Source organism: Finegoldia sp. BIOML-A1 (assembly GCF_009678325.1).
Taxonomy (GTDB): Bacteria; Bacillota; Clostridia; order Tissierellales; family Peptoniphilaceae; genus Finegoldia; species Finegoldia magna.
Map to the genome: position 1 here is coordinate 1 of NZ_WKZF01000013.1, position 43,209 is coordinate 43,209.

Below are 43,209 nucleotides of genomic sequence, written 5' to 3' on the forward strand. Positions count from 1 at the left end.
TAGGAGGTTTTTTGTTGGTTTTTCATCGCTAAAGCTATACTGAACCCCCAGTCTAACTGGGGGTTTTCTTCTTACAAAAAGGGCATACGAATATGCCCTTAATAAAATTTATTTATACAAACTCATGGAATGTTCTGTTGATTACATCTAGTTGATGTTCGCGGTCCAATTGGTTAAATCTTACAGCGTATCCCGAAACTCTTATAGTTAGGTTAGGATATTTTTCTGGATTTTCCATCGCGTCTTCCAACAATTCACGATCCATTACGTTAACGTTCAAATGGAAAGCGTCTTGGTTGAAATATCCATTCATGATGTTTGTCAAGTTTGTAATTCTTTCTTCTTCGTTTTTGCCAAGTGCATTTGGAATGATTGAGAAAGTATTTGAAATACCGTCTTGATTTACGTTCTTGTAAGGCATTTTTGCTACAGAGTTCAATGAAGCAAGTGCTCCTGATTTGTCTGCGCCATTCATTGGGTTTGCTCCTGGTGCAAATGGTTCGCCTTTTTTACGTCCGTCTGGTGTGCTTCCAGTTTTCTTACCGTAAGTTACATTTGATGTGATTGTCAACAAACTCAAAGTATGTTCTGCATTTCTGTAAGCTTTTGTTTTTCTCAAAGATTCTATGAAATATTTGCTTATAGCTATTGCCAAATCATCTGCTCTGTCATCATCATTTCCGTATCTTGGGAAATCTCCTTCAACTTCAAAATCAACAGCCAATCCGTTTTCATCTCTGATTGGTTTTACTTTCGCGTATTTTATCGCTGACAATGAATCTGCTGCAATGGCAATTCCTGCGATACCAAATGCTATGAATCTGTGAACTTCTGGATCGTGAAGAGCCATTTGTCCTTTTTCATAAGCGTATTTATCGTGCATGAAGTGAATTGTGTTCATTGTATTCACATAAACTTTCGCAAGTTTATCGATTACTTTTTTGTAATTTTCAAGAACTTTATCGTAATCCAAAATTTCTGAATCGTCTTTTTCAATTCCATCGATAACAGTTACGATATCGCCTGTTTTCTTGTCTCTGTAAACTTCGTCTACACCACCGTTGATTGAATACAAAAGTGCTTTTGCAAGGTTTGCTCTAGCTCCGAAATATTGCATTTGTTTTCCAACTTGCATTGCAGATACACAACATGCTATTGCGTAGTCGTCGCCGTAAACATCACGCATTACATCGTCGTTTTCGTATTGAATGGAAGCTGTTTTGATACTCATCATTGAACAGAAATCCTTGAAAGCGCGTGGCAAATTATCTGACCACAAAACTGTCATGTTTGGTTCTGGTGATGTGTCGATGTTGATTAAAGTGTGCAAAAATCTGAATGAAGTTTTCGTAACCAAAGTTCTTCCATCAACGCCCATTCCACCGATTGATTCTGTAACCCAAGTAGGATCTCCAGCGAATAATTCATCGTATTCAGGAGTACGTAAATGTCTAACCATTCTAAGTTTGATAACTAATTGATCTACCAATTCTTGTGCGTGGTCTTCATCCAAAATCCCTTTGTCCATATCTCTTTTGATATAAATATCCAAGAACGCTGTGTTTCTTCCGATTGACATCGCAGCTCCGTTGTTTTCTTTTACAGCTGCCAAATATCCAAAATACAACCATTGGACAGCTTCAGTCGCATTCATTGCTGGTCTTGATATATCAAATCCATAACTCATCGCCATGTCTTTTATTTCATCGAAAGCTCTGATTTGTTCAGAAAATTCTTCACGTCTACGAATGATTTCTTCAGTAGCATCGCCCGTCAAATTTTCCTTGTCTCTAATTCTCATAGCTTTCAAATAATCTATACCATACAAAGCGATTCTTCTGTAATCGCCGATAATTCTTCCTCTTCCGTAAGCATCAGGAAGTCCTGTCAACAAACCAGCTGATCTGAAAGTTCTCATTTCTTTTGTGTAAGCGTCAAATGTTCCTTGGTTGTGTGTTTTTCTGTATTCATTGAATTTTTCTTTTATAACTGGATCCATTTCCAAATCATAAGCTTTCAAAGAATTTTCAACCATTCTGAAACCACCATATGGATTCATAATCCTTTTCATAGGTTCGTCTGTTTGTAATCCAAAAATAACTTCGTTGTCCTTGTCGATATATCCTGCATCGAAATTATTAATTCCACTGAATCTTTCAAGGTCAACCTTAATTTTCTTAGATTTTACTTCTTCGACGATCATATCGTTTACTTCGTTCCATAAAGTTTTAGTTTTTTGTGTTGGTCCTACTAGGAAAGAATCATCCCCTTCGTATGGAGTGTAGTTTTGTTGAATAAAATCTCTGACATTGATTTCATCTGCCCAGTCTCCATCGTTGAAACCTTCCCAAGCTTTTTTGAATTGTTCATTATCGAATAAATTGCTCATACATATCCCCTTTTCTTATTCATAACGTTATATTAAGTATATGTTAAATAAGTTTTAAATACTGTGATTATAATCACTCTGTGATAATTTTTATCATAGAATTCTTACAATCTTTCAATATTGCTTGTAAATAAGTAAAAAATAGGATATATTTTAATTACGGAGGGTTTTATGAGAATAAAAATATCTAACAGTAAACTAATAATTCTTGCAATTCTAACTTTTATGATAGAAACCATCGCTATTGTTGCGACTCAAAATCTCACAGGAATCAATAGAATTTTCATTATAATTTCATTTACATTAATCACAACGTTAGCACTTCTTCTAAGTTTCATATTGATTCAAGTGCTTTACAATATGATAATGGATAGAAAAATCGCCGGCGAAATCAGAAAATACATGCTGGATTATGAACAAAGTGGAAATTTGGACAAATTATTTCAAAATTTCAAAAAAATAAAAGACAAACCAAAAACAGATTACGCAAAAAGCTTGTATTATTTTAACTTGGCGATTGCTTATGTGGAAGATCACCAATTCCAAAAAGCACGAGAAGTATTACAAAAATCCACATTTCAAAAATACAACCAATCATTTAATCAGATTTTCAAAATGCTTTTAAATGATATCGACAAACACGAAAAAGAATACAACGAAACCAAAAAAACGCCAGAAAATTAATTCTGGCGTCTTATTTTATTGTATTCTAAGTCCCATTTCACCGAATGAATCTGCATGTTCAAAATCGTGGTATTTAAATCCTCGTTGAAACCATTCGTTTCTAAGTTCGGATGAACCGTGAGTGAATTTTTCCGGTTGTACGTATCCTTGTCCCATTTTTTGAATGTGATCGTCTCCGACACTTTGGACTGCACTTATCGCTTCTTCAATATCTCCTTCTTCCAAGTAGCCTTTCTCTTTAATATAATAACTGAACACTCCTGCAAAATAATCTGCTTGTGTTTCCAAAGCTACGGAGTATTTATTGGCATCTTTTTCGTTCAGTCTACGTTGAATATTGTGAACTCTATCCAAAATTCCTAGTTCTTTTTGGACGTGGTGGCCAACTTCATGCGCCAGTACATAAGCCATCGCATAATCTCCACCGTCAGCTCCAAGCTTTTGAGTCAACATATTATAAAAAGTTACATCCATGTAGATTGTTTGATCCAGCGAACAATAAAACGGCCCTACGTTTTTGTCCGCATTTCCGCAACCTGTAGACACTGCTCCTTCAAAGAAATGAAGCTTTGGTTCCTCGTAAGTTTTATTTATTTCAGAAAATTTTTCGTGCCACACATCTTCTGTGTCCTTCAACACAACGCTTAGCATCTTTTCAACTTCTTCAACTTCCTTGCTGCTAGCTTTTTCAGAATTGTTAACTTGTTGTTCCTGCTGTGTTCTGTTTTGTTCATTGATAATATCTCGTGGATTTCCTCCAAACAAAGAATATACAATCACAAGCAAAAGCAGTCCGACGCCACCGATCTTAACCGGTCCTCCACCGGATGAACCTCTGCCTACATTTGAACTTCCTTCTCTACCTTGCCATTTCATATTTTGCCCCCAATATATTAATTTTTCGTTAATTTATTTATACCCAATTTTAATATTTTTCATTAGACCTGCTAGACACTGCGACAAATTTTAAATCCACATACTTCTCATTCAAAGTTTTCTTGATTTCTCTTAAAGTGTTCTTCGTAGTCACAATATCATCCAAAACCAGAATTTTCTTATTTGACAAATCAGAGTTCATTTCAAAAGCTCCTCGTAAATTTTCAATCCTCTGAAGCTGCGATAAATTATGCTGAATTTTGGTTTCCTTCACTTTTACAATCGCATCTGGCAAATACTCCATGTCCAGAATCTTTGCCACTTCCTTTGCAATCTCGTGAATGTGATCAAATCCACGTTTATTTATCGTAGATTTTGTCGAAGGAACTATGAGCAGCGTGTAGTCTTGTAAATTTTTTTGCTTTATTTTATCAGCCACTGCATCTGACAAGAAATATTTCACAACTTGTTTGCGGCTTAGCTTGTAGTCGTATATGAGTTTCTTCGTCAAGCCCTGATGAAGTAATGGAAAATAGCAATCCGTCCCGTCGATATCCCTGTAGCCGTCCACAAAAACCAATTTGTCAAAGCAATCTTCGCACAACAAATATTTGTACTGTTTTTTCTCGTGACAAATTATACAACGCTTTTGAAATAAAAAACTAAAATCCCTCATCTTCGAACATCTCTCTCATCATTTCTTGTTCGTCATCATCTATGTCAAAGTCCATGTATTGTTTGATTCTCCTGTCCAATCCAGAATTTCTCTTCATTATTTTATTGTTAGATATCATTTGGCGTAAAATCTTCAAGCTACCAACCAAAACGACTATTTCCCTTGCTCTTGTGATTGCGGTGTAGAGCAAATTTCTCGTCAACAACATAAAAGGAGCTTGTGTGACTGGAATTACCACAATTGGAAACTCACTTCCTTGTGATTTGTGAATAGTAATCGCATAAGATAACGTCAAACCATCGCATTCTTTTTTCGTGAAACTTGCAGTTTTATCGTCAAACAACACATCAATCGTCTCATCAATCGGATCAACGTATGTAACTCTTCCGATATCTCCATTGAAAACGCCCATAGAATCATCGTCAATAAATTCCTTCGTGTACTCATTCTTTATTTGCATAACTTTGTCGTTGAGCCTGAAAATCCTGTCTCTTTGTTCGATTTCTTCTGTCATCGGAGTTTTGGGATTCAAAACTTCTTGCAAAGAAGCATTTAATTCCTTCGTTCCACAGCTAGATTTTTTCATCGGAGTTAGAACAATTATATCGTCAAACTCATCTTTTTTGTAAAAATTTGGTAGTCTCTGTGCACACAAATCAAGAATTGTCTGTTTGGCACGTTCTGGATCATTTTCTTCTATAAAGAAAAAATCCTTACCCTTTTCATTCAAAATAGGAAACTCTCCGTTGTTAATCCTGTGCGCATTCACAATTATATTGGAGTTTTGTGCTTGACGGAAAATTTTCGTCAATTTTATCGTAGTGATTTCTCCACATTCTATCAAATCGTTAAGCACATTTCCAGCTTGTACACTTGGAAGCTGGTCACAGTCTCCAACAAAAACTACTCTCGTATTAGAATCCAACGCTCTCAGCAAACTATCCGCTATGAAAATATCCATCATACTAGCTTCATCTATGATTATCAAATCACAATCTATAGGATTATCTTCGTCGTGGTCAAAAATCGTTCCGTTTTCAACTGGAATGTATCCCAAAATTCTGTGAATAGTCTTCGCTTCTTCGTTGCAGCTTTCAGAAAGCCTCTTAGCTGCACGACCAGTAGGCGCTGCAAGAATTATATCCTTGTCATTATTCTTGAAAATTTTCGTAATATTGTTGATAATCGTTGTTTTTCCTGTACCAGGTCCACCCGTAATTATCAGCATTTTTTCGGTCATAGATTTCTTGATGGCTTCGATTTGCAATTCATCCAAGTGTTCTTTTTCTAGTTTTGAAAGCTCGTATTCCACATCGAACTCGTCTTCTATTTCGCTTTGCAAAATATTCGCAATATTCCTCGCACATCTCATCTCTGATTTTTCGATTTGTGGAAGGTAGACTCTGTTCTCATCACCAGTATCATCGATTGCAATAATTCCATTTACGATCAAAGATTCCAACGTTTCTTGTCTGTCTTTGATTTCAATATCTAGAAGTTTTTCGACTCCATCTATCAAATCTTCTTCGACTACGTAGCAATTCCCATTAGAATTTGCTTCCTTCTCCATAAAATATTTGAACGCAGCTTTAATCCTAAATGGAGAATCCGGTTCAATGTCAATCCTCTGCGCAATAATATCCGCCGTTCTAAACCCAATTCCCCTAATATCATCAATCAAAGTGTATGGATTTTGCATGATAATCTTTTTAGTATCTTCCTTGTAAAAATCAGAAATAATATTTGCTTGATGAAGACTTAGTCCCAATGATTGCAAATACAAGAAAATCTCTGCGTATTCTTTTTTCTCGTCTAGCGATTCTTTAATTTTTTTGTAGTTTTTCTTACCAATTCCTTTGACCTGCAATAATTTGGATGGAGAATTTTTCAAAATTTCCATCGTATCTTCGCCAAATTCTTCGACGATTCTTCTTGCAGTTGTCTCACCAATCCCTTTAATCAAACCACTTTGAAGATAATTGATAATATTGTACATGCTAGGCTTACTGGATCTTTCAACGAAAATTATGTTGTATTGTTCGCCATATTTCGGATCTTGAACTTTATTTGCCTCAATATCCAAGAAATCTCCAGGCATAACCTTGAAACTATTGCCCTTGATAATTCTCTCTTCACCGTCTTTGTCTACAGAAAAAATCCTGAAACCATTGGACTCGTTTTCAAATATTATATTTTTGACAGTTGCTGAAAATTTCATACACTCACCTACAAAAAAGAGGGTTGTTCATTCAAATAACAATCCCTCTGTTTATATAATTTATTAATCTTTGATTTCAATTCTTTCGATATTTGCGCCTAATTTCTTGAATTTCGAAACAATATCGTCATATCCTCTGTCAATATGATAAATGTCTGTTACATTTGTAGTGCCATCTGCCACAAGTCCAGCCAAAATCAAAGCCGCTCCAGCTCTTAAATCAGTGGATTTCACAGTAGCACCTTGAAGAGAATCGACTCCAGCAATGCTCGCTTCATTTCCTTCAGTTGCAATAGCAGCGCCCATTTTTTGAAGTTGTTCCACATGCATAAATCTATTTTCAAAAACAGTTTCTTCTACACTACTTTGGCCCTTGCATACAGTCATCAACGCCATAAATTGCGCTTGCACATCTGTAGGAAAACCAGGATATGGCAAAGTTTTAATCTTAGTTCCTTTTAATCTGCCAGTGGAAATAACTCTGATAGAATCTTCGTCCTCGTTTTCAATAACCTCGCAACCAACTTCGCGAAGCTTTGCGATAATTGGCATAATATGAGACGAAATACAATTTTTAACAGTAACATCTCCACGAGTAATCGCACTTGCCACCATAAAAGTTGCAGCCTCGATTCTATCTGGAATAATCGTGTGTCTTGCACCGTGTAATTTGTCAACGCCGACAATTCTAATTGTAGAAGTACCAGCGCCACGAACCTTCGCTCCCAATTTGTTCAAGAAACTTGCCAAATCTACGATTTCCGGTTCCTTCGCAGCATTTTCGATAACAGTTTCTCCCTTTGCCATCGTCGCTGCCATCATAATATTTTGAGTCGCACCAACACTAGGAAAATCCAAATAAATTTCCCCACCAATCAAACCATCCTTTGCGATAGCTTCTATCTTTTCGTCAGTCGATTCAATCTCAGCACCCAATGCCTTAAATCCTTTTAAATGCAAATCCACAGGTCTCGAACCGATCGCACATCCACCTGGCAAATACGTCTTAGTTTCACCAAGTCTTGTCAACAAAGGTCCCATTACCAAAAATGAAGCCCTCATCTTGTTCATCAATTCATGTGGAGTCACAGAATTATTGACATTGCTACTATCTATCTCAACCTTATTCTTGTCCAAATAAGTTACTTTTGATCCCAATTCTTCTAAAACTTTTAATATAATTGAAACATCCTTTAACTTTGGAACATCTTCTAAAATTATCGGTTCAGTTCCTAAAAGAGATGCTGCTATAATAGGAAGTGCTGAGTTTTTGGCTCCGTCAATCTTGACCTCGCCCTTCAAATTTAAACTTTTTTTTACTTGTATAACTTCCAAAATAACCTCCATCAGTCATTCGTTTTTCTTATTTATATATAAAATATTATATCATATTCATTTATCGTTGACTAATTTTTAAGGGTTTTACAAATCTTTTAAAAAAGCAAAAGCCTCCTTTTTATAAGGAAGCTTTTGTAAAATTTTATTTAGTTTTTTCATAAACTATAGTATGCTCTGGATTTTCACCAATTTTATTTACGCCTAATAACAGTTGAATTATACTTATTTTTTGCAGTAATTAAATCTGTTGGCTTATATTATTTACTTTTCACTTGTAATTTTACGTCATTCAAGTTCCATCCGTAAGCTTCTGCAAATACAACTTGTAAATTAGTGCTTACTGTTTTTCCGTCATTTGATTTTAAGAATTCATCTGTAACTTCTAGATTTATTTTGTCATTTTTTACATCAAAAGTAGCTTTTACTCCTTCTACATTAGTTGTTACATTTACAAGTGCAGATGCATCTTCCATTTCAAAAGCTTTGGCAAATTCATTAAATAAATTTCCTAATCCCTTATATTCTGGTACAAATGAAACTTCGTTGTTATCAACTGTAACTGATTGAGTTTGAGTTACATTTTGACCATGGAATCCAATGCTTCCTGCTCCTTCTTCTTGTTCCATATATCTTGGTAAAATATAATCAGCTAATTTCGAATAATCGCTGATTTTATTATCCGAAAAATCTAGATGATTTATTTTTTCCATTCCAAGAATTATATCTACATTTTCGATTCTGTTTGCAGACACGTCAAAAAATGTCAATTTAGTCAAGTTTTTTAGAGAAGAAATATCCGTAATTCCATCGTAGTTTATCCTCTTTCCATTTTCTTTACGAACCTTTACGTTATTGTGAAGATCCAATCCCGTTAAGTTAGTCAAATCTTTAAGTGGTTCAACATTTTCAATTATATTGTTGTATAATTTTAAGAACTCTAAATTTTTAAGGTTCGCTAAAGGTGATACATCTACAATTCTGTTTCTTTGAAGTTCCAAATATTTCAAGTTTTTCAAGTCTTTTAATGGAGTAAGATCTGAAATCTCATTTTCATTTACTTTTAATTTTTCCAAATTAGTGGCGTATTCAATTCCTTTTAAGCTCTTCATTCCTCTTGTTACCATGAATTTGAAATCTTTTGTATTGGATAAATCTTGGGCTTTTCCTAGGATTGAAAATGTGTCTTTGGATTCTTCTGTAAATATTGGCTTATTAGTCTTCTTATCTAAGAATATGGATACTTCCTTCAAAGATTCCATTTCTTGTTTTGTAATGCGTTGATCATCTTTTCTATTTACATCCAAGTTTTTGTTCAAAACCTTTAATAACTTCGCATCTTCAATGTCTACATATTCAGGCTTTTCTGCTTCTGAGTCTTTCAAGTTTACAAGTTCAATACTATAACTGTACACTGGATCGGAGTATGATTTACTATCGAATGAATATTCCAATTTCAATCCTTCGATATCTTTTAATTTCATACCATCTTCCAATGTAAGCTTGATTTTATTATCTTCAGTTACTTCTGCTTTTACTTTAGGATTATCTGATTTGATTTCTTTGAATTTCGTAAATACTTTGTCTATTAACTTAAATGGATTATCGAATTCTACAATATTTCCCTTTAATTTAACGTCCGATACTGTTGTAGATAATTTGTCAGCTTCTAATGAGTAAATACTTTCTGCTTTAAGTGGTGTCAAGTCAGTAATTTGTGTTTCGCTTACATTGATATCTCCCAATTGCTTCAAATCTTTTGCTACTGAAATGTCTTTAATAGGATTGGAATGTACATCTAAATTATACAATTTTGCTAAATTTTTAAGCGGTGCTATATCTTTTATTTGATTTTTGGATAAATCTAACATTCCCAATTCCGTTAAATCTTTCAACGCTTCTACTGATGTAAGTTTATTACCAGACAAGTTTACATCATTTAATTTCATTAATTTCGAAATAGAATCTATAGATTCTAATCCGTTTTGAGCAACGTATAATTCTGTTAAATCAGTAAGCTTAGATGCGTCTATTTTTGTAATTTTATTATTATTTAGATTCAACGTTTGTAGTTTTGATAAATCTGCAATTGGTGACACATCTTCTATTTGGTTATTTTCTAAGTTCAAGTAATTCAATTTTGTATTGTTTTGTAATGAAGATATATCTTTTACTTTGTTATTATTGGCCATTAACCAATTCAAGTTCTTGTAATTTTTAGTAACGGAAATATCGGAAATTTCATTATTTCTAATATCAAGATTTTCAACATTTGTTAAATCTTTTAATACTGATATGTTGTTAACTTTGTTTACTGAAATATCTAAACTTTTAAGATTTTTCAAATTATTAAGAATGGATACATCTTCAATTTGATTGTGAGAAATGTATAGTTTTTCAAGTGCAGTTAAATCTTTTAATGGCGTTAAATCTTTGATTGCATTGTGAGATAATCTCAATAATTTTAGCTTCTTCAAATCTTTCAATGGTGTTAAATCATCAAACGACTTAGAAGAATCATCTGGATTTCCACTAATAGTAAGTGTTTCCAAGTTTTTCGCAGCTTCCAAGCCTTTGATGCTGTTAAACTCTAATACATCAAAATTTTCATCAAATGATCTATGACCAAAAGATTGAAGTTGTTCCATATCTTTTACTGTCAAATCTGTTGCATTTGGGTCGATTCTGTAGTTTTTGTCAAGCAATTTAAAGTTATATTCATTTATATCTTCTTCAACTACATCTTTTCCATCGTAGTTCTTGAAGAAATTTAGAAGTTTTTCTTTTAATTTTGCATCTCCAAATTCTACAACTTTGTCTTCTGGCTTTTCTTCCGGTTTTTCTTCTTCACTCTTCTTGTGTGATTTGATGATTTCTTCTTTTAGCGCATTGACGCCTTCTACTGTTTTAGCTTTGTTAATTTGGTCAATGTACACTGGTGATGTTATTCCATTGTTCTTTAATTCTTCAATTGCTTTTTCTTTGGCTTCTTTTAACGCTTTTTCTTTTGCACTATCATCTGGCTTTTCTTCATCTGGTTTTTCTTCTTCACTCTTCTTGTGTGCTTTGATGATTTCTTCTTTTAATGCATTAACACCTTCTACTGTTTTGGCTTTGTTGATTTGGTCAATATATACTGGAGATGTTATTCCATTTTCCTTCAATTCTTCAATTGCTTTTTCTTTGGCTTCTTTTAACGCTTTTTCTTTTGCACTATCATCTGGCTTGTCTTCGCCTGGTTTGTCATCAGGTTTATCTGGCGTTGAAGGATTGTCTGGTGTTGGTGTTACTGAAGGTGTATCTGGTTTTTTATCTTCAGTTATTTTCACACTAGCAATTTCTTCAATTTGTTTTGAAGATACTGATAACTTTCCACCTACTACTGTGATTTCTTTTGTTTTGTTATCTTTAACTATTTGTTTGATAAATTCTGTGTGGCTAGGATCTGTAAGTAGTATTGGTTGATTATTCTTGTGTGCTAATGGAGCTACTGACAATGCATCAGGATAGTTTCTTCCGTCTGCCAACACAAACTTTTCTAAATTTCCGTATTCCTTTGCAATTATCAAAGCTGTTTCATAACGGTCAGCTCCTGCTAATCTTCTTGTGTTTTCTAATCCTTTTATATTAATAGATTTTTCTCCTCCGAAAATTAAGGAGACCTTGTCCTTTGTGATTCCTTTCGGTAAATTGTGTCCATCCGTCAAAATAATTGGTAAGTTTTCTTTTGAGGAAAGTGGTGTTGCACACAATGCATCGGCAAATGTTAATCCACTTGCGAGCGCAACTTTTCCATTAGGATTTAAATATTTGTACACTTCTACTGAAGTTTGATATCTGTCTTTTCCTGCTAATCTTTTTACATTTTTTAGACCGCTAATATTTACCGATTTTTCTCCACCTACTATTATTATTTGCTCTGGGTTAAGTCTATCAACTTCGTCTTTGATAGCTCGTGGAAGCTTTTCTTTTTGTGTCAATAATACTGGTGCATTTTCCTTGTTAGCTAGGCTTCCTGCAACCAAACTATCTGCAAAATTTTCTCCACTGGCAAGTACAACGGTTTTTATGTGATTCGGGAATGTTCTTTTACTGATTTTTGCTGATGTTTCGTATCGATCAGCCCCTGCAATTCTGTCTACCTTGATTTTGTTTTGTTCTTCTGCGAGAACTGGTGTGAACGAACTCATCACCATACTAGCAGTAAGAATTACTCCTAAAAATTTCTTCATATAACCTCCTATTTTTCATACATGTTTTATTATATATTGAAGAATTCCTATTGACCAGCGATTACTTATTGAAATTTTCTATAAATAGATTATTCTTCTTGTTTTTATCTATTAGTGGTATAATTATGTAAATGATTTAAGGAGGAAAAAATGAAATTAACTACAAAAGATTTGACTAAAATCGGAGTATTTGGTGCTTTAACTATCGTTCTTGGGCTTACTCCTTTGGGAATGATTCCGATTGGACCTGTTAGAGTGACTACACTACATATTCCAACTATTGTTGCTGCTTTGGTTGCAGGACCTTGGGTTAGTTTATTCGTGGGATTATTGTTCGGTTTGTTTTCATTGGTAAATAATATTATTGCACCGACAATTCTTTCATTTATGTTCTACAATCCATTGGTTTCTGTGCTTCCAAGGGTTTTGATAGCTGTTGTAACTTATCAAGTTTACAACAAATTAAGAGACAAAAACGATGTGATTCGCTACGGAATTCCAGCAATTTGTGGAAGCGTTATGAACACAGTTGGCGTTTTGGGAATGGCGTTTATTTGTCATTCAAAGCAAATCGAAAGCGTTATGCATGTCAAAGCACAATATTTTCTTGGAGGAATTGTCGCTACGAATATGCCTTTTGAAATCGTGATATCATTCGTGTTGGCGATTTTGATTGCAAAAAGTGTAAACAAAAATAAATAGTTCAATTAAAAAATCCACAAGATTTTGAAAATCTTGTGGATAATTTTTTGTTTTAATCTTCGACGTCATCACTGATGTTGCAAGATCCCAAAAATCTTCTTCTGATATCTTGACCAGTTTTTGTTCCTGCAACTCCACCCATTCCTGTTTCTCTCAATGATGGTGGAAGAGTTTTGCCGACTTTTCTCATTGCTTGGCACACTTCTTCGAATGGAACTATACTTGTGATTCCTGCCAATGCCATATCAGCGCTAATCATTGCGTTTGTAACGCCCATTGCATTTCTGAATGTGCAAGGATATTCTACAAGTCCTGCGATTGGGTCGCATACAAGTCCCAATACATGTAGGATTGCAAATGATGCTCCATGGAATATTTGCTCAATAGATCCACCTCTTAAAAATATCAACGCACCTGCTGCCATTGCTGCTGCCGATCCTGTTTCCGCTTGGCAGCCTCCGTCAGCGCCAGAAAATGTTGCGTATTTTCCTAACAATTGTCCAACACCGATAGCTACTAACATTGCATCGATAAGTTCTTCGTGTGAGCAGTTGTATCTTTGTTTAAAACTCATAAGAGCTGCTGGCAAAATTCCCGACGAACCTGCAGTAGGTGATGCTACGATTTTTCCCATTGCTGCACTGATTTCCAATGTAGAAAAAGCCATCGCCATTGCTTCTGCTGTAAATTGTCCTACTATTGGTTCATTTTCATTTGCATAAACGTGCATTTTATGTGCAAATCCGTCGATCATTTTTTGATTAGTCACTGAAGGTGTTTCCAAGAAATCTGTCGCAGATTTTTCCATAACATCTAGCATATGTGACAATTCACTTCTAATGAATTCTTCAGATTTGCCAGTTCTTTCGTTTTCTATTTCTATAACGTATTCGTAAAAAGGTCTGTTTTCCCTCTTAACAGTATTGATTATTTCTAATGATGTATCAAACATAAACTCTCCTTAATTTCGTTGAATATATTTTGTGAAAAGAAATCTATCGTCTTTCAATAAATTTTCTGTCAAATCTTCGCCGATATTTTTGTCTAATTCAACAATCAAAGTTACTATTCCGTCATGTTTCAACGTCTTCATTCCTTCGATGTTGTAACCATTTCTGGCAAGTTCTGAAGAAATATCCGCAATAATTCCTCTTACATCCACGTATTTCAATAAAATTGTAGGATAGCTTCCTGTAAATTGAACAGCTATTCCGTTGATATCTATGATTTCAATATTTCCTCCACCAATCGATGAGCCAACGATGTACATAGTAGTTCCATCTTCGTATGTAAATGTAATCTTCGCAGTATTTGGATGCACATCCCCTAAGTCAGCTTCTCTGAAAACATAGTCAATTCCTCTTTGTTCAGCTATTGCAAATGAATCTCTAAGTCTAATGTCGTCTGGTTCAATTCCCAATACACCAGCTAACAAAGCTCTGTCTGTACCGTGACCCTTGTAAGTTTTCGCAAATGATCCATGAAGATCAAACTCAACTTTTTTGAACTCATTTCCAGCAATCAAAAGAGCAGTCTTTGCAATTCTACAAGCACCTGCAGTGTGAGAGCTAGAAGGTCCAATCATTACAGGTCCCAAAATATCAAAAATATTATATTCTCCCATAAAAACCCCCTAAGTATTTTCCTTAACAATTATATCATATCAAATTCAGTGGATAAAGAAAATCAGGAAAATTTTCCTAAAAAAAGAGAGGCTCAAAGCCTCCCTAAATTTTATTTATGGAATCCTGCTGGATCATTTGATTCATCTGCAAACCAAATATCAGCATAACCACCGTTAATTGAAACTCCCATCACACTAATAGTGTTCCAGTCATCTTCTCCAACGATAACTGCGTTGTGACCTTGGGAATTCTTCCAAATATTAAGTGCTCTTGATGCTGCATCATCTGTTGTGAAATCACTCATCGCAGAAATTTCGTATCCGTCAACTTTGAAGTTTGTCAATTCTTTTGGTTTATTCCACATACCTTCTTGGTATTTGTGATCTGGCGTATACATTACCGGTTTCCATTTTCCGTGATTTGACCAGCTGTGAAGATTTGCTGGTATTCCTCTTTTGTCCTTCCAACTTTCGCTGTAATATTTGTTTTGGTCGTTGTTGTGAGTTCTTGCAACAAATGTCAATGACTTAGAAACTTTTAATGGCTTTAATCCTTTTGATTTACGATAGTCATTGATTCTTTTAGCTAATTCTTCTTCTCTTAATGAAAGAGGTGTGTTGATATTGAAGTTAGAAAGATTAGTGTCTTTTACTCTTTTACCTTCAGCACTTGGTTTTTGTTCTGGTTTCTTTTCTGGTTTCTTTTCTGGTTTCTTTTCTGGTTTATATTCGCCAGTTAATTTTTCGTATTGAGTTTTTGAAACTGATTTTTCGCCACCAATTATAGTTACTTGCTTAATTCCATTTTTGTCTATAAATGATTTTATGCTGTCAATTGCAGAATCGTCAGATAATAAAATTCCTGAATTCATTTTAACTGCAAGTGGTGCTGCTGATAAAGCGTCTGGATAATCTCTTCCATCAGCGATTACAGCTTTTTCAGTTGTCCCGATTTGTTTCATTACTTCAATTGAAGTATCATTTCTATTCTTGCCGGAAATTCTCGCTACATTTTCTAATCCTTTAATACTTACAGAATTTTTGCCACCAATTATAGTACTGATGTCTTTTGCTTCAACGCCTTTTGGCAAGGTTTTTCCGTTAGTTAATACAAGAGTTTTGTTTTTTGCAATAGCGTAAGGAGCTGCAGACAAAGCATCAGCGAACTTTTCTCCATTAGCCAATACGATATTGTTCTTAGCATTTAATGCTTCAGCTACTTTTGTTGATGTTTCGTATCTGTCATTTCCAGAAATTCTAGTGATTTTTTTACCTTGAAGTTTTAGTGTTTTTTCTACACTTTCAGATACAGAACCCTTACCACCGATAATGATGACTTCTTTTGCTCCAAGTCTGGCGATTTCTTTTTGTAAATCGGAAGATGCTCCTGCTTTTTCAGTCAATAAAATTGGTGCTTGATCAGCAAAGTTTCCAGCAGTCAAAGCATCGGCAAATTTTTCTCCACTAACCACTACAACCTTGTCACTTTTCGAAAAGGCATGTTTACTAATTTCGATTGACGTATCGTATCTGTTGTTGCCCTTAATTCTTTGAACATCCACGCCATTAGCTGCAAATGACACTTGTGGAACTATGTTAGCTAACATCATTCCAGCTAACATTAAGCCTAAAATTTTTTTGTTTTTCATAAATTTTCTCCTTCTAATTATTAATACTAGGTCACCTTTCATTTGGATACCGTTTTTGTATTTGTAATTATATTATACATCATAAAAGCAATAAAGTTAAAACTTTTTATTGACGCTATTTCCTATTAAAACAGTCCACATTTTTTTATAACAAACTATTACAATTTTGGGTTTAACTTTTCCAATTTTAAGATTTAGAAATCAACAATTTCAGTAGTCTAGATATTCGTGCATTAAGTTTGCTCATTTTTATAATCGTCAATAAAAAAATGGTCCCTATAAAAGAGACCATTCATCTATCTTACTACTACTGCCATTCTTCTTGACAAATAATTTTCCGATACTTCGCTATATGATTTTGTGATTTCGTTTGAGTACCAAGGGTCTGCCAAGTAGAATCTGTTTGTTTTTGGATTGTAGCCGTTGATACAAATTCCGTGGTTGTTTGCGAAAAATCTCTTTCCGTAAACATTAGTTGACCATCTTGGTTTTTCCCATCTTAATGTTCCGTAGTACATGATTGTGTTACCATTTTGAAGTTCCGCTATTATATCTCTCATATTTGAACCAGAAATATTTTCTGCTTTTCCATTTGCAAATCTGTTCGCAAACTTAGTCATTGGTTCTGGATTCATATATGTCGCCATAACTCTTGTGTGGTAATAAGCATCCCAAACGTAAGGATTTCTTGAAAAACCTGTGTTATTATTGTTAGTGTTCATAGGAAGTTGATTCAAAAATTCGTTGTAAGTGTAACCTAACGCATAACCTTTTGCTTGTAATGCGTGATACATTGCTGTTGGTTCACAACCAATTGGAGCAGCTTTTTGTTTAATGCCACGTTGTGATTTTGGATTCATTTGGTTCATTATATTTGGAACTGTGATGTGTGATATTCCGAAATCTTTTGGATTGTAATATTTGAATCCTTCCGGTCTAATCCAGCCGTTAATTCCATTGAATGACAAATTAACCCATTTATCTTCGACCTTAACAACCTTCAAAATCTTGTTAACTGCAACATCGATTACTTTTTTAGCTGAATCTTTCATTTCAGTTAACAAAGTGATAGCTTTGTTATTAACAACGTAATCTTTTAATCTGAATACATTTCTATCAGTTTTATAAACTTTGATTAAATCTTTCTTTAATAATGCGTTCTTAATATTTGTGAAGCAATCATCTGAGATAGAGTTTTCTCCGCCAAAAACATAAGATTTTTCTTCTACATTCAAACCTTTCAAGTAGTTTTCGTGAGTTTGAGTTTTGTTAGAAGAGTTCGCTTCTTTTTCCAATTGAATGTTGTCTTTTGGAACTAAAACAATTGGAGCGTCGATTTTTTGGCTAACAGGAGCTGCTGCTAATGCATCTGCATACACTTCTCCCGTTGTAAATATAGCTTTTTTGGCGTTTGGATAAGCTACTTTGGATACTTCAACGCTTGTTTTGTATCTGTCAGCTCCTGCAATTCTTGTGGATTTCAAATTAAGAATGCTGTCGATTTCTGCTTTTACAGAATCGCTAATGCTGTTAGTTCCACCTACAATATAACTTTTTAAAATCTTTGTCTTATCGATTGATGATAAATACTCTTTGATTGATGTAGGTAGTACATTTTTTTGTACTAGAAGAATTGGAGATTTTGTTTTGTTTGCAAGTCCAACAGAACTCAAACTATCTGCATAATTTTCTCCACTTGCAAACACCAATGTGTCCGCATTTTTCTTGTTCTTTGCTAATTTTGCGTTGACAGCGTATCTGTCATGTCCGTCGATTCTTTCAACTTCGATTCCCATTTTTTTCAAAAATTCTTCAACATCTTTGCTGATTGTCTTTTCGCCACCAATGATGTGAACTTTTTTGATTTTTCTGTCTTGAAGTTGTTTTTTAGTTTTTGCGTTTAAAGATGAACCTTCTGTGTACAAAATAGGCATTTTGCCATCAGTGATGTTGCCAGAGCTTATAGCATCTGCGAAAACATCGCTGGATGTAAGTACAACTTCTTCTGTCTTTTCGAAAAACTTGTCGTGGATTTTGTTTGCAGATTCAAACCTGTCATGTCCTTCCACTCTTTCAGCTACATTTTTGTCCGTAAGAACTTCCTTGTGTTGTTCTTTTTTTGGTTGTTCATTTGGTTGTTCTTCGTCCTTTTTTTCTGTTTGGTTAGCTTTTTCTGTAGAATTTTCTTGTTTTGAACTATTTTCGGGATTTAATTGTTCGTCATTTATTTCAACTATTGGTGAAATAATTTCTTCTTCGGCGTAACTAATTCCTGTTGTCATTGAAAATGCTAGTAGAAAAGCTATCAATAACTTCTTTTTATTCATACCTTCCTCCTTAATAAAAATTATACCATATATCGAGGAAATAATATCATTTTCTATACGTAAAATTCCGCTTGTGCATCCCACAATTTTTTGTACATTCCGTTCTTGCTTATTAAGCTGTCGTGATCTCCAGTTTCAGCAATTTCTCCCTTATCGAACACGATAATTTTGTCGGAGAATTTGCAACTAGATAACCTATGAGATATAAAAATCGCAGTTCTGTCTTTGATTATTTCGCCCAATTTCTCGTAAATTTCAGCTTCACTTATAGGGTCAAGGCTCGCAGTCGGTTCATCCAATATCAAGAACGGACTGTCTTGGTACAACGCTCTTGCAATGGCGATTTTTTGTTCTTGACCTTTGGAAACGCTGATTCCATTTTCGTCGATATCTTTGTACAGATAAGTTTGGATTCCCTTGTCCCATTTTCGAACATCGTCGTACATTCCGACATCTTTGAGCGATTGAACTACTTTTTCTTCGTCGTAATCCATTCCAGATGCGACGTTTTGCGCCAATGGATATGCGAACAAATTAAAATCTTGGAATACAACTGAGAATATTTTCAAATACTCATCATATCTGTATTTTTTGATGTTAATTCCATTCAACAAGATTTCCCCTTCAGTAACATCGTAAAATCTAATCAACAACTTCACAAAAGTAGTCTTGCCACAACCGTTTTGCCCTACAATCGCCAATTTTTTCCCAAGGTCGAATTTCAAATTGATATTTTTCAATATCCAATTGTCAGTTCCAGGATATTTGAAGCTGACATTTTTAAATTCGACTTCGTATTTTTTGTCGGATCTTTTTTCTGTAGTCAAACTTCCATTGTAAAACTCCGATTTTTTGTGCAAATAATCCATCGTAAGTTCTGCGTACGGAGTGTTACCTTTATACAATGCAACTCCTTCTAAGAATTTCGACAAATTGCTTGTAAAATTGATCAAACTTCCCAAATATTGGCTGAGCATTCCTATTGAAATAGCTCCGAGCAATGATTTGGATACTACGACAAGATAAATCAACAAAACTTGTAATTTCGAGAAAAATTCGCTGAGTATTTTGTATGTGACACCTTCTGTCGACATAATTCTGTCAAAAACTCCACCAGGATTGAAAACCCCACATTCATTAAGCATATTAGATGCAATATTATATTGACGATACATTCTAGTATCAAGCATTCTATATTGATCTCTCATCCTAAAAAAATAAAATGAGAACACTCGATTTCCAAATTTTCCTTCTTCATTTATTTTATGCCAAATTTCAAATTGTTTTCCGTTAATTTTCTGTGAAATCCACGATAAAAATACAACAACTACAATCAACAAAACATTTATCCAAGTGCTATTCAATAACGAAAATTTTTCTGGTGCGTTCCATTTCGTCACTAAAAATTGATACGACAACACCAAACTACCTATCATCGCCAATAAAGACTCCAATATCATATCGTATGCGTAAAGAACTCTTATAATTCCGAATTCACCGAAGTTTATGTTTTGTTCTATATTCGATTTTTCTCCAATAATTTCTGTATCTTGGGATTGTTTGTAATCCAATTCATTGTATTTTTCGGATAAAATGTGGAAAAATATCTCGTATTTCTTGTCATTGTATGTGTTTTGGATTTTATTCGTCAAGGCGATAATAATTTGAATGAAAAACACTGACAACAAAGCAATTACTGCCCATTTACCTACAAATCGCACAGGCATCTTGTTAACAATTCCATCTATCATTCTAGCAGATGCGTAAATACTAATTAACGGGAAAACTGCTGAGAATAAACAGTTAAGAGTGTAGTTGATGATTAGTTTTTTGTAATTTTTCCACAAAACACTCCAAGTATCTTTGAATAGTTTAAGATTCTTTTGCATTGTAGTCCTCCCTGTAATATTTCGCTTGAGTGTCGAACAAATACTTGTACGTTCCACCTTTTTCCATCAATTCTTCGTGAGTTCCACGTTCTTCAATCCCCTTATTTCCAATCAGCAAAATGTAATCGCAAAATCTCGTCGAAGCCATTCTATGAGAAATAAAAATCGATGTGTGGTTTTTCGTTAGTTCATTGTATTTGTTGTACAAATCTCTTTCTGCTAATGGGTCAAGCGCTGCTGTCGGCTCATCCAATATCAAAAACTTCGAATTCTTGTACAAAGCTCTCGCAAGAAGTAGTTTTTGAGTTTCTCCACCTGATAAAACTGGTGAATCTTGGTAGATATATTTTTCAATCGTGTTGAATACACCATTAGGAAATTCCTTAACTTTGTCGTAAAGTCCTGCCAATTTCAACACTTCTTCCACGCCTTCCACATCATCTGTGGATTTTGATTGCGTTACATTCATGTAAATAGTTTCTGGCAATATCGAATAATCTTGGAACACCGCAGAGAAAATCTCGTAGTATTTTCTTCTGTTGAGTTCTCTCAAATCAATCCCATTAACAAGCACACGCCCCTCTGTCGGATCCAAAAATCCTATCAAAAGTTTAATCAAAGTAGTTTTCCCCGATCCATTGAGTCCAACTACAGCGACCTTTTCTTGTGGATTGACTTGGAAGTTCACATTCTCCAATACAAATTCGTCACTACCCGGATATTTATATCCCACGTTTTCGAATTTTATAGTAATATCCTCGTCGGGATTTAATTCGATTCCTCCATCCTTTTTGAAATTTTCTTCTAAATCAACAAACTCTCTTACAGTTGCGATGTCCTTCGCTTCCATAAAAAGCACACTCAGAAAATTGAACAATCTTTGAATATCGTAGCCGAATTTTGTTTGTGCGGAAAAAGCCAACAAGAACATACTTGCGTCGATCTTGCCATTCACTGCAAAATTTATCAAATAATAATATGTAACGGAATTTCTCAAAAGGTTGAACACGCAATCCAAGAAATCTGCCATCAACATTTTGTTGCCCATCTTGTTCAAGAAATCATCGTACAAGACAAAAACACTGTCGTAAATATCTTCCAGCCAATTTCCAAGCCCGAACATCCTGATATCTTTTGCGTGTTTGTGGCTACTAACTGAATTAATGTAGTTGAATTCCTTTTCAAACTTAGCTTGTGTTTTCCTGTTATCGTACTTCCATTGTTTAAGTTTTTTGGAATACAGAAAACTAATCAAACTGGCGATAATCGACACCAAAATTATGAAAATAGGAAGCCTTGCAAGTAAAATCAAATACACACTCGTGCTGATTAGTAAATACAAAACGTCTTTCATCGTAATCCAGATATGTTCTGTAGCTTTATCATTTCCTTCTAAGTTTACGTTCGCCTTTTCTGATAAATCCAACACATTCTTGTCCAAAGTCATCTCGTAATCCATCGACAAGAATTTTTCGATACATTGATTTAATATCAAAGTTCTCACGTAGATTTTTTTCGGCAAGATCCTCAAATCCAACGACTCTTTTGTCGCTGAACAGACGAAAATCAAAACCGCAAACACAACAACAGTAAGCATAATTGTTGTGAAATCTTGTGAGTTTTCAACCATTTTGATAATTTGTGGAGTAAAGTACAACTCTAAAATATCAATTCCAGCAGTTGTGATAGCCATAATTATCAGCATGAAAATCAAACTTTTTTGGTTGTTCCACGCAAGATTGAACATAAATTTAATATTATCATTTGTAGAATATTTTTTCTTCATAACTACCTCCCAATAATATCTTAACCGAAATACTATCGTATTTTCGTTTTAGGGATAAGCATATCAAAAACAGGGATGACTATATCAAAATCTCCGTCGTAAAAGCATTGTCCTCTGAATTTCTGTTGATGTAACCGTCGTATTTGTCGACGATTTCGTCAATACTGATAAGCCCCAGGCCTCTGTTCTCGCCCTTTGTCGATTTGAAAATTCTGCCAAACTTCTCCTGTTTTTTGCTGCTTGTCTTGTTAGTAAATGAAATGTACAATTTATTGCCCTTCATATCCATATAAATCCTGATAAATCTGTCCTCTTCTGGCAAATTTCTCACCGATTCAATCGCATTGTCGAACAAATTTCCGATAATCGTCGCCAAATCGATATCTTTTATATCCAAAATATTCGAAATCTTGCAGTCTGCAATGCATTTTATGTTTTCATTAGTAGCCATAGTTATCTTGGAATTCAAAATAGCATCTGCCATCCTATTTCCCGTCCTAATCACAGGAGCGATAGAATGCAAATTCTCATCCAAATTATCCAAGTAGTTCTTTATAGATTCCATATCATTTTCAGCCACAAAAGAGCGCAAAGTTTGCAAGTGGTTTCTGTAATTGTGGCGAAACTTTCTTATATCGCGATACATATTCTCCACTTCTTGATAATGAGTGTTCAACAGTTGTTGTTGATATTCAAAAATATCTTTTTTTGAAAATAAAATCCTAATTTTACTTAAAAATCTCATATCTCACCTAATAAAACTCAATAATTTTTCTGTTAAGCTCGTTGAACTTCGCATTTGACAACAAAAATTTGCTATCATCTTCCAACAAAACATAATCCTTCTTTGTTTCTGCGATTTTTTCAATATTAATAATCTCCGAACGACTCACCTTGAAAAACCTATCATCCAGCATATCCAATAGTTGTGTCAACGTCATCCTAATTCTGTAACTTTTATTTTGTGCGAAAATATCCACGTAATTTTTGTCCGAAATACAACTTAAGATATCCTTCAACAAAATCTTCGTATTAATCCCGTTGTCCTTTACTATAATGAACTTCTCCTTGTTGTTCATTTGATTAGTTGCCTTGTCCAAAAGGTCGAAAAGTTTCTCCTTTTTTATAGGCTTAATCAAGAAATTCAAAGCATTGACATCATATCCGTATCCGATATATTCTGGATAACCACTTATGAAAATAATCTGAATATCAGAATTTTTCTCACGAATTCTCTTGGATAATTCCACGCCATTAATTTTTTTCATCTCAACATCCAACAATAAAATATCTATATAATCATTTTCATCGTAATTGAATATAAAATTCTCACCAGATGTAAAAAGTTCAGTCTTCAAATCGATTTTCTTGATATTCGCCCATTCTTCGCAGTATTTTGCATACAAATTTCTTATATTCTCTTCGTCATCTACGATTGCAATATTCATAACACACCTCTGTCTTATTTTATCACAACAAATTGTTTTCAAATAAAAAAGCTACTGACACCTTGTGCCAATAGCTAATAATTATTTTTCCTTTAAAAACTTTAACAATTCGTCCTTTATTTTCTCATCATGAAGTGCAAAATCAACCGTAGCCTTCACAAAACCAAGCTTGTTACCTACATCATATCTCTTGCCGATGAAATCATACGCAATCATCTTGCGTTTTTCGGCTAAGTTGTTCAAAGCATCAGTCAATTGAATTTCGTTATTCTTGCCAGGTTTTGTTTCGTGAAGAATCGGAAAAATATCTGGCGTTACAATGTATCTTCCAAGAATTGCCAAGTTAGTTGTAGCCTCCTCACGGCTTGGTTTTTCAACCAACGACTCAACCTCAGTAATTCTATCCGAAGTCTTCACACCATTCACAATCCCGTACTTATCGACATCATCCCACGAAACTTCTTGAACACCCAAAACCGGAGACTCTTCCTTTTCGTAAATATCAGCCATTTGTTTGATACAAGGAAGTTCATCAGAAGTATTGTAAATAATATCATCTCCCAACAAAATCGCAAAAGGCTCATCACCAACAAAACTTTCCGCGTATTTTATCGCATCGCCAAGACCATTTTTCTTCTTCTGTCTAATAGTGTAAATGTTCGCCATCTTCGAAAGCTCGTGAATTTCTCGTGATATCTCCGAAGACTTCTTATTCAATTCGTATTCCAATTCGAAATTCACATCAAAATAATCCTCGATAGATCCCTTATCCTTGCTTATAATAATCAAAATATCCGTAATTCCAGAATCCACAACCTCCTTTACAATATGATGCAAAGTTGGTTTGTCGTAGATTGGAAGCATCTCCTTCGGAACAGATTTCGATGCAGGAAGCATCCTCGTACCAAAACCCGCCGCAGGAATAACCGCTTTTCTTACCTTCATTGTCACTCCTCGTGTTATAATTTTACGCCATAAATCATTTGTCTCTATTAATATTGTAACAAGAAATTGTGTTTTTTTCTATAAGGGGGGCGTGGGTTGGTTCAAAGTTGCAGGATTGGGATATTTCAATGCTTACAAAAAGTGGAAAACCGATTTGCACGAATATCTGACTTACGAAAATAAAAAAATCCTCACACTCGTGACCCTAAAATCTCAAGTGCGCCTCCGGCTGGCACGAGTGAGATTTTCTACGGGTCACTTCGCTTGGATTTTTAGTTATTTTCTCCCGATGATATTCTTAGCAAAATCGGTAATCCACTTTTTACGCAGCACCGAAGTTTTTTATTCTCCCTCTCTCCCCCGTTATAAAACTTGCCTATTTTTAAATGATATTTTTTATATTAATCTCTTTATCCCTGTAGATATACAAAAGCAGATTACTGCATTTGCTAAGAATCAATGTAGCACTATAATAAAAGCTCGTAACTAAGCGAGTCATCTGGAGAAAATTGTATCAAATTCAATCGAAGAAATTCGTTAAAAAATCTCATTGTTTGAGTGCGTAGCACGAGTTTGAGATTTTAGAATTTCGAGATTAGAATTCGCCAATTTTCGTAAGCCAGACGATGCGTGTTACGACTTTTATTCCGTATCCTTGTGCAGCTAACCACAATAAAAAAATAGGCAACCCCCGTTGCCTATTTCCCCAAAATCTATTTCTTTTTAATTCCCAATTCACCATCTACATTTGTAATAACGACAGTGTCTTTGTCAGTTACAGTTCCTTTTATCAATTCACGTCCGAGTTTTGTCTCAACATTTGATTCGATAAATCTCTTAACTGGTCTTGCACCGTACAATACATCGTATGCTTTGTCGATAATCAAATCTTCTGCAGATTCGTCAATTTCGATAGTGATTTGTCTGTCTTCCAATTGTTTTTGCAACAACGAAACTTGTTTTTCAATAATCTTGTAGATGTCATCTTTTGTCAACGGTTTGAACATTACGATATCGTCAATTCTGTTCAAAAATTCTGGTTTGAATCGTGATTTCAATTCATCCATTACAGAATTTCTGCTTTCATCAGAAATATTTCCGCTGTCGTCAATTCCTTCAATCAAATCCATCGAGCCAATGTTACTTGTCATGATTATTATTGTGTTTTTGAAATCGACAGTTCTACCTTTGTTGTCAGTCAAACGTCCGTCATCCAAAACTTGCAACAAAATGTTGAACACATCTGGATGCGCTTTTTCGATTTCGTCGAACAAAATCACTGAGTATGGTTTTCTTCTGACAGCTTCAGTTAGTTGACCACCTTCATCGTATCCAACATATCCAGGAGGAGCTCCGACAAGTCTACTTACTGCGTGTTTTTCCATATATTCTGACATATCGATACGAATCAAATTCTTTTCGTCATCAAACATATTTTCAGTCAAAGCTTTTGCAAGTTCTGTCTTACCAACACCAGTTGGTCCAAGGAATATAAAGGAACCGATTGGTCTGTTGAGCGATTTCAAACCGCTTCTAGCTCTGATGATTGCGTCAGTCACAGCAGTTACAGCTTCATCTTGTCCCACAACTCTCTTGTGCAACAACTTGTCCATGTTCAAAATCTTGTCGCGTTCTGTTTCCACTAATTTTGTCACAGGAATTGATGTCCACTTGCTCACAACTTCTGCGATTTCATCTTCAGTTACGCTTTCTTTTATGATAGAATTGTCGTCTTCGTCCATTTTTTTGTTCAATTCTTCAAGCTTGTTTTCAAGTTCGACTAATTTTCCGTATTTTAATTCAGATAATTTTTCAAAATCGTATTTTCTTTGAGCTTCTTCCATTTGGTGTTTAACGGATTCGATTTCAGATTTTGTGTCCTTGATTTCGTCAACCTTGGATTTTTGTTGAGTCCATTCCATATACATCGCATCAAACTCGTTTTTAGTATCTTGCAATTCTTTTTCCAAATTTTCGAGTCTGATTTTACTCATTTCATCGTCTTCTTTGTTCAAAGCAGCACGTTCGATTTCAAGTTGCAATATTTTTCTCTTAGTTTCGTCGATGCTTTCAGGCATAGAATCTATCTCAGTTCTAACCATCGCACTTGCTTCGTCCATCAAATCAATCGCCTTGTCAGGTAAAAATCTGTCAGTAATATATCTATCCGACAAAGTTGCCGCAGCGATTACAGCATTGTCAGTGATCTTAATTCCGTGATAAATCTCGTATTTGTCCTTAATACCACGTAATATCGAAATCGTGTCTTCTACTGAAGGCTCTTCAACCAAAACTTTTTGGAATCTTCTTTCCAATGCACCATCTGTTTCGATGTATTTTCTGTATTCATCCAACGTTGTAGCGCCGATTGTTCTGATTTCACCACGTGCTAACATTGGCTTCAACAAGTTTGCAGCATCCATTGCTCCTTCTGATTTTCCAGCTCCGACCAAAGTGTGAATTTCGTCGATAAACATAATGATTTTGCCGTCAGATTCTGCCACTTCTTTTAAGACAGCCTTCAATCTTTCTTCAAATTCTCCTCTGAATTTCGCACCGGCAATCAAACTTCCCATGTCCAACGCAAAAATAGATTTGTTTCTCAAAGTTTCTGGAACATCGTCGTTCACAATTCTAAGCGCCAAGCCTTCCACAATCGCAGTCTTACCAACACCTGGTTGACCGATTAACACTGGATTGTTCTTCGTTCTACGACTCAAAATCCTAACGCTGTGTCTGATTTCATCGTCACGACCGATAACTGGATCGAGTTTGCCTTCCTTCGCCAAATCAGTCAAATTACGACCGTATTTTGTCAACACATCAGTTGTATCTTCAGGATTATCAGAATCTATCTTTTGATTTCCCCTCAAATCCTTCAAATTAGATGCGAAGTTTTGCTTGTTGACATTAAAATCCTTCAACAAAACTGCACTAACAGTGTTTTTTTCTCCCAAAACACTCATAAAAATATGTTCCACTGACACGAAACTGTCTCCCATTGACTTAGCTTCATCTTCTGCCTTCAACAAAATTCTTTGAAAAGCAGTGCTTGGGTACACACTCGATTGACTGTCGTTTTTTGGAAGAGAATCTATTTTTTGATTAAAAGCGCTCACAATTTTTTTGTAATCAGCGCCGATTTTTTGAATAGTCTTTGCAACTATTGAATCTGAATCAGACAACAATGCATAGCTCAAATGAACATCCGTAACTTCCGGATTGCCCAATTTTATCGCAGTATTTTGCGCATCTTGAATTGCTTGAACAGATTTTTGTGTGAATTTATTTAAATCCATAAACCTTACCCCCTAACATTATTCAGAAATATCGTATAATTGTTTATATAATTTTTCTTGTTCTTCGTTTAATTTTGTAGGATTTACGATGGAAATTTCAAGATACAAATCACCTTTGACACCTTTCATATCCACGAATCCCTTATCTTTAATCCTAATTCTTTGATTAGCCTTGATATTTTTCGGAATCTTAACCTTGATTCTTTCGCCACTAATCGTTTCAACATTGATAGATTTTCCAAAATAAGCTTCCCATGGTTTAAGTTCAACCTTCTTGATAATATTGTGATCTTCAAGCTTGTTGTACACATCAACCAAGTTAATTTTCACGTAAATGTCCCCGTCAACGCCGAATTTTTCGCCCTTGACCTTAATCTTTTTACCAGGCAAAATTCCTTTTGGAACCTTCAAATTCAAATTGACACTTTTATCTCCAATCATAAGTCCCAATCTTTTTTCTACACCGTTGTAGATATCTGATAGGGAAACGGAAATGTCCGTGTCGTATCTTTGCCTTGGTTGTGATTTTCTTCCAGCGCCTTTGAATCCACCGAAAATATCGGAAAATCCTCCGCCGCTACCTTGTCCACCTGAGAAAAACGCATTGAAAAAGTCCGAGAATCCTCCGCCACTTCCACCAGTTGTGTAAGTGTAAGATCCAGAATTTTTGCCGAAACCACCAAATCCTCCGAAGTTTCCAAAATCGTACGCATTCGGATCGAAGTTTTGTCCGCCTTGGAAATTATAATTTGAGCCAAACATATCGTATTTTTTACGCTTATCTTCGTTACCCAAAACCTCGTAAGCCTCGTTTATTTCCTTAAATTTTTCTTGTGATTTCTCATCGCCTTTATTTAAATCAGGGTGATATTTCTTGGCGAGTTTTCGGTATGCTTTTTTAATTTCTTGGGAGCTCGCCTTTTTATCCACCCCCAAAACTTTGTAATAATCTTTATATTCCATAAAAAACCTCCCGTAATTTGTTTTTGACTTTCTTTGACCTTAATATTATTATACACCCTTACGAGCGCATAATCAATAGTATTTGCAATCTTTGCAATATCTTTGACTTTTGATTTTTATCTTTGACTTTTGATTTTTAATTTTTATTTTGCTTTTAAAATTAAATCATTATATCCATATGGAATGATCCTTGCCACTTCCCACTTCGAAATGGTATTTCACAATTCCCAAATCGACCTTCGCTGACGGAGCAAACCTCGCCTTCGCCTTCACCTTATCATCAACCAAAGTCAACATAAATTTTTGTTGATTAATCGCAGTCGGAGCATCAAGAGCACAATCGACACCATCCTTGAACCATTGTGGCGAATTATCACTCACATTTGACACTTGTCTTGGAAGTTTGCTCTTGTGATTATAACCCCAGTTTGCAGGAATACCGAACGCAATCACAATCACCAAGTTTTCGTTAGGCTCTATGTATTTTCTTATATTCTTCTTATTATATGTAAGAGCAACCCAGCACGAACCCAAACCCAAATTCATAAGTTCCATCACAAGCTTCTCGCCGTAATATCCACAAACCTCGCTCAAATCATTGCCTACACCCTTCATAATCAGAAAATTATTCACATTCTCAAACTTTCCGTACTTCGCAAGCTTTGAATTGAACCCTTCCTTGTCATCAAACACAGCCCTTATATTCAAACTCGACTCACGATTGACCTCATCAACCTTCTGTTCAATAATCTCCTTCACAGAATTATCAATCTCTTCATCTATGTATTTTCTAACAGAATGCCTCTTGTGCATCAACTCTAAAATATCCACCTTGTCCCCCTCATTAAAATATATACTTATTATAATATACCACAAATCACGAAAATTCACGCACCACCACGCATACAATTAAATATTTCCACGCAAACAAAAATGGAATCGCACCGATTCCATCTATATTAACCCACCACTCCACACCCAAAGCTCAATACATCTTGCGCAAATTCTCCAAAGCCTTGCTTCTCGTATTGTAGAATGTCGACTGTTTCATATTCAATTCTTTGCAAATCTCCTTAGCGCTTTTTTCACGTAGGAAATTCTCATAAATAATCTTCTGTTGCTTTTCGGGAAGCTTACGCACCCTCTCATAAAGCTTTTTAATCTCCAACCTATCCTCAAAATCCTGTTCGATATTCTCATCAGATTCAATCAAATTCATCACCTCATCTCCATCCTCATTAGTATAATTCAACGACGAAACACTTTTTCTAGGATTCTTCTTCAAATAGAAAAACCTCAACCTCTGCTTCAAATAATAATTGAACGGAACCTTCTTCAAACCATCATACTCCATAATCGCATACATAATCTCAGTCTTGCCATCATCTACAAGCTCCTCAAAAATATCCGTCCTATCATAATATTTTTTTATACTACTAATAATCAACGGCTCAAAAGCCTTGTAAATTCTCTTATCATTCAAAATTTTGTTATTCACAATATAATCTATCTCATCAAAATTCATGATTTCCATCTCCTTTTACTCAATTTTACAATCGATAATAAGATTTTATTAATCAAGAATGAAACGTAAAACCACACCAAAACAGATGGTAATAGCGTGAACTATTCGATTATTTTGTAAAAAATCATCATTATTCTTCACAAAATAAACCAATTCATTGTAAATTCAAATTGAAAACGCTTGAATAAGAACGTATGTTCTGCTATAATAAAATTATCATAAATAAAAGGAGAATCAATGAAACAATTACAAGCAATCATTCCGATATACGTAGACAATATCGGCAATGCAGTCCAACTTTATTTTAATGATTTCACCACTACCAATTATTGTTCATTGGATTGCTGCATTAAAAAAATCGCCCGTAACCAATTATTAGACATCACAGAGGCCAAGAAATTAATCAAAAAATCCTTGAACATAACCAAAAATCCTCCTATTTGTTTTAAAAACGGAACGTACTGCATGATCAAAGTCAGAAAACCAATATCCAAAAACGATGGAAGTTATGGACTGTTCAACATCGAATCCATCGAAGAAATAAAAACAGGACACATAATACTTGCGAATAATCAAAAAATCACAACACTAGAATCCAAGAAAAGCATCGAAGACAAAATCCAAAAAGCAAAGCTCGCCAGACTTTTGATAGATGATTATACGACAAACTTGGACATACTCACAAGAAAATAAGCATAAAAAAACTGATACAAGAAAATGTATCAGTTTTTCGCATTAAAAAATGGGACCATTTCTGGTCCCATTTTTATAAATCTTCTCTGAGAAAGATTAATTATTTACGTTTTTTAAGTGAAACGTAAGCACCTGCTGCTGTTGATAAAGCTGCTGCTGCTAATGTTAAGATTTCAGCTTCGCTACCAGCTTTTGGTAATTTAGCTTTTTCTTTTTTCTTTGGAGAATCTTTATCTGTTTTACCTGGTTTTTTGTCTTCTGGTTTTTTATCTTCACCAGTTTTTTTGTCTTCTGGTTTTTTATCTTCACCAGGTTTTTTGTCTTCTGGTTTTTGTCCTTCACCAGGTTTTTCATCTTTTTTATGAGCTTTTAAGATTTCATTCTTTAATGCTTCTACGCCTTCAACTGTTTTTGCTTTGTTGATTGCATCAAAGTATATGTCAGAAGTGATTCCTGCTTCTTTTAATTCTTTGATTGCAGCTTCTTTTGCTTTCTTTAATGCTTCTTCAGCATCTGGATCTTCTGGTTTTTCAGGTTTTTCTGGATCTTCTGGTTTTTCAGCGTGTGCTTTTAAGATTTCGTTCTTTAATGATTCTACGCCTTCAACTGTTTTTGCTTTGTTGATTGCATCAAAGTATATGTCAGAAGTAATTCCTGCTTCTTTTAATTCTTTGATTGCGTCTTCTTTAGCGTTCTTTAATAACCATTCATCGATTGTGATTCCTGGGTTTTCGCCTGGTTTTTCAGCGTGTGCTTTCAAGATTTCGTTCTTTAACGCTTCTACGCCTTCTACTGTTTTTGCTTTGTTGATTGCATCAAAGAATATGTCAGAAGTGATTCCTGCTTCTTTTAATTCTTTGATTGCAGCTTCTTTTGCTTTCTTTAATGCTTCTTCAGCATCTGGATCTTCAGGTTTTTCAGGTTTTTCTGGATCTTCTGGTGTTTCAGCGTGTGCTTTCAAGATTTCGTTCTTTAATGATTCTACGCCTTCTACTGTTTTTGCTTTGTTGATTAAGTTGAATAGATATTCAGCAGTGATTCCTGCTTCTTTTAATTCTTTGATTGCAGCTTCTTTAGCATTCTTTAATAACCATTCATCAATTGTGATTCCTGGGTTTTCGCCTGGTTTTTCAGCGTGTGCTTTTAAGATTTCGTTCTTTAACGCTTCTACGCCTTCTACTGTTTTTGCTTTGTTGATTGCATCAAAGTATATGTCAGAACTGATTCCTGCTTCTTTTAATTCTTTGATTGCGTCTTCTTTAGCATTCTTTAATAACCATTCATCAATTGTGATTCCTGGGTTTTCGCCTGGTTCTTCACCTGGTTGTTCATCTTCTTTATCTTCGATTTTTAATACATAGTAGTATCTTCCGTCTGCACCTTGAACTACTTCGTATGCATTGTTAACTTTATCTTCTTTTAATGCTTCTTTAGCTGCTGCTTCTGCTTCTTCGTAAGTTGCGTAACCTTCTTGAACTTCTGGAGTGTCTTCACCTGGTTCTTCTTCGTCTGCAACTTCAATCTTTAATACATAGTAGTATCTTCCGTCTGCACCTTGAACTATTTCGTATGCGTTGTTAACATCATCATTTTTCAAAGCTTCTTTAGCTGCTGCTTCTGCTTCTTCATATGTTGCATATCCATCTTTTAATTCTGGTGTTTCTTCTCCAGCGTGTGCTTTTAAGATTTCGTTCTTTAATGCTTCTACGCCTTCAACTGTTTTTGCTTTATTGATTAAGCTGAAGTATAAATCAGAAGTGATTCCTGCTTCTTTTAATTCTTTGATTGCTTCTTCTTTAGCATTCTTTAATAACCATTCATCAATTGTGATTCCTGGATTTTCGCCTGGTTGTTCTTTTCCAGCAAATTTGATGTTGATAGTGTATCCACGATCTTCTAAGTCTGCTGTATATTCACCATTTACTTTTGCTAATAAGTCTGCATATCTGTAAGCTTCTGCTGTTGCTTCTTCAAATGTTCCTTTGAATTCTGCTGTTTGTGTTTTTCCATCTGCAAAGATTAAGTTAACTTTGATTGTAACTTCTTCTTTTTCTACTGGTTTTTCTGGTTCTTCTTCTTTTCCAGCGAATTTAATGTTGATAGTGTATCCACCATCTTCTAAGTCTGCTGTATATTTACCATTTTCTTTTGCTAATAAGTCAGCATATCTGTATGCTTCTGCTGTTGCTTCTTCAAATGTTCCTTTGAATTCTGCTGTTTGTTTACTTCCATTTGCAAAGATTAAGTTTACTTTGATTGTAACTTCTTCTTCTGGTTTCTTTTCTTTTTCAATCTTAGTTACATTGATTGTTATTGTCTTTCCATCTTCAGATGTTATTGTTTCTAATATTTTATATTCTTTTGTAATAACTTTATCAGAAAGCTCACTTAATTCTTGTGCTGTTAAACCATCTTTATTTTCTAAAAATGATATTGCATTTCCATCTTTATCTAATTCTCTTACTCTTAAGCTATAAGTATTCTTTTGTGGTGTTTCTTCTTTTTCAATCTTAGTTACATTGATTGTTATTGTCTTTCCATCTTCAGATGTTATTGTTTCTAATATTTTATATTCTTTTGTAATAACTTTATCAGAAAGCTCACTTAATTCTTGTGCTGTTAAACCATCTTTATTTTCTAAAAATGATATTGCATTTCCATCTTTATCTAATTCTCTTACTCTTAAGCTATAAGTATTCTTTTGTGGTGTTTCTTCTTTTTCAATCTTAGTTACATTGATTGTTATTGTCTTTCCATCTTCAGATGTTATTGTTTCTAATATTTTATATTCTTTTGTAATAACTTTATCAGAAAGCTCACTTAATTCTTGTGCTGTTAAACCATCTTTATTTTCTAAAAATGATATTGAATTTCCATCTTTATCTAATTCTCTTACTCTTAAGGTATAAGTATTCTTTTGTGGTGTTTCTGGTTTTTCTTCTGGGTCTGTATCACCAGTTTCAGATCCTTCAGTTTCTGGACTAATATAGTCATCCGGTAATTTGAAAATTGGATTTCCTGAATCGTCTACCTTTTCTGGAATTCCTTCATCAGCTGCGTAAGTGTTAACTCCGCCACCAACTACAATTGCACCTGCAAGTGCAGCCATTAATAATTTTTTATTAATTTTCATACTATCATGACAATGGAAACTTCCCTTGTATAAGGGTGGAATTTGTCTCCTCCTTTTAAATTTTTTGCATTCAATGCTATTTAAATCAAATTCGTTTCCAAGCAATTATATTGCCATTCCTTAGTTATTGTTTACCCAAAAAGGGTGGTCAACAATCGAACTTCACCAACTTAATTAAATCGGTGTTCTTGCTTCGTCCACTGTCCAAAAATTTCCCAAGGGCAATGTCCACAAGCGTTAGGTTCGGTAAATTCAACGCCTACCTTATTTTAGCTACTATTTCTAGTAGTTATAATCATATTTTAGTGTGTAATTAATGGAAAACATTATTCAGACTTCTAAAAAACATCAGAACATTTGTTAATAAATATCCAAACATTTAACTTTGATAGAGTTCCCTTTATCACACTACTATATTAGTTTAAGCTCATTATACTACATAAGTTCAAATATTACAACACTGTTACAAAAATATATTCAGAGATATTTTTATGGGATAATTATTCTTCATTTTCTCAAACTTTTGATTTTAAATCCAATATATAGGTTGTTTTATGGATTAAAAATCACCTATTGTGTATCGTAAAAATATTATTAAAAATATTTGTATTTTTATTATTTTGATTTTTTGTTTAGCGTGAATTTTTGATAAAATTATTCATGATTTGTTTGGTTTATGGAATAATTTTCTGAATTTTATGGTGACCCCAAAAAGTTGGACTTTGTACCAGAGACATTTAGAAATATTTGTCTCTGGTTTTTTTGTCCTATTCTACCCATAGGGGTAGAAATTTTTATGCTACATTTTTCTTTCTATATTCTACTGGTGATAAATATCCTAGTTTTTCTTTTATCCTTTCTTCATTGTAATATTTTATGAAATCTTCTATTGTTTGTTTTAAGTGTTCGTATGAATAGAATTTATTTCCGTAGTATACTTCTTGTTTTAATATTCCGAAGAAGTTTTCCATTGGTGAGTTATCTAAGCAATTTCCTTTTCTTGACATGGATTGAGTGATACCGTTGGATTCTAGTTTTGATGTGTATTGATCTATTTGGTATGCCCAGCCTTGATCTGAGTGAAATATTCTTTTTTCTTTTGTTTTGTTAGTTATTTCTATGGCTTTGTCTAAGGCTTTTAGGATTGGTTCTAGAGTTGGTTGTTTCGATATTTCATAGCTTAGTATTTCACTGTTGTACATATCTAAATATGGATTTAGATAAAGTTTCTTTATTTGGTAGGTCCCTGATTTATCTTTTTCAAAATACTTAAATTCTGTTGTGTCAGTTGTTATTTGTGTATATGGTTTTTCTACTTTAAAGTTTCTTTTTATTTTGTTGTCTGCTACTTTCCCTACTTGTCCTTTGTAGGATGAGTATTTTCTTGATTTTCTTGAAAAACTTTTTACTTGAAGTTTTAGATTTTGAACTAATCTTTGTACTTTCTTTTTGTTTATTTTTAGTCCTAATCTTTTTAACATCGCTGTTATTCTTCTGTATCCATAGTTTGGATTTTCTTTTCTAATTTTGAGTATTTTGTTTTCTATTTCCATATCTTTATTTGGTATATTTAAGCGTTTTTGCCAATACATATATGTTGATTTTGGAAGATTGAAGTATTTTAACAAGCCTTTTAATTTGTATTTACTTCTTAAAAGCCCGATTGTTTCAGTAATTGTCTTATTTCTGCATCTGTCATTTGAGATAATTCTATCTTTTTTTTTATTGCATCATTTTCTAGTTGAAGCCAATAGTTTTTTTCTTCTAATTTCTTTATTTTTTCTTTTAATTGTGCCTGTGTTAATGAATTATCTTCTAAATTAGTTAACTTTTCTGATGAATCTATTTTGATATCTTTTGATTTATTTGTTGACTTTGGCATTTTTGAAGGTCTTCCTCTCTTTTTGGGTTTTAGTCCTTCTATGCCTTGTTTTCTAAAGTCATTTACCCATCTTGTTATTATCGCTGGATTGCTTATCTTTAATTCGTTTGCAAGGCTTTGATAGGACATTTCTCCTGTTAAGTACAAGTTTACTACATTCAACTTAAATTCCAAAGGGTATTTTGTATTTTTTCTTTTTACTTTTAGTCCTTCATAGCCTTGAGTTTTGTAGGTATTTACCCATGTTATTATTATGCTTTTATTTGGTATTCGATATTTATCTGATAAAGTTTTATATGAGGTATTAGATTCTAAATACTCTTTTACCACTTTCATTTTTAATTCTGTTCTATATTTTGCCATTAAAAAACTGACCTCCTTTAGTTAGTTTTTTGGTCTAACTTTTGGGGGTCAGTTCAAAACTCGAGTTAATTTTTAATTCATCATTTTTAATTTTTCAGCTTGATCGTAACTTGTCAAATCATCGATCATTTCTTCAATATCTCCATCTAAGAAATTTTGTAATTGGAATATTGTTTTGTTGATTCTGTGATCAGTTATTCTTCCTTGTGGGAAGTTGTAAGTTCTAATTCTTTCAGAACGATCCCCTGTACCAACTTGAGATTTACGAGCATCTGCTCTATCTTTGTTCTTTTCTTCTTCCATCAAATCATATAATCTAGATTTTAAAACTTTCATAGCTTTATCTTTGTTCTTGATTTGTGATTTTTCATCTTGACAAGTCACTACAAGGCCTGTTGGAATGTGCGTTATTCTAACAGCAGAGTCAGTAGTGTTTACACATTGACCACCATTACCACTTGCTCTGAACACGTCAATTCTCAAATCTTTTTGTTCAATCTTAATATCAACATCTTCAGCTTCTGGTAACACAGCAACAGTTGCAGTAGAAGTGTGAATTCTTCCTGAACTTTCAGTTTGAGGAACTCTTTGAACTCTGTGAACTCCTGATTCGTATTTTAATCTAGAATAAGCGCCTTTTCCTTTAACCATCATTACAGCTTCTTTAACACCGCCAACACCTTGTTGTTGAATATCCATAACTTCAGTTGTCCAGCGTTTTTTATCAGAATACATTTGGTACATTCTCAAAAGCTCACCAGCAAATAAACCTGCTTCATCTCCGCCAGCACCTGCTCTTATTTCAATAAATACATTTTTTTCGTCGTTAGGATCTTTTGGTAACAACAAAATCTTCAATTCTTCTTGATCGTTTTCGATTTGTTCTTCCAATGTTGATATTTCGTCTTTCAATAGTTCTTCCATTTCACTATCTCCAGTAGTTCCCAACAACTCTTTATCTTCTTCTAAATTTTTTAAATTATCTTTGTATGCCAAATATTTATTAACAACTGGTTCTAAATCAGCGTGTTCTTTCATTAATTTCGTCCAATTTTCCATGTCAGCGATAACTTCAGGATCTGCGACTTTTACTTCTAAGTCTTTGAATTTATCTACAACACTATCCAAATTTTCAAACATAATTACCTCCTCGCAATTATTACTCTATCAAAACCGTTAAAGTCTTTTATGCAGTAGTGATTATTAAATCCATTTTCATCTAAAATTTGAAATATACTCTCTCTTTGATTATATCCTATTTCAAAAGCAAGCATACCATCTTCATTCAAATAATCACCAGCTTTATTTATTATTTTTCTATAAAAATATAGTCCATCATCTCCGCCAAAAAGTGCAGAGCGTGGTTCTTTTAAAATCTTTGTTTCAAGTGAATCGAAATCTTTTTTGTCTATATAAGGTGGATTGGAAACTATCAAATCATACTTAGAATTCACATTCTCATACAGATCAGAATAAATAAACTCAACATTATTAGCATTTAAACTTTCTGCATTTTTCTTGGAAAGTTCAATAGCCTTTTTGTTTATATCCACACCCAAAACATTTGAATTCAATTCTAAATTCAAAGTGATTGATATTATCCCAGATCCAATTCCGATTTCAAGTATATTGTCAAACTTACGATTAGTCTTGATTATTTCGTCTACTAAAATTTCAGTATCAAATCTTGGAATTAAAACATCAGGATCTGTATAAAACTTTCTATTGTAAAAGTACTTAAACCCAAGTATATATTCGATTGGAATATCCTCATCGTAAAGTCTTTTGTATTCTAAAATTATTTTCTCATCATTCTCATTAATCTCATCATTTGAATGAATAATAGAATCAGAAAAACTATAGTTATATAATTTTTCCAAAATCATCAGACAATCAGATTTGTCGAATAAACTGTAAATATCCTTGATTACCATAAATCTTCATCTTCTTTTTCTGGAATAACACTTTTAAGTGCCAATATAGCAACTTCTATCATCTTGTCGTCAGGCTCTCTTACTGTAAAATACTTTTGAACCCATAATCCAGGTTTAACAAGTAGTGCCGTTATTGTATTATCGTATTTTCCGATTAATCTGTTAATTTCATACGAAATTGATACAATCACTGGAAGTAATATTATACGATACAACATTCTCATCAACTGATTTGGCCATCCAACTAAACCCAACACCAAAATAGAAATTATCATAACCGTAAACAAAAAACTAGTACCACATCTTGGATGAAGTCTACTTTGTTTTCTAACATTTTCAACAGTCAAATCCAGTCCTTGCTCATAGCAATAAATACTCTTGTGTTCAGCACCATGATATTCAAAAACTCTTTTCATATCTTTTGAATGAGAAACTATAAAAAGATATGTGAAAAATATTATAATTCGTATCATTCCTTCGATTAAATTGAAACTGAAAGATGAATGATTTAGCTTAACAAATGATGTAAGAAAAGTTGGAATGAAGAAGAAAAACAGTAATGCCAATGCTACTGATGCAATTATAGAAAACACATTTTCTACTTTTCTGGCATTGTTTTTAAAATGCTTATCGAAGAAGTTTTCGCTATCATCTTCGTAAAAACTTGCTGAATACATTAATGCATCCATTCCCAACTTCATAGAATCAAACAAACTAACAACTCCTCTTATAAAAGGAATCTTCATCAAATTTATTTTATTGTTTTCTAAGTCTTTTACAACCAAATCAATTTCTTGATCAGGCTTTCTGACCGCTATGGAGTACTTTGAAGGGCCTCTCATCAAAATTCCTTCGATTAAAGCTTGTCCACCAATTGTAGTTTTCTTCATTTCAATTTACCTTTTCATCGTTCATTATCTATTTTTTAACACAAAAATACCAGCACCAAAAAGGTACTGGCAAAAATGCTAATCCATGTTGTATTTTTTCTTGAATTTTTCTACTCTACCACCATGTTCTACAAATCTTTGACGTCCTGTATAAAATGGGTGACATTGACTACAAACTTCGACGTTTATGTTTTCTTTAGTAGATCCTACTTTAAAAGTATTGCCACAAGAAGCGCAAGTTACTGTAGCTTCGTGGTATTCTGGATGTAAATCTTTTTTCATATTATCACCTCGTTTTTCTCAAAATTATTTTCGACTTACCTATTATAACACATGAGTATGAACTTGTCTACAAAATTTGAATATTTCAGTATAAATTTATTTACAAACTTTGCAATTTATTTATTGATTTTACAAATTCTTGGTTTGATTTTGTGTTTTTAATCATTTTTATAATTTGGTCTGCAATATTTTTGTTTTCTTGTGAATTCAATTGTTTTCTTATTTTATTAATTGCTGATAATTCTTCTTTTGTAAGAAGTAATTCATCTTTCCTAGTTCCGGATTTGTTCAAATCAATTGCAGGGAACACTCTCTGTTCCGACAGGCTCCTATCCAATTTGATTTCCATATTTCCAGTTCCCTTGAATTCTTCGAAAATAACATCATCCATTCTTGATCCTGTTTCAATCAAAGCTGTCGCCAATATAGTCAATGAACCGCCTTCTTCAATATTTCTTGCCGCACCAAAAAATCTTTTAGGACCATTCAATGCTAAAGGATCAAGTCCTCCGGACAAAGTCTTACCTGAATAAGGACTAGTAACATTATATGCACGAGATAATCTAGTAATTGAATCGACCAATATTACTACATCTTTTTTGTGTTCTACAAGCCTCTTGGCCCTCTCTATTACAATTTCAGCAACCCTAATATGATTTTGAGGCATTTCATCAAAAGTAGATGCTACAACATCTGCTCCCAAAACAGAACGCTTCATATCTGTAACTTCTTCCGGTCTTTCATCAATTAACAAAACAATAACATGAATTTCCGGATAATTTTTTCTTATAGAGTTTGCTATATTTTTTAGTAAAGTCGTCTTACCTGTTTTAGGTGATGCCACAATCAAGCCTCTTTGTCCTTTTCCTACAGGACTTATCAAATCCATAATTCTCATTGAAATATTCTTTGAATCTCTTTCTAAAGTCAATCTTTCTCTTGGATAAATCGGCGTCAAATTCTCAAAATCAGGTCTATTTCTAAGATTTTCAACAGTATCTCCATTTACACGATTCACATAAATCAAAGCATTGAATTTTTCTTTATCCTTTTTCTCACGAGATAATCCCTCTACAAAATCCCCTGTCTTTAGTTTAAATCTTCTAACTTGAACAGGAGGTACGTAAATATCATCATCTCCTGAATCGTATCCTTCCGATCTCAAAAATCCATATCCGTTTTCGTGTAAATCCAAGATTCCTTCCACTTTCAAAGGATCCTTCAAATCTTTTTCTTCATTAGAAGAAGAATCTTCGTAATCATCCTCAGAATTATTTCTCTCATTAATATTAACCTGACTAATAATCTCTTTTATCAAATCTTGCTTATTATATTTACTAATACCTGCAACACCTACAGCTTTAGCAATAATCTTTAAATCTTGTAATTTTTTAGATTCTAATATATCTTTTTCCAATAAATTTCCTCCTAAATACCTTGGTACAAGAAATATAATCCAAATAACATCAATACTGCACCAAGAACTATTTCTATTATTTTAGAAACCTTAGTATATGAATCATTTTGAATAATCTCTTCGACTTTACCCATCAACAAAGCAGACATAAATACCAAAAAGCAATTCCCAATACCATAAAATACGAACAAAATAATAGAAAATAAAATATTTCTAGTATTAGCCGCTATAGCCATCAATGAAACTAAAACAGGTGTTGAACATGGAGATGCAAACACCGCTTGAATAACGCCAGCTAGAAAAGCTCCCAAAAGTCCAGTTTTTGTAATTTTGCTAGACTTATTTAAGCTAATAATCTTAATAACATGCCAATTTTGAAACGCCATAAGAATTAAAAGTATTCCAATAACAATATAAAAAACTCTACTAAATTGATTTAAAATTTTTCCTACTAAGGCAGCCGTCAATCCAAAAATTGTAAAAACTAAAATACTACCTAAACTAAAAACTAAAGCCACCTTGAACGATTTTTTCTTATCGTAATTATTCCCCGACAAATACCCAATTATAATTGGAATCATCGGCAATGAGCAGGGAAGAAAACTAGTCAAAATTCCCGCAATCAAAGAAATAATTGGTGCCAAATAAACATAATCCTTGACTAATTTTGATAAAAAATCTAATAAACTATCCATTGATCATATCCGAAATCAATATTTCTAATTCATTCTCCTTCAACAAACCTTCGTGAATATATCCCTTTTTACCATTAACAGTAACCTCTTGAAAATACTCATCCATCACGCTTTGAGCCTTACCAGAAAATTTAAAATTTTCTTTTAAAGGAATAAAAATTTGTGTAGGAGTAACTCTAATACCAGCTTGTGATGCAAAATCATTGTTCACATTAACTTCAACATCCTTAACAACGGCTTTCCCCTTGAACTTATTGAAAGTATTGTCTATATATGGAGCCATTTCCTTACAAGGAGCACATTCAATCCACGTAAAGTTTACAAAAACAGGCTTATCATATGAAAAAAACTTCTCAAACCCAGCATCCTTTCCAGCAAATAAAACATCTTCCTTGTCTACTTCCTTGTAAGCTTCCTTGAAATTATTCAAATCTGATGAACTTTTATTCTCACTACTAGAACTACTATCTTCTTTAACATTTCCATCAGTCTCAGTTTGCTTAGAACTATTATTAATTGGCATAACTGGTTTATTCTTTATAAAAAACATTATTAAAACAACTACCGCAATAAATGCAATAACTAAAATAAATTTTGATTTATTACTCTTCATAATCATTTCCTTTCTTTACTTTTAACCTATTAGATATTCAAATTACTATTAATTTACTATATTATTATATCAAACTTACGTTCTTATTTACACCTCAATTCATTTTCATAATATAAGATTTTAGCTGTGAGGCTGAGCGAGTGAGAACATTAAGTTTTCCCCAATATATTCGTGCGAAATATTTGCTTTGATTTTTGACCTACTTGTGTCCCACAATCTCAAAATCAGCGAAACCTTTAGCAAACAATAGAAGCTGAATATCATCATATAAAATTTAATGCTTTTTATGAGCGACGCTTCGAACGAGGAAATCTTCAGTTAATTTTCTAAAAAAAAGATTTCTGAAGTGAGGCTGAGCGAGTGAGAACATTAAATTTTTCCCAAGATATTCGTGCGAGATGTTTGCTATGGTCTTAACCTATGTATATCCTGCAACTGTCGTTTAGCGAAACCTTATAATCATTTTCTTTCATTGTCCTGCAATCCCCAACACTGCGAAACCTTAAAGCAAACAATCGAAGCTAAGAATATCACCATATAAAATTTAATGCTTCTTATGAGCGACGCTTCGAACGAAGAAATCTTCCATTAATATCTTTTAAAAGAAGATTTCTGAAGTGAGGCTGAGCGAGTGAGAACATTAAATTTTTCCCAATATATTCGTGCGAGATGTTTGCTTATTTCATTACCTATGTTTATCCTGCAACTGTTGTATTGCGAATTCTATAAACTATTTTCTA

General features: G+C 33.8%; 32 protein-coding genes. 3 read left to right on the forward strand and 29 right to left on the reverse strand.

From position 1 onward, the window contains the following. Positions 1–112 precede the first annotated feature (112 nt). Positions 113–2,389, reverse strand: a complete 2,277-nt coding sequence (pflB, locus tag GKG00_RS08470) for a formate C-acetyltransferase (protein WP_154255043.1) — start codon at positions 2,387–2,389, stop codon at positions 113–115. 171 nt (positions 2,390–2,560) lie between these two features. On the opposite strand from pflB, the gene GKG00_RS08475 reads away from it, so the two are divergent. Next, complete coding sequence (locus GKG00_RS08475) at positions 2,561–3,073, forward strand: hypothetical protein (protein WP_154255044.1); 513 nt, start codon at positions 2,561–2,563, stop codon at positions 3,071–3,073. A gap of 15 nt (positions 3,074–3,088) precedes the next feature. Here the strand turns inward: GKG00_RS08475 and GKG00_RS08480 are convergent, their stop codons facing one another. From GKG00_RS08480 to GKG00_RS08500, 5 genes are all read right to left on the reverse strand, one after another. Beyond that, on the reverse strand, positions 3,089–3,949 hold the full coding sequence (locus tag GKG00_RS08480) for a neutral zinc metallopeptidase (protein WP_154255045.1): 861 nt from the start codon (positions 3,947–3,949) through the stop codon (positions 3,089–3,091). A gap of 49 nt (positions 3,950–3,998) precedes the next feature. Continuing rightward, positions 3,999–4,625 (reverse strand): ComF family protein, encoded by a 627-nt coding sequence (locus GKG00_RS08485; RefSeq protein WP_154255046.1) that lies wholly within the window; start codon positions 4,623–4,625, stop codon positions 3,999–4,001. After that, positions 4,612–6,843, reverse strand: a complete 2,232-nt coding sequence (locus GKG00_RS08490; protein ID WP_154255047.1) for an ATP-dependent RecD-like DNA helicase — start codon at positions 6,841–6,843, stop codon at positions 4,612–4,614. Before GKG00_RS08490 ends, GKG00_RS08485 begins: the two co-directional genes overlap by 14 nt. A gap of 63 nt (positions 6,844–6,906) precedes the next feature. Next, entirely contained in the window at positions 6,907–8,178 is a 1,272-nt protein-coding gene (gene murA, locus GKG00_RS08495) for a UDP-N-acetylglucosamine 1-carboxyvinyltransferase (RefSeq protein ID WP_154255048.1), read from the reverse strand. Positions 8,179–8,438: 260 nt separating this feature from the next. Further along, complete coding sequence (locus tag GKG00_RS08500) at positions 8,439–12,410, reverse strand: cell wall-binding repeat-containing protein (RefSeq protein WP_241673676.1); 3,972 nt, start codon at positions 12,408–12,410, stop codon at positions 8,439–8,441. Between the two features lie 150 nt (positions 12,411–12,560). Here GKG00_RS08500 and GKG00_RS08505 point away from each other — a divergent pair, with 150 nt between their 5' ends. Further along, positions 12,561–13,112 carry an ECF transporter S component gene (locus GKG00_RS08505; RefSeq protein ID WP_002835767.1) on the forward strand — a complete coding sequence of 184 codons (552 nt, stop codon included), beginning with the start codon at positions 12,561–12,563 and terminating at the stop codon, positions 13,110–13,112. 52 nt (positions 13,113–13,164) lie between these two features. On the opposite strand, the gene sdaAA is transcribed toward GKG00_RS08505, so the two are convergent. From sdaAA to GKG00_RS08570, 13 genes are all read right to left on the reverse strand, one after another. Beyond that, the gene (gene sdaAA / locus GKG00_RS08510; protein WP_094225170.1) at positions 13,165–14,064 is read right to left on the reverse strand and encodes an L-serine ammonia-lyase, iron-sulfur-dependent, subunit alpha; all 900 of its coding nucleotides are present in this window, start codon (positions 14,062–14,064) and stop codon (positions 13,165–13,167) included. A 9-nt stretch (positions 14,065–14,073) separates the two neighbouring features. Continuing rightward, positions 14,074–14,736, reverse strand: coding sequence for an L-serine ammonia-lyase, iron-sulfur-dependent subunit beta (gene sdaAB / locus GKG00_RS08515; protein WP_094206362.1), 663 nt, complete (start codon positions 14,734–14,736; stop codon positions 14,074–14,076). A 110-nt stretch (positions 14,737–14,846) separates the two neighbouring features. Next, the gene (locus GKG00_RS08520; protein WP_154255049.1) at positions 14,847–16,385 is read right to left on the reverse strand and encodes a cell wall-binding repeat-containing protein; all 1,539 of its coding nucleotides are present in this window, start codon (positions 16,383–16,385) and stop codon (positions 14,847–14,849) included. Between the two features lie 296 nt (positions 16,386–16,681). Next, positions 16,682–18,712 carry a cell wall-binding repeat-containing protein gene (locus tag GKG00_RS08525; RefSeq protein WP_154255050.1) on the reverse strand — a complete coding sequence of 677 codons (2,031 nt, stop codon included), beginning with the start codon at positions 18,710–18,712 and terminating at the stop codon, positions 16,682–16,684. 53 nt (positions 18,713–18,765) lie between these two features. Then, positions 18,766–20,601 carry an ABC transporter ATP-binding protein gene (locus GKG00_RS08530; protein ID WP_154255051.1) on the reverse strand — a complete coding sequence of 612 codons (1,836 nt, stop codon included), beginning with the start codon at positions 20,599–20,601 and terminating at the stop codon, positions 18,766–18,768. Continuing rightward, on the reverse strand, positions 20,585–22,387 hold the full coding sequence (locus GKG00_RS08535; protein WP_154255052.1) for an ABC transporter ATP-binding protein: 1,803 nt from the start codon (positions 22,385–22,387) through the stop codon (positions 20,585–20,587). Before GKG00_RS08535 ends, GKG00_RS08530 begins: the two co-directional genes overlap by 17 nt. 79 nt (positions 22,388–22,466) lie before the next feature. Continuing rightward, positions 22,467–23,132 (reverse strand): ATP-binding protein, encoded by a 666-nt coding sequence (locus tag GKG00_RS08540; RefSeq protein ID WP_094204424.1) that lies wholly within the window; start codon positions 23,130–23,132, stop codon positions 22,467–22,469. Positions 23,133–23,139: 7 nt separating this feature from the next. Then, a complete protein-coding gene (locus GKG00_RS08545; RefSeq protein WP_154255053.1) occupies positions 23,140–23,835 on the reverse strand; it encodes a LytTR family DNA-binding domain-containing protein in 696 nt (231 codons plus the stop codon). An 81-nt stretch (positions 23,836–23,916) separates the two neighbouring features. Continuing rightward, complete coding sequence (gene galU, locus GKG00_RS08550) at positions 23,917–24,780, reverse strand: UTP--glucose-1-phosphate uridylyltransferase GalU (RefSeq protein WP_154255054.1); 864 nt, start codon at positions 24,778–24,780, stop codon at positions 23,917–23,919. 713 nt (positions 24,781–25,493) lie between these two features. Further along, on the reverse strand, positions 25,494–28,079 hold the full coding sequence (gene clpB / locus GKG00_RS08555) for an ATP-dependent chaperone ClpB (RefSeq protein WP_154255055.1): 2,586 nt from the start codon (positions 28,077–28,079) through the stop codon (positions 25,494–25,496). Between the two features lie 18 nt (positions 28,080–28,097). Then, positions 28,098–29,042: a DnaJ domain-containing protein gene (locus tag GKG00_RS08560; RefSeq protein ID WP_154255056.1), complete on the reverse strand. Its 945-nt coding sequence runs from the start codon at positions 29,040–29,042 to the stop codon at positions 28,098–28,100. A 168-nt stretch (positions 29,043–29,210) separates the two neighbouring features. After that, entirely contained in the window at positions 29,211–29,873 is a 663-nt protein-coding gene (locus GKG00_RS08565; protein ID WP_346962837.1) for a nitroreductase family protein, read from the reverse strand. Positions 29,874–30,027: 154 nt separating this feature from the next. Beyond that, on the reverse strand, positions 30,028–30,567 hold the full coding sequence (locus GKG00_RS08570) for a sigma-70 family RNA polymerase sigma factor (RefSeq protein ID WP_154255057.1): 540 nt from the start codon (positions 30,565–30,567) through the stop codon (positions 30,028–30,030). 237 nt (positions 30,568–30,804) lie between these two features. Between GKG00_RS08570 and GKG00_RS08575 the strand changes: the two genes are divergently transcribed. Continuing rightward, on the forward strand, positions 30,805–31,260 hold the full coding sequence (locus tag GKG00_RS08575) for a hypothetical protein (RefSeq protein WP_154255058.1): 456 nt from the start codon (positions 30,805–30,807) through the stop codon (positions 31,258–31,260). A gap of 100 nt (positions 31,261–31,360) precedes the next feature. On the opposite strand, the gene GKG00_RS08580 is transcribed toward GKG00_RS08575, so the two are convergent. The 10 genes from GKG00_RS08580 to GKG00_RS08625 form a co-directional block, all read right to left on the reverse strand. Then, positions 31,361–34,393, reverse strand: coding sequence for an albumin-binding GA domain-containing protein (locus GKG00_RS08580; protein ID WP_154255059.1), 3,033 nt, complete (start codon positions 34,391–34,393; stop codon positions 31,361–31,363). 794 nt (positions 34,394–35,187) lie between these two features. Further along, positions 35,188–36,021 carry an IS3 family transposase gene (locus GKG00_RS08585; protein WP_206670716.1) on the reverse strand — a complete coding sequence of 278 codons (834 nt, stop codon included), beginning with the start codon at positions 36,019–36,021 and terminating at the stop codon, positions 35,188–35,190. A 23-nt stretch (positions 36,022–36,044) separates the two neighbouring features. Then, positions 36,045–36,638 (reverse strand): helix-turn-helix domain-containing protein, encoded by a 594-nt coding sequence (locus tag GKG00_RS08590; RefSeq protein WP_154255061.1) that lies wholly within the window; start codon positions 36,636–36,638, stop codon positions 36,045–36,047. A 72-nt stretch (positions 36,639–36,710) separates the two neighbouring features. Continuing rightward, positions 36,711–37,778, reverse strand: coding sequence for a peptide chain release factor 1 (gene prfA / locus GKG00_RS08595; RefSeq protein ID WP_110058013.1), 1,068 nt, complete (start codon positions 37,776–37,778; stop codon positions 36,711–36,713). Between the two features lie 2 nt (positions 37,779–37,780). Next, the gene (prmC, locus tag GKG00_RS08600) at positions 37,781–38,572 is read right to left on the reverse strand and encodes a peptide chain release factor N(5)-glutamine methyltransferase (RefSeq protein ID WP_154255062.1); all 792 of its coding nucleotides are present in this window, start codon (positions 38,570–38,572) and stop codon (positions 37,781–37,783) included. Continuing rightward, positions 38,566–39,462, reverse strand: coding sequence for a DUF1385 domain-containing protein (locus tag GKG00_RS08605; RefSeq protein WP_154255063.1), 897 nt, complete (start codon positions 39,460–39,462; stop codon positions 38,566–38,568). Before GKG00_RS08605 ends, prmC begins: the two co-directional genes overlap by 7 nt. Before the next feature lie 78 nt (positions 39,463–39,540). Next, entirely contained in the window at positions 39,541–39,744 is a 204-nt protein-coding gene (gene rpmE, locus GKG00_RS08610) for a 50S ribosomal protein L31 (protein ID WP_002836835.1), read from the reverse strand. Between the two features lie 100 nt (positions 39,745–39,844). Beyond that, entirely contained in the window at positions 39,845–41,161 is a 1,317-nt protein-coding gene (gene rho / locus GKG00_RS08615; protein ID WP_154255064.1) for a transcription termination factor Rho, read from the reverse strand. Between the two features lie 11 nt (positions 41,162–41,172). Beyond that, positions 41,173–41,856 (reverse strand): cytochrome c biogenesis protein CcdA, encoded by a 684-nt coding sequence (locus tag GKG00_RS08620; RefSeq protein WP_154255065.1) that lies wholly within the window; start codon positions 41,854–41,856, stop codon positions 41,173–41,175. Continuing rightward, the gene (locus GKG00_RS08625; RefSeq protein WP_154255066.1) at positions 41,849–42,469 is read right to left on the reverse strand and encodes a thioredoxin family protein; all 621 of its coding nucleotides are present in this window, start codon (positions 42,467–42,469) and stop codon (positions 41,849–41,851) included. The genes GKG00_RS08620 and GKG00_RS08625 overlap by 8 nt, the downstream gene beginning before the upstream one ends. Positions 42,470–43,209 lie beyond the last annotated feature (740 nt).

Excerpts from the sequence above, each read along its gene's own strand:
- pflB (WP_154255043.1), bottom strand. The coding sequence starts at position 2,389 with ATGAGCAATTTATTCGATAATGAACAATTCAAAAAAGCTTGGGAAGGT.
- GKG00_RS08475 (WP_154255044.1), top strand. The coding sequence starts at position 2,561 with ATGAGAATAAAAATATCTAACAGTAAACTAATAATTCTTGCAATTCTA.
- GKG00_RS08480 (WP_154255045.1), bottom strand. The coding sequence starts at position 3,949 with ATGAAATGGCAAGGTAGAGAAGGAAGTTCAAATGTAGGCAGAGGTTCA.
- GKG00_RS08485 (WP_154255046.1), bottom strand. The coding sequence starts at position 4,625 with ATGAGGGATTTTAGTTTTTTATTTCAAAAGCGTTGTATAATTTGTCAC.
- GKG00_RS08490 (WP_154255047.1), bottom strand. The coding sequence starts at position 6,843 with ATGAAATTTTCAGCAACTGTCAAAAATATAATATTTGAAAACGAGTCC.
- GKG00_RS08500 (WP_241673676.1), bottom strand. The coding sequence starts at position 12,410 with ATGAAGAAATTTTTAGGAGTAATTCTTACTGCTAGTATGGTGATGAGT.
- GKG00_RS08505 (WP_002835767.1), top strand. The coding sequence starts at position 12,561 with ATGAAATTAACTACAAAAGATTTGACTAAAATCGGAGTATTTGGTGCT.
- sdaAA (WP_094225170.1), bottom strand. The coding sequence starts at position 14,064 with ATGTTTGATACATCATTAGAAATAATCAATACTGTTAAGAGGGAAAAC.
- sdaAB (WP_094206362.1), bottom strand. The coding sequence starts at position 14,736 with ATGGGAGAATATAATATTTTTGATATTTTGGGACCTGTAATGATTGGA.
- GKG00_RS08520 (WP_154255049.1), bottom strand. The coding sequence starts at position 16,385 with ATGAAAAACAAAAAAATTTTAGGCTTAATGTTAGCTGGAATGATGTTA.
- GKG00_RS08525 (WP_154255050.1), bottom strand. The coding sequence starts at position 18,712 with ATGAATAAAAAGAAGTTATTGATAGCTTTTCTACTAGCATTTTCAATG.
- GKG00_RS08530 (WP_154255051.1), bottom strand. The coding sequence starts at position 20,601 with ATGCAAAAGAATCTTAAACTATTCAAAGATACTTGGAGTGTTTTGTGG.
- GKG00_RS08535 (WP_154255052.1), bottom strand. The coding sequence starts at position 22,387 with ATGAAGAAAAAATATTCTACAAATGATAATATTAAATTTATGTTCAAT.
- GKG00_RS08540 (WP_094204424.1), bottom strand. The coding sequence starts at position 23,132 with ATGAGATTTTTAAGTAAAATTAGGATTTTATTTTCAAAAAAAGATATT.
- GKG00_RS08545 (WP_154255053.1), bottom strand. The coding sequence starts at position 23,835 with ATGAATATTGCAATCGTAGATGACGAAGAGAATATAAGAAATTTGTAT.
- galU (WP_154255054.1), bottom strand. The coding sequence starts at position 24,780 with ATGAAGGTAAGAAAAGCGGTTATTCCTGCGGCGGGTTTTGGTACGAGG.
- clpB (WP_154255055.1), bottom strand. The coding sequence starts at position 28,079 with ATGGATTTAAATAAATTCACACAAAAATCTGTTCAAGCAATTCAAGAT.
- GKG00_RS08560 (WP_154255056.1), bottom strand. The coding sequence starts at position 29,042 with ATGGAATATAAAGATTATTACAAAGTTTTGGGGGTGGATAAAAAGGCG.
- GKG00_RS08570 (WP_154255057.1), bottom strand. The coding sequence starts at position 30,567 with ATGAATTTTGATGAGATAGATTATATTGTGAATAACAAAATTTTGAAT.
- GKG00_RS08575 (WP_154255058.1), top strand. The coding sequence starts at position 30,805 with ATGAAACAATTACAAGCAATCATTCCGATATACGTAGACAATATCGGC.
- GKG00_RS08580 (WP_154255059.1), bottom strand. The coding sequence starts at position 34,393 with ATGAAAATTAATAAAAAATTATTAATGGCTGCACTTGCAGGTGCAATT.
- GKG00_RS08590 (WP_154255061.1), bottom strand. The coding sequence starts at position 36,638 with ATGGCAAAATATAGAACAGAATTAAAAATGAAAGTGGTAAAAGAGTAT.
- prfA (WP_110058013.1), bottom strand. The coding sequence starts at position 37,778 with ATGTTTGAAAATTTGGATAGTGTTGTAGATAAATTCAAAGACTTAGAA.
- prmC (WP_154255062.1), bottom strand. The coding sequence starts at position 38,572 with ATGGTAATCAAGGATATTTACAGTTTATTCGACAAATCTGATTGTCTG.
- GKG00_RS08605 (WP_154255063.1), bottom strand. The coding sequence starts at position 39,462 with ATGAAGAAAACTACAATTGGTGGACAAGCTTTAATCGAAGGAATTTTG.
- rpmE (WP_002836835.1), bottom strand. The coding sequence starts at position 39,744 with ATGAAAAAAGATTTACATCCAGAATACCACGAAGCTACAGTAACTTGC.
- GKG00_RS08620 (WP_154255065.1), bottom strand. The coding sequence starts at position 41,856 with ATGGATAGTTTATTAGATTTTTTATCAAAATTAGTCAAGGATTATGTT.
- GKG00_RS08625 (WP_154255066.1), bottom strand. The coding sequence starts at position 42,469 with ATGAAGAGTAATAAATCAAAATTTATTTTAGTTATTGCATTTATTGCG.